The organism is Streptomyces sp. Da 82-17 (assembly GCF_046098215.1).
Classification (GTDB): domain Bacteria; phylum Actinomycetota; class Actinomycetes; order Streptomycetales; family Streptomycetaceae; genus Streptomyces.
The window spans coordinates 223,397-281,067 of record NZ_JBJURH010000002.1 but is presented as its reverse complement, the minus strand read 5'-3'; the positions used below and the strand labels follow the sequence as shown (position 1 = coordinate 281,067).

44 protein-coding genes and 1 tRNA gene (2 of these 45 running past the window's edge) are annotated in these 57,671 nt (G+C 71.5%); 29 read left to right on the top strand and 16 right to left on the bottom strand.

The window, feature by feature from the left end; all coding sequences use genetic code 11:
• From trpC to lgt, 6 genes are all read left to right on the top strand, one after another.
• Positions 1-165: the end of an indole-3-glycerol phosphate synthase TrpC gene (trpC, locus tag ACIDOF_RS04215; protein ID WP_409004269.1), read on the top strand. Its footprint begins 645 nt before the window's first position; the window shows 165 of its 810 coding nt (coding positions 646-810); the start codon falls outside the window, past its left edge; it ends in the stop codon at positions 163-165.
• An 8-nt stretch (positions 166-173) separates the two neighbouring features.
• The gene (gene trpM / locus ACIDOF_RS04210; RefSeq protein WP_409004268.1) at positions 174-350 is read left to right on the top strand and encodes a tryptophan biosynthesis modulator TrpM; all 177 of its coding nucleotides are present in this window, start codon (positions 174-176) and stop codon (positions 348-350) included.
• Positions 351-444: 94 nt separating this feature from the next.
• Entirely contained in the window at positions 445-1,734 is a 1,290-nt protein-coding gene (trpB, locus tag ACIDOF_RS04205; protein WP_409004267.1) for a tryptophan synthase subunit beta, read from the top strand.
• Positions 1,731-2,555 (top strand): tryptophan synthase subunit alpha, encoded by an 825-nt coding sequence (gene trpA / locus ACIDOF_RS04200; protein ID WP_409004266.1) that lies wholly within the window; start codon positions 1,731-1,733, stop codon positions 2,553-2,555. The genes trpB and trpA overlap by 4 nt, the downstream gene beginning before the upstream one ends.
• Before the next feature lie 131 nt (positions 2,556-2,686).
• The gene (locus ACIDOF_RS04195; protein ID WP_409004265.1) at positions 2,687-3,466 is read left to right on the top strand and encodes a DsbA family protein; all 780 of its coding nucleotides are present in this window, start codon (positions 2,687-2,689) and stop codon (positions 3,464-3,466) included.
• A 128-nt stretch (positions 3,467-3,594) separates the two neighbouring features.
• Positions 3,595-4,539, top strand: coding sequence for a prolipoprotein diacylglyceryl transferase (lgt, locus tag ACIDOF_RS04190; protein WP_409004264.1), 945 nt, complete (start codon positions 3,595-3,597; stop codon positions 4,537-4,539).
• Between the two features lie 109 nt (positions 4,540-4,648).
• On the opposite strand, the gene ACIDOF_RS04185 is transcribed toward lgt, so the two are convergent.
• From ACIDOF_RS04185 to ACIDOF_RS04160, 6 genes are read right to left on the bottom strand one after another with little or no spacing between them, the layout of a single operon-like run.
• Entirely contained in the window at positions 4,649-5,491 is an 843-nt protein-coding gene (locus ACIDOF_RS04185; protein WP_409004263.1) for an HpcH/HpaI aldolase/citrate lyase family protein, read from the bottom strand.
• Complete coding sequence (locus tag ACIDOF_RS04180) at positions 5,488-6,684, bottom strand: CaiB/BaiF CoA transferase family protein (RefSeq protein WP_409004262.1); 1,197 nt, start codon at positions 6,682-6,684, stop codon at positions 5,488-5,490. The genes ACIDOF_RS04185 and ACIDOF_RS04180 overlap by 4 nt, the downstream gene beginning before the upstream one ends.
• Positions 6,685-6,699: 15 nt before the next feature.
• Positions 6,700-8,145 carry an ADP-ribosylglycohydrolase family protein gene (locus tag ACIDOF_RS04175; protein WP_409004261.1) on the bottom strand — a complete coding sequence of 482 codons (1,446 nt, stop codon included), beginning with the start codon at positions 8,143-8,145 and terminating at the stop codon, positions 6,700-6,702.
• Positions 8,142-9,320, bottom strand: coding sequence for an ADP-ribosylglycohydrolase family protein (locus tag ACIDOF_RS04170; protein WP_409004260.1), 1,179 nt, complete (start codon positions 9,318-9,320; stop codon positions 8,142-8,144). Before ACIDOF_RS04170 ends, ACIDOF_RS04175 begins: the two co-directional genes overlap by 4 nt.
• Positions 9,321-9,345: 25 nt before the next feature.
• On the bottom strand, positions 9,346-10,536 hold the full coding sequence (locus ACIDOF_RS04165) for an ADP-ribosylglycohydrolase family protein (protein ID WP_409004259.1): 1,191 nt from the start codon (positions 10,534-10,536) through the stop codon (positions 9,346-9,348).
• Positions 10,533-11,537 (bottom strand): ADP-ribosylglycohydrolase family protein, encoded by a 1,005-nt coding sequence (locus tag ACIDOF_RS04160; RefSeq protein ID WP_409004258.1) that lies wholly within the window; start codon positions 11,535-11,537, stop codon positions 10,533-10,535. The genes ACIDOF_RS04165 and ACIDOF_RS04160 overlap by 4 nt, the downstream gene beginning before the upstream one ends.
• A gap of 247 nt (positions 11,538-11,784) precedes the next feature.
• Between ACIDOF_RS04160 and ACIDOF_RS04155 the strand changes: the two genes are divergently transcribed.
• From ACIDOF_RS04155 to ACIDOF_RS04115, 9 genes are all read left to right on the top strand, one after another.
• Positions 11,785-12,516: a VIT1/CCC1 transporter family protein gene (locus tag ACIDOF_RS04155; protein WP_409004257.1), complete on the top strand. Its 732-nt coding sequence runs from the start codon at positions 11,785-11,787 to the stop codon at positions 12,514-12,516.
• A 374-nt stretch (positions 12,517-12,890) separates the two neighbouring features.
• Positions 12,891-17,399, top strand: coding sequence for a glutamate synthase large subunit (gene gltB, locus ACIDOF_RS04150; protein WP_409004486.1), 4,509 nt, complete (start codon positions 12,891-12,893; stop codon positions 17,397-17,399).
• The gene (locus tag ACIDOF_RS04145; RefSeq protein WP_409004256.1) at positions 17,392-18,852 is read left to right on the top strand and encodes a glutamate synthase subunit beta; all 1,461 of its coding nucleotides are present in this window, start codon (positions 17,392-17,394) and stop codon (positions 18,850-18,852) included. The genes gltB and ACIDOF_RS04145 overlap by 8 nt, the downstream gene beginning before the upstream one ends.
• Before the next feature lie 471 nt (positions 18,853-19,323).
• A complete protein-coding gene (locus tag ACIDOF_RS04140) occupies positions 19,324-20,619 on the top strand; it encodes an extracellular solute-binding protein (RefSeq protein WP_409004255.1) in 1,296 nt (431 codons plus the stop codon).
• A gap of 13 nt (positions 20,620-20,632) precedes the next feature.
• Complete coding sequence (locus tag ACIDOF_RS04135) at positions 20,633-21,646, top strand: carbohydrate ABC transporter permease (RefSeq protein ID WP_409004254.1); 1,014 nt, start codon at positions 20,633-20,635, stop codon at positions 21,644-21,646.
• The gene (locus ACIDOF_RS04130) at positions 21,643-22,458 is read left to right on the top strand and encodes a carbohydrate ABC transporter permease (protein WP_409004253.1); all 816 of its coding nucleotides are present in this window, start codon (positions 21,643-21,645) and stop codon (positions 22,456-22,458) included. The genes ACIDOF_RS04135 and ACIDOF_RS04130 overlap by 4 nt, the downstream gene beginning before the upstream one ends.
• Positions 22,459-22,577: 119 nt before the next feature.
• Complete coding sequence (locus ACIDOF_RS04125) at positions 22,578-23,303, top strand: vWA domain-containing protein (protein ID WP_409004252.1); 726 nt, start codon at positions 22,578-22,580, stop codon at positions 23,301-23,303.
• Positions 23,304-23,486: 183 nt separating this feature from the next.
• On the top strand, positions 23,487-23,690 hold the full coding sequence (locus ACIDOF_RS04120; RefSeq protein WP_042152846.1) for a cold-shock protein: 204 nt from the start codon (positions 23,487-23,489) through the stop codon (positions 23,688-23,690).
• Positions 23,691-23,796: 106 nt separating this feature from the next.
• Complete coding sequence (locus ACIDOF_RS04115) at positions 23,797-25,452, top strand: DEAD/DEAH box helicase (protein ID WP_409004485.1); 1,656 nt, start codon at positions 23,797-23,799, stop codon at positions 25,450-25,452.
• 643 nt (positions 25,453-26,095) lie between these two features.
• Here ACIDOF_RS04115 and ACIDOF_RS04110 read toward each other — a convergent pair.
• Complete coding sequence (locus ACIDOF_RS04110; RefSeq protein ID WP_409004251.1) at positions 26,096-27,013, bottom strand: hypothetical protein; 918 nt, start codon at positions 27,011-27,013, stop codon at positions 26,096-26,098.
• Positions 27,014-27,241: 228 nt separating this feature from the next.
• On the opposite strand from ACIDOF_RS04110, the gene ACIDOF_RS04105 reads away from it, so the two are divergent.
• Together ACIDOF_RS04105 and ACIDOF_RS04100 are read left to right on the top strand one after the other, a co-directional pair.
• Positions 27,242-28,033, top strand: a complete 792-nt coding sequence (locus ACIDOF_RS04105; RefSeq protein WP_409004250.1) for a S1 family peptidase — start codon at positions 27,242-27,244, stop codon at positions 28,031-28,033.
• Between the two features lie 233 nt (positions 28,034-28,266).
• Positions 28,267-31,338: an endo-alpha-N-acetylgalactosaminidase family protein gene (locus ACIDOF_RS04100; RefSeq protein WP_409004249.1), complete on the top strand. Its 3,072-nt coding sequence runs from the start codon at positions 28,267-28,269 to the stop codon at positions 31,336-31,338.
• A 207-nt stretch (positions 31,339-31,545) separates the two neighbouring features.
• Here the strand turns inward: ACIDOF_RS04100 and ACIDOF_RS04095 are convergent, their stop codons facing one another.
• The gene (locus ACIDOF_RS04095) at positions 31,546-33,306 is read right to left on the bottom strand and encodes a glycoside hydrolase family 35 protein (protein ID WP_409004248.1); all 1,761 of its coding nucleotides are present in this window, start codon (positions 33,304-33,306) and stop codon (positions 31,546-31,548) included.
• A 154-nt stretch (positions 33,307-33,460) separates the two neighbouring features.
• Here ACIDOF_RS04095 and ACIDOF_RS04090 point away from each other — a divergent pair, with 154 nt between their 5' ends.
• From ACIDOF_RS04090 to pyk, 8 genes are all read left to right on the top strand, one after another.
• Complete coding sequence (locus ACIDOF_RS04090) at positions 33,461-34,345, top strand: helix-turn-helix domain-containing protein (protein WP_409004247.1); 885 nt, start codon at positions 33,461-33,463, stop codon at positions 34,343-34,345.
• A 20-nt stretch (positions 34,346-34,365) separates the two neighbouring features.
• Complete coding sequence (locus ACIDOF_RS04085) at positions 34,366-34,692, top strand: chorismate mutase (RefSeq protein WP_409004484.1); 327 nt, start codon at positions 34,366-34,368, stop codon at positions 34,690-34,692.
• A 61-nt stretch (positions 34,693-34,753) separates the two neighbouring features.
• Positions 34,754-35,029, top strand: a complete 276-nt coding sequence (locus ACIDOF_RS04080; protein WP_409004246.1) for a hypothetical protein — start codon at positions 34,754-34,756, stop codon at positions 35,027-35,029.
• A gap of 178 nt (positions 35,030-35,207) precedes the next feature.
• Complete coding sequence (gene pepN / locus ACIDOF_RS04075) at positions 35,208-37,757, top strand: aminopeptidase N (protein ID WP_409004245.1); 2,550 nt, start codon at positions 35,208-35,210, stop codon at positions 37,755-37,757.
• A 216-nt stretch (positions 37,758-37,973) separates the two neighbouring features.
• Positions 37,974-39,359, top strand: a complete 1,386-nt coding sequence (locus ACIDOF_RS04070) for a pyridoxal phosphate-dependent decarboxylase family protein (RefSeq protein ID WP_409004244.1) — start codon at positions 37,974-37,976, stop codon at positions 39,357-39,359.
• Positions 39,356-40,795: a lysine N(6)-hydroxylase/L-ornithine N(5)-oxygenase family protein gene (locus tag ACIDOF_RS04065; RefSeq protein ID WP_409004243.1), complete on the top strand. Its 1,440-nt coding sequence runs from the start codon at positions 39,356-39,358 to the stop codon at positions 40,793-40,795. Before ACIDOF_RS04070 ends, ACIDOF_RS04065 begins: the two co-directional genes overlap by 4 nt.
• 16 nt (positions 40,796-40,811) lie before the next feature.
• Complete coding sequence (locus ACIDOF_RS04060) at positions 40,812-41,552, top strand: SIMPL domain-containing protein (protein WP_409004242.1); 741 nt, start codon at positions 40,812-40,814, stop codon at positions 41,550-41,552.
• A gap of 181 nt (positions 41,553-41,733) precedes the next feature.
• Positions 41,734-43,170 (top strand): pyruvate kinase, encoded by a 1,437-nt coding sequence (pyk, locus tag ACIDOF_RS04055; protein ID WP_409004241.1) that lies wholly within the window; start codon positions 41,734-41,736, stop codon positions 43,168-43,170.
• A 224-nt stretch (positions 43,171-43,394) separates the two neighbouring features.
• On the opposite strand, the gene ACIDOF_RS04050 is transcribed toward pyk, so the two are convergent.
• Positions 43,395-43,467 (bottom strand) — tRNA-Leu (locus ACIDOF_RS04050).
• Positions 43,468-43,570: 103 nt separating this feature from the next.
• On the opposite strand from ACIDOF_RS04050, the gene ACIDOF_RS04045 reads away from it, so the two are divergent.
• Positions 43,571-44,212, top strand: a complete 642-nt coding sequence (locus ACIDOF_RS04045; RefSeq protein WP_409004240.1) for an ANTAR domain-containing response regulator — start codon at positions 43,571-43,573, stop codon at positions 44,210-44,212.
• 86 nt (positions 44,213-44,298) lie between these two features.
• Here the strand turns inward: ACIDOF_RS04045 and ACIDOF_RS04040 are convergent, their stop codons facing one another.
• The 7 genes from ACIDOF_RS04040 to ACIDOF_RS04010 form a co-directional block, all read right to left on the bottom strand.
• The gene (locus tag ACIDOF_RS04040; protein ID WP_409004239.1) at positions 44,299-45,015 is read right to left on the bottom strand and encodes an ABC transporter ATP-binding protein; all 717 of its coding nucleotides are present in this window, start codon (positions 45,013-45,015) and stop codon (positions 44,299-44,301) included.
• On the bottom strand, positions 45,012-45,899 hold the full coding sequence (locus tag ACIDOF_RS04035; RefSeq protein ID WP_409004483.1) for an ABC transporter ATP-binding protein: 888 nt from the start codon (positions 45,897-45,899) through the stop codon (positions 45,012-45,014). The genes ACIDOF_RS04040 and ACIDOF_RS04035 overlap by 4 nt, the downstream gene beginning before the upstream one ends.
• Positions 45,900-45,904: 5 nt before the next feature.
• Positions 45,905-47,689 carry a branched-chain amino acid ABC transporter permease gene (locus ACIDOF_RS04030; RefSeq protein WP_409004238.1) on the bottom strand — a complete coding sequence of 595 codons (1,785 nt, stop codon included), beginning with the start codon at positions 47,687-47,689 and terminating at the stop codon, positions 45,905-45,907.
• A 5-nt stretch (positions 47,690-47,694) separates the two neighbouring features.
• On the bottom strand, positions 47,695-48,624 hold the full coding sequence (locus tag ACIDOF_RS04025; RefSeq protein WP_409004237.1) for a branched-chain amino acid ABC transporter permease: 930 nt from the start codon (positions 48,622-48,624) through the stop codon (positions 47,695-47,697).
• Positions 48,625-48,730: 106 nt separating this feature from the next.
• Entirely contained in the window at positions 48,731-49,945 is a 1,215-nt protein-coding gene (locus tag ACIDOF_RS04020) for a branched-chain amino acid ABC transporter substrate-binding protein (protein WP_409004482.1), read from the bottom strand.
• A 629-nt stretch (positions 49,946-50,574) separates the two neighbouring features.
• Positions 50,575-51,060 carry a PaaI family thioesterase gene (locus ACIDOF_RS04015; protein ID WP_409004236.1) on the bottom strand — a complete coding sequence of 162 codons (486 nt, stop codon included), beginning with the start codon at positions 51,058-51,060 and terminating at the stop codon, positions 50,575-50,577.
• Positions 51,061-51,203: 143 nt separating this feature from the next.
• Positions 51,204-53,480: an FdhF/YdeP family oxidoreductase gene (locus ACIDOF_RS04010; protein WP_409004235.1), complete on the bottom strand. Its 2,277-nt coding sequence runs from the start codon at positions 53,478-53,480 to the stop codon at positions 51,204-51,206.
• A 161-nt stretch (positions 53,481-53,641) separates the two neighbouring features.
• Here ACIDOF_RS04010 and polA point away from each other — a divergent pair, with 161 nt between their 5' ends.
• From polA to ACIDOF_RS03995, 3 genes are all read left to right on the top strand, one after another.
• Entirely contained in the window at positions 53,642-56,395 is a 2,754-nt protein-coding gene (gene polA / locus ACIDOF_RS04005; protein ID WP_409004234.1) for a DNA polymerase I, read from the top strand.
• A 238-nt stretch (positions 56,396-56,633) separates the two neighbouring features.
• The gene (locus ACIDOF_RS04000; protein ID WP_409004233.1) at positions 56,634-57,065 is read left to right on the top strand and encodes a hypothetical protein; all 432 of its coding nucleotides are present in this window, start codon (positions 56,634-56,636) and stop codon (positions 57,063-57,065) included.
• Between the two features lie 227 nt (positions 57,066-57,292).
• On the top strand, positions 57,293-57,671 hold the 5' portion of the coding sequence (locus ACIDOF_RS03995; protein ID WP_409004231.1) for a lytic transglycosylase domain-containing protein. It continues 1,454 nt past the right edge of the window; only the first 379 of its 1,833 coding nucleotides appear in the window; its start codon is at positions 57,293-57,295; the stop codon falls past the right edge of the window.

Genomic DNA, 57,671 nt, shown 5'->3' with positions numbered 1-57,671 from the left:
GAGTCCGGCGTCCGCGGCCCGCACGACCTGATCGCGTACGCGCACGACGGCGCCGACGCCGTCCTCGTCGGCGAGTCCCTGGTCACGGGCAAGGACCCGAAGGCCGCGGTCGTCGACCTCGTCGCCGCGGGTGCGCACCCGGCCCTCCGGCACGGACGGGGCTGAACCACCCCATGCCCATCGCCGCCCGCCTCGCACCCGGTTGCCGCCCACGCGGCTGCCGGGCGCCGGCGCGGCGTGTGCGGGGCCGCCGGGTCCGGTACCACATCGGTGCCGAGCCGGGACAGATCAACGGCATGCGATGGCGTCGGCCGGAGGACACCCGTCCCCGGCCCCGCCCCCTCCCGTAACCGGGGCAAGGCCCCGACCCCCGTTCGCCTGAACGGCTCGACCCCGTGCGCGGGGCGGGCTGATTTTCGCGTACCCACGAGGAGCATGTCGCACATGTCCAGCCAGTTCTTCATCCCCGACCCGGACGGCCAAGTCCCCTCCCCGCAGGGCTACTTCGGCGCGTTCGGCGGCAAGTTCATCCCGGAGGCGCTCGTCGCCGCCGTCGACGAGGTCGCCGTCGAGTACGACAAGGCCAAGAACGACCCCGAGTTCGCCCGCGAGCTCGACGACCTTCTGGTCCACTACACCGGCCGGCCCAGCTCGCTCACCGAAGTGCCGCGGTTCGCCGAACACGCCGGTGGCGCACGGGTGTTCCTCAAGCGCGAGGACCTCAACCACACCGGCTCGCACAAGATCAACAACGTGCTCGGCCAGGCCCTGCTCACCAAGCGGATGGGCAAGACCCGCGTCATCGCCGAGACCGGCGCCGGCCAGCACGGCGTCGCCACGGCCACCGCCTGCGCGCTGTTCGGCCTCGACTGCACCATCTACATGGGCGAGATCGACACCCAGCGCCAGGCCCTCAACGTGGCCCGGATGCGGATGCTCGGCGCCGAGGTCATCGCCGTGAAGTCCGGCAGCCGCACCCTCAAGGACGCCATCAACGAGGCGTTCCGCGACTGGGTCGCCAACGTCGACCAGACGCACTACCTCTTCGGGACCGTCGCCGGACCGCACCCCTTCCCGGCGATGGTCCGCGACTTCCACCGCGTCATCGGCGTCGAGGCCCGCAGGCAGATCCTGGAGCGCGCGGGCCGGCTGCCCGACGCCGCCGTGGCCTGCGTCGGCGGCGGCTCCAACGCCATCGGCCTGTTCCACGCGTTCATCCCGGACGCCGACGTCCGCCTCATCGGCTGCGAGCCCGCCGGGCACGGCGTCGAGACCGGCGAGCACGCCGCGACCCTCACCGCGGGCGAGCCGGGCATCCTGCACGGCTCCCGCTCGTACGTCCTGCAGGACGAGGAAGGCCAGATCACCGAGCCGTACTCGATCTCGGCCGGACTCGACTACCCGGGCATCGGCCCCGAGCACGCCTACCTCAAGGACAGCGGCCGCGGCGAGTACCGGGCCGTGACCGACGACGCCGCGATGCAGGCGCTGCGCCTTCTCTCCCGTACGGAGGGCATCATTCCGGCGATCGAGTCCGCGCACGCCCTGGCCGGCGCGATCGAGGTCGGCAAGGAGCTGGGCAAGGACGGCCTGATCGTCGTCAACCTGTCCGGCCGCGGCGACAAGGACATGGACACGGCCGCGCGCTACTTCGGCCTGTACGACGAGGGCACCGACGCCGAGGTCGCGGCCGACGCCGCCGACACCGCCGAGATCGAGGGGGACGCCAAGTGAGCGGGAACGTACAGCTGTTGAGCGAGACCCTGGCCGCCGCCAAGGCGGAGGGCCGGGCCGCGCTCGTCGCCTATCTGCCGGCCGGCTTCCCGACCGTCGACGGCGGCATCGCCGCGGCCAAGGCCGTCCTGGACTCAGGCGCCGACGTCGTCGAGGTCGGCCTGCCGCACAGCGACCCGGTGCTCGACGGCCCGGTCATCCAGACCGCCGACGACATCGCGCTGCGCGGCGGCGTCAAGATCAAGGACGTCCTCCGCACCGTCCGCGAGGCGCACGCCGCGACCGGCAAGCCGATCCTCGTCATGACGTACTGGAACCCCATCGACCGCTACGGCGTCGAGCGGTTCACGGCCGAGCTCGCCGAGGCGGGCGGCGCCGGGTGCATCCTGCCCGACCTGCCCGTCGAGGAGTCCGGCCTGTGGCGGGAGCACGCGGACAAGCACGGTCTCGGCACCGTGTTCGTCGTCGCGCCCAGCAGCAAGGACGCCCGCCTCGCCACCATCACGGCGGCCGGCTCGGGCTTCGTGTACGCGGCGTCCCTGATGGGCGTCACCGGCACCCGCGAGTCGGTCGGCAGCCAGGCCGCCGACCTGGTGCGCCGCACCCGCGCCACCACCGACCTGCCGGTCTGCGTCGGCCTCGGCGTCTCCAACGCCGCGCAGGCCGCCGAGGTCGCGGGCTTCGCGGACGGCGTGATCGTCGGCTCGGCCTTCGTCAAGGCCATGCTCGACGCCCCGGACGAGGCCGAGGGCCTCGAAGCGGTCCGCACCCTCGCCGCCGACCTCGCGCGGGGCGTGCGCAGCGCGGTACGGGACGCCTAGCAGCGGGACGTACAGGGCCGGCAGCGGCGCGTACAAGAACCGCATAGAACGGCCCGGCGGGCGCATCGCTCGTACGGGTGGACCTGGGACCGGGGAGGCATGCTCATGCCTCCCCGGTTCGTTTGCGGGGTGTGAGCGAGAAGAACCGTGAGGGAAAGCGCACCGCCCGCGAACGGCTGGCGATCGAGCGCGAGAAGCAGAAGGCGCAGGAGCGGCGCCGCCGCACCCTGATCGTGGCGGGCGCCGTGGTGGGAGTCCTCGGCCTGGCCGCCGTCGTCGGGGTGATCGCCGCGAACGCCGGCAAGGACGACAAGGAGAGCGCGGGCCCGGTCGTGGCGCCGAAGGGGGCGATGGGCAAGGACGGCCTCGCCATCCCGGTCGGCAAGGAGAGCGCCAAGTCGACCCTCACGATCTGGGAGGACTTCCGCTGCCCGGCGTGCGCCCAGTTCGAGAACATGTACCGGAAGACGATCCACGAGCTCGTCGACAAGGGCCAGCTCAAGGTCGAGTACCACCTCGCCACGATCATCGACGGCAACATGGGCGGTGAGGGCTCCGTCCGCGCCGCCAACGCCGCGGCCTGCGCGCAGGACGCCGGGAAGTTCACCGAGTACCACGACGTGCTGTTCATGAACCAGCCGGAGGAGGTCGACGACGCCTTCGCGAAGAACAGCAAGCTCCTCGAACTCTCCGGCAAGGTCCAGGGCCTGAACACCCCGGCGTTCGAGAGCTGTGTGAACGACGGGAAGCACGACAGCTGGGTCGCCCGCTCCAACGAGGCCTTCCAGAAGGGTGGGTTCCGCGGCACCCCGACCGTCCAGCTCGACGGCAAGGACATCTTCGGCGACCAGAAGAACCCGCTGACGCCCGCCAAGCTCAAGCAGCTCGTCGAGGCGAAGGCCGCCGGCTGACCACCCGCGAAACGCCGACCGGAGCGGGGTCGTACGGGGCGCCGGGCCCCTTGCCGGGCAGCGTTATGCAGCCGTAAGCCGGGCGGATTGCCGCGCATCCCGCCCGGCACGGTAGCGTCGACCCCGCCATGGAACTCCTTGCCTTCATTCCCAGCCCGGCCAAGGGTGAGATCGTCCCCTTCGGCATCCCCCTGCGCGGCTACGCGTTCTGCATCATCATCGGCGTCTTCGTGGCCGTCTGGCTCGGCGGCCGCCGGTGGATCGCCCGCGGCGGCCGAGCCGGGACGGTCGCGGACATCGCCGTCTGGGCGGTGCCGTTCGGCCTCGTGGGCGGCCGGCTCTACCACGTCATCACCGACTACGAGCTGTACTTCAGCGAGGGCCGCAACCCCGTCGACGCCCTCAAGATCTGGGAGGGCGGCCTCGGCATCTGGGGCGCCATCGCGCTCGGTGCGCTCGGCGCGTGGATCGGCTGCCGCCGCCGCGGCATCCCGCTGCCCGCGTACGCGGACGCCGTCGCCCCCGGCATCGCCTTCGCCCAGGCCATCGGCCGCTGGGGCAACTGGTTCAACCAGGAGCTGTACGGCCGTGCGACGGATCTGCCGTGGGCCCTGGAGATCACCCGCACCGACGGCGGCCGCGTGCCGGGCACGTACCACCCGACGTTCCTGTACGAGTCGCTGTGGTGCATCGGCGTCGCGCTCCTCGTCATCTGGGCGGACCGCCGCTTCAAGCTGGGCCACGGCCGGGCCTTCGCGCTGTACGTGGCGGCGTACTGCGCGGGGCGCGGCTGGATCGAGTACATGCGCGTGGACGACGTGCAGATGAACGATGTGCTCGGGCTGCGGTTGAACGTGTGGACGTCGATCCTCGTCTTCGCGCTGGCCGTTGCGTACATGGTGGTGTCGGCGAAGCTGCGGCCGGGGCGGGAGGAAGTCGTGGAGCCGGGGGATCCGGCCGAGGACGGGGCGTCCTCCGACGCCAAGTCCGACGAGTCGGGCTCCGACTCCGACTCCGAGTCGGACAGTGCTTCCGGCTCCGGGGCGGCGTCCAAGTCGGTGGACAAGGGCTGAGGGCCCTGCGCGGGGCGCTGTTCGTTCGGCTGCGGCCCCGTCGTGGCTGGGCGCGCAGTTCCCCGCGCCCCTGACGGGGCCCCGCCTCCGGGGCGGAGCCCCAGGTTCCTCACGTACCCGAAGCCCGGTCCCGCAGGGACAGCGTGCGGTGGGCCGCGGCTACCACTGCCGCGTCGACGAAGCGGCCGTCCGGGAGGGCCAGCGCGCCGGAGTCCGTCTCCGCAGCCTTGACCACCTCTTCCGCAGCGGCGATCTCCGCCGGATCCGGCAGGTAGGCCCGCTCGATCACCGGCAGTTGCCGTGGATGGATGGCCGCGCGGCCCAGGAAGCCGAGGGCGCGGCCGTGGGCGCAGGACGCGGCGAGGCCGTCGACGTCGAGGATGTCGGGGAAGACCGACTGGGCCGGAGGCGCGAGCCCCGCCGCGCGGCTCGCGCACACCACCCGGGACCGGGCCCAGTCGAGGCCCGCGTCGCTCGCCCCCAGGTCGGCCCGCAGGTCCGCCTCGCCCACGCCGAGGCCGCGCAGCGCGGGGTGCGCGGTGGCCACGGCGTACGCGTGCTCGATGCCGAGGGCGGACTCCAGGAGCGCGAACAGCGGGGCGCAGTCGGTGAGTTCGGCGACCCGGACCACCTGCGCGGGCTCCGTTACCTTCGGCAGCCGCACCCCCGCGAGGCCGACGAGCCCGGCGACCGCCGCCAGGTCGGCCCCGGCCCACGGCCCGTCCAGGGCGTTGACGCGGACGTGCACCGGCACCGGATGCCGGGCGGTGAGCAGCTCGGCGGTGGCGGCGCGGGCGTACTCCTTGCGGTCGGGCGCCACCGCGTCCTCCAGGTCCACGACGACCGCGTCCGCGCCCGAGGCGAGGGCCTTGGCGACGGTGGCCGGACGGTCGCCCGGCGCGTACAGCCAGGTGAGGACCGGCCCGGTCGGCGTACGGCGTGCGGTGCTCATACGGCGCCCGACTTCCGCAGTACGGCGATCTCCTCGTCGTCCAGGCCGAGTTCGGCGAGGACCGCGTCCGTGTCCGCGCCGTGCGGGCGGCCCGGCCAGCGGATCGCGCCCGGGGTGGCGGAGAGGCGGAACAGGACGTTCTGCATGCGGATCGCGCCGAGCTCGGGGTCGTCGACGGTCGTGACCGAGTCGAGGGCCGCGTACTGCGGATCGGCGAGGACGTCCCGTACGTCCTGGATCGGGGCGATGGCCGCCTCGGCCTTCTCGAAGGCGGCGATCACCTCGTCGCGGGTGCGCTCGGCGATCCAGTCGCCGACGGCCGCGTCCAGGACGTCGGCGTGCGCGGCGCGGTCCGTGCCGGTCGCGAACCAGGGCTCGTCGATCAGGTCGGACCGCCCGACCAGGTGCAGGACCCGCTCCGCGACGGACTGCGCCGAGGTGGACACGGCCACCCAGCGGTCGTCGGCGGTGCGGTAGGTGTTGCGGGGCGCGTTGTTGGTGGAGCGGTTGCCGGTGCGCGGCTGGACGAAGCCGAGCTGGTCGTACCAGAGCGGCTGCGGGCCGAGGACCGTGAGGATCGGCTCGATGATCGCCATGTCGACGACCTGCCCGCGGCCGGTCGCGCCGCGGGCGGCGAGCGCCGTCATGATCGCGTACGCGGTGGCCAGGCCGGCGATGGAGTCGGCGAGGCCGAACGGCGGCAGCGTGGGCGGACCGTCGGGCTCGCCGGTGATCGCCGCGAAGCCGCTCATCGCCTCGGCGAGCGTGCCGAAGCCGGGGCGGTGCGAGTACGGGCCGAACTGGCCGAAGCCGGTGACCCGGGCGAGCACCAACCGCTCGTTGGCGGCGCTGAGTTCGTCCCAGCCGAGGCCCCAGCGCTCCAGGGTGCCGGGGCGGAAGTTCTCGATCACGACGTCGGCGTCGGCGGCCAGCCGGAGCAGGGTGGCGCGGCCGCCGTCGGTGGACAGGTCGAGGGTGACGGTGCGCTTGTTGCGGCCGAGGAGCTTCCACCACAGGCCGACGCCGTCCTTGGCGGGGCCGTGGCCGCGGGAGGGGTCGGGGCGGCGCGGATGCTCGACCTTGATCACCTCCGCTCCGAAGTCGCCGAGCATGGTGGCGGCGAGGGGGCCGGCGAAGAGGGTGGCGAGGTCGAGGACGCGGAGGTTGTTCAGGGGTGCGGGGGTTGTGCGCATGCGGGTCCTTGTCGTTCAGCGCACTAGGCGCGGGGGAGCAGCGGCAACGCGGGCGGCTTGCTGGTGCGTCAGATGGGCCAGCTCGTCGAAGCCGATGCCGTTGAAGTCGGCCACCGACGTGGCGAGACGGTTCTTCAGCGGGGCCGTCCAGCGCGCGTCGATCGCGTCCGCGGAGCCCGCGAGCAGGCCCGCGACCGCGCCCGCCGTCGCGCCGACCGAGTCGGTGTCCCAGCCGCCGGACACGGCTCGCGTCACCGAGGCGTCGAAGTCCCCGTCGGCGTGGGTGAGCGCGGCGGCGAGCAGTGCGGCGTTGGGCACGACGTGCACCCAGTGGTGCGTGCCGTACGCCGCGTGCAGGGTGTCGACGACGGTGTCGAACGCGGTGTGCGTGCGGGCGAGCCGGATGCCGTGCCGTACGGCCCGGGCGAGCCGGGAGCCGGGCGGGACGACGGCGAGCCCGGCGCACAGCGCGCGGTGCACGTCGGCGGTGCCGCCCGCCGCGGCGGCGATCGTGGCGGCCGCGAACATCGCCCCGTACACCCCGTTCGCGGTGTGCGTGAGGACCGCGTCCCGGTGGGCCTGTGCGGCGGCGGCGCCGGGGTCGCCGGGGTGGGTCAGGCCGTGCACGTCGGCGCGGATGAGGGCGCCGATCCACTCGCGGAACGGGTTGCGGCGCCGCGCGGTCAGCGGCGGCTCGACCCCGTCGAGGAGATTGCGGTACGCGACCCGCTCGGCGGTGAACGTACGCCCGGCCGGGAGTTCGTCCAGCCAGAGCGCGGCCACGTCACGGGTCGTGAAGTCCGGGCCGTACCGCCGCAGCAACTCCAGGTTGAGCAGCGGGTAGTTGAGGTCGTCGTCCTCCGGCATGCCGTCGATGTTCTCGGCGAGCGAGGTGGTGGCGCTGCGCCGGTTCCAGGGGTACGCGGCGGCCAGGGCGGGGGAGAGGCCGCGGGCGGTGAAGTAGCCGGACAGCGGCCAGTTGCCGGTGGCGCGGGCGAGGGCGCGGATGCCGGTGAGCGGCAGCTTCTCGACCGGTTTGCCGAGCAGACAGCCGACGGCGCGGCCGAGCCAGGCGGCGTGCAGCCGGTCGAGGTCGGTCGGGGCTGTCGCGGGGGCGGGCCAGGCCGTGCCGCACAGGGCCTTGATCGCGGGGAGGTCCGTGGGTTCGGCGAACGGGTCGGGGGACGCCCCGGCGGCCGTGTCGGCGTGCGAGTCCTGGGGGCTCAACGCGTCCAGCTCGTCGAGCAGTCGGAGGGCCAGGGCGCGCAGCTCCGGGGCGGCGGGGTTGGTCGCGGCGCCCGCGCGTGCGGGGGCGGGGGCGCCGCCCGCCGTGCGCCAGCGGTCCCGGACGCGGGCGACGGCCGCGGGGTCCCGGCCGTCCTCGTCGGCCTGCCGGAGCTCGTGGCCGAGCAGGTCCTCCGGCTGCACCCAGGTCAGCCGGAGGGCCGTTGCCGGGCTCATACGGGGTCGCCCGCGAGGAGCTGGAAGGCGTCGGCGTGCGCGGCCTGCCGTTCCTGGTCGCGGGCGAACACCTCGCGTGCGACGGCCGCGAGCAGCTCGGCCGGGGCGTGCAGGTCGAGCCGGCTGGCCTCGGCGACCTGCTTGGCCCACGCCTCGGGCGGCTCGGAGCCGAGGGCGCCCGCGATGGCTCCGCCCATGGTGGCGATGGAGTCGCAGTCCCGGCCGTAGTTGACGGCGCCGAGGACGGTGCGCCGGTAGTCGCCCGCGCCGACCAGCAACATGCCGAGGGCGATGGGCAGTTCCTCGATGGCGTGCAGGCGGGAGGGGCGGCGGGCGCCGAGCGAGGGGGCGCGGTAGTCGGGGCCGACCGTGTCGAAGGGGGCGACGGCCTCGCGCAGCGGGCGGAGCGCGGTCTCGAAGTCCTGGTGGCGCACGGCCACTTCGCAGACGGCCTCGATCGCGGCGCGCGTGCCGTCCTTGGCGAGGCCCAGGCAGGCGTCGACGACGGAGGCGGGGCTGGCCTCCGGCGAGCAGGCCGCCGCGACCGCCGCCGCGAACACCCCGGCCGCCTCCCTGCCGTACGAGGACTGGTGGGCGCCCGCGACGTCCAGGGCCTCGGCGTAGGCGGCGCGCGGGTCGGCCGCGTTGACCAGGCCGACCGGCGCCATGTACATCGCCGCACCGCAGTTGACGATGTTGCCGGAGCCGGCCTCGCGCGGGTCGACGTGGCCGTAGTGCAGCCGGGCGACGAGCCACTTCTCGGCGAGGAAGATCCGCTGCAGCGGCAGGGCCTCCGCCTCCAGCTCGGGGATCCAGCGGGGCGTGCCCATCAGGTCGGGGACGAGGTGGTCGGCGACGGCGTACGCGTCGAGGTGGTCGCGGACCGTGGCGTACACGCGGACCAGCGCGTGCGTCATCAAGGTGTCGTCGGTGACGTGCCCGTCGCCCTTGTGGTACGGGGCGATCGGCCGGGCCGTGCGCCAGTCGTCGCCGTGCCAGGGGCCGACGATCCCGTTGATCCGGCCGCCGTGCCGCTCCGCGATCTGCTCGGGCGTCCAGCCCTCGACGGGTCCGCCGAGCGCGTCGCCGACGGCCGCGCCGACCAGGCTCGCGGTGATGCGCTCGTCGAGGGTGGGCCGGCGTACGCGGGGTGTGGTGTCTGTGGTGTCCGTCATGGGCGGGAGTGTCCACCCGCGGGGGTCAGTTGTTGCGGGGGCGCGACAGGAGGTCGGCCAGTTCGGTGCCCAGCTCCACCAGATCGGTCCCCGCGAGCCGCGGCAGCGCGCAGCCCGACAGGGTGCGGCAGGCGTCCCGCCAGCTCTTCGGCACGCACTCCGCGCCGCCGAGCGCCCCGGTCAGCGCGCCCGCCAGCGCCGGCGCCGAGTCCGCGACCCGCGACAGGCAGGCCGCGGCGGGCACGGCCTCGGCGAGGCTGCCGCGGGCGGCGGTGGCCAGGGCGAGCGCCACCGGCACGGTCTCGGCGGCGGCGATCCCGTAGCTGTAGACGTGGTCGACGATCTGGTGCTCCAGGAGCGGTACGAGCGCGAAGGTGCCGTTCTCCTCGTTGTGCCGCGCGAGGTGCACGGCGAGCCGGGCGTTGCGGCCGATCTCGGTCTCCTGCGGGAGCTGGTCGAGCGCGGCGTCGACGGCCTCGTCCACGTCCGGTCGTACGAGGGCCACGGAGACCGCGGCGGCGAGGGCGCGAGCGCCGTGCACGCCGTCGCCGTCCTGGGTGTAGCGGGCGTCGAACTCGGCCAGGAGTGCGGCCTGTCGAGGGTCTCCGGGGTGTACGGCGGCGAGGACGGCGGCGCGCACGCAGGCTGCGTCGTCGAAGAAGTGCGGGTTGTCGTGCCCGGTCGCGGGCGGGCGCAGTCCGGTGGCGAGATTCCCGAGCCCGGCGCGTACGGAGATCCGCGCGCGCAGCGGGATCCGCGCCGACTCGACCTCGGGGGCGCGGTCGGCGGCCGCGGCGATCTGCGCGGCGAGGATCTGCCAGTGCTGGTCGATGGCGGCCCGCACATCCGCCGTGCCGTCAACTGCCGCCGCCAGTACGGCGGTCGCGGTGTACGCGGCCCACTCGGCGTCGTCGGAGGGGCCGAGGCGGAGGGGTTCCGGGGGCTGGTTGAGGGCGATGGGGACGGGGAGGGTGGTGGTGGCGTTCTGCTCGGCGAAGGTGTCGAGTTCGCGGGTCAGTCGCCTCGTCCACTCGGGCATGCGGGCGGCACGGTGTCTGGCCGCGGGCCAGCCCGCCGCGTCGCCCGCGGCGAGGCCGAGGAGGAGCCCTTGGAGTTTCGTGCGGGTGGGTGGGGGTGCGGGCGGGGCTTGTCGTTCGGCGCACTCGGCACGGGTGGGCACAGCGGGTGCGGCAGGCGCGGCCGGTTCACCGGTCATGACGTCTCCTCCGGCGTCAGCAGGTCCGCGATGTCCAGGACGTGGTAGCCCGCCATCGACGGGAGGCAGGTGCCGCGGACCGGGCCGATGGCGGTGGCCCAGTCCGCGGGGATCGCGGAGACCGTGCGGACCGCGCCCGCGAGCGCGCCCGCGAGGGCGGCCGTCGTGTCCGCGTCGCGGCCCATGTTGACCGCGGTCAGCACCGCCTCGCGGAAGTCGCCGCGGGCCGCCGCGAACGCGCCGAAGGCGAGGCCGACCGCCTCGGGCGCGAGGTCCGTCCACGGGTAGCCGCCGATGACGACCGCCTTGCGGACCGCGCGTTCCCCGCCCGGCGCGGCCACCACCGCGCGGCGCAGCGAGCGGGACGTCCAGGAGTCCATCGGGATCACCGACAGGGCCGCGCCGATCACCGCGGCCGGGCCCTCGCCGGCCATGGCCGCGGCGACCCCGGCCGCGATCGCCTGGGCGCCGTAGATGCCCTCGCCGTCGTGGCTGACCGTGCCGTCGATGGCGACCAGGCGGGCCGCCTCGGCCGGGGCGCCCGCCGCGAAGACGCCGAACGGGGCCGCGCGCATCGCCAGGCCGTCGGACCAGGCGTGCCGGTGCTGGGCGGTGACGGGGGCGGCGAGGCCCCGGCGGAGGTTCTCCAGGGTGCCGCGTTCGCTGAAGCCCGCCCCGCGGAACGGGCCCTCGTCGACGTCCGCGATCCACCGGTGCCAGGCCTTCTCGGCGTGCGCCACGGTCAGGGCCGAGCCGTGCCGGGCGAGCAGCAGGCCCGAGAAGATCGCGTACTCGGTGTCGTCCGTGCCCGCCGGGTCCTCGGCGACGAAGCCCTCGACGCGGCCCCAACGGGCGCGGATCTCCGAGGGCTTCATGTTCTCGACCGGGGCGCCGAGCGCGTCGCCCACGGCGAGGCCGAGCAGCGCGCCGCGTGCGCGGGACCGGAGTTCCGTCGCGTCGCCGGGTGCGGGGGCCGGGAAATCGCATGCAATCGACGCCATGGCAGATGCGTTCCACGCGAGCCCGCCCGGTGCCCGCCCGGCCGCGTACGTCACTCCTTCGACGCTTCGGAAAAAGGCCGTACGGCACCGCCGTGAAGGGACGAAAGCCCTGGTAAGTACGGCCTTCCTTGCTGGCGAGGGGGATTTTTCGGGCGTACTTTCGAAGGCGTGAAGGGGGCCCGGGGAGGGTCCCGGAGGGGAGCGGGGAGCGCGGTACCCCGGCTCGGCGAAAGGAGCACCACCGGCGATGTCGATCATCGACAACGAGGCGACGCTGCACGTGGCACACCGGGACAACCACACGCACCGCGACGTGAACGGCGGCTGGCTGCGGCCGGCCGTGTTCGGTGCGATGGACGGTCTGGTGTCCAACCTGGCGCTCATGACGGGCGTCGCCGGCGGCTCCGTCTCGCAGCAGACCATCGTCATCACCGGTCTCGCGGGCCTGGCCGCGGGCGCGTTCTCCATGGCCGCCGGTGAGTACACCTCGGTGGCGTCCCAACGCGAGCTGGTGCAGGCCGAGTTGGCGGTGGAGCGGCGGGAGCTGCGCAAGCACCCGAAGGACGAGGAGAAGGAGCTCGCCGCGCTGTACGAGGCGCGCGGCGTCGAGCCGAAGCTCGCCCGCGAGGTGGCCCGGCAGCTGTCCCACGACCCGGAGCAGGCCCTGGAGATCCACGCCCGCGAGGAGCTCGGCGTCGACCCCGGGGAACTGCCCTCGCCGCTGGTGGCCGCGGCCTCGTCGTTCGGCGCGTTCGCGCTCGGCGCGCTGCTTCCCGTGCTGCCGTATCTGCTCGGGGCGAGTGCGCTGTGGCCGGCCGTGGTCCTCGCGCTGGCGGGGCTCTTCGGGTGCGGTGCGGTGGTGGCCCGGGTGACCGCGCGGTCCTGGTGGTTCAGCGGGCTGCGGCAGCTGGCGCTCGGCGGCGCCGCGGCCGGTGTGACGTACGCCCTGGGCACGCTGTTCGGTGCGGCTCTAGGATGAGCGCGCGAAGGTCTATGCAATGGGATGCATAACCAATCGTTACTCGGCGGTTTCGGTTGCTCGAACGCCGGGCATGAGCCGTAAGCGCTGTGGGCAACGAAGCTCCGGCGCATCGGGTCCACGGTCGTTGATCTGTCCGTATCGGCCCCTGTTTCACCGCGCGAGCCCGCTCGTGGGTGTCCGCATGATGGAACGAAGTATCCGGTTTCCGAGAAAGCCTCCATCATGTAATCTGCACGAAATTTTGCGCACCGCGAGGGCCAACGTCGTCCCTCGGCACATGCACACACTGCACATTTGCCTCGACGACGACGGGAGTGCCGATGCGTTCCGACGCCTGGTCGCCCATGGACGGTCGCCCCGCCCCCCAGGGGATGTACGACCCCCGTAACGAACACGACGCCTGTGGTGTCGGGTTCGTGGCCACCCTCACTGGTGTGGCCAGCCACGAGCTGGTCGAGCAGGCGCTCACCGTACTGCGCAATCTGGAACACCGCGGCGCCACCGGCTCCGAGCCCGACTCGGGTGACGGCGCCGGCATCCTGCTCCAGGTTCCCGACGCCTTCCTGCGCGAGGCCACCGGCTTCGAGCTCCCGGAGGCGGGCGCGTACGCCGTAGGCATCGCCTTCCTGCCCGTGGACAGCGCGGACGAGACCGCCGCCCGCATCGAGGCCATCGCCGCCGAGGAGGGCCTGAACGTCCTCGGCTGGCGGGACGTGCCGGTCGCGCCCGAGCTGCTCGGCGCCTCCGCCCGCTCCACGATGCCGGTCTTCCGCCAGCTCTTCGTCGGCGACGGGACGAGCACGGACATCGCGCTCGACCGCAAGGCGTTCGTGCTGCGCAAGCGCGCCGAGCGCGAGGCCGCGACGTACTTCCCGTCGCTGTCCGCCCGCACGATCGTCTACAAGGGCATGCTGACCACCGGCCAGCTGGAGCCCTTCTTCCCGGACCTGTCCGACCGCCGGCTCGCCTCGGCCGTCGCGCTCGTCCACTCCCGCTTCTCCACGAACACGTTCCCGTCGTGGCCGCTCGCCCACCCGTACCGCTTCGTCGCGCACAACGGTGAGATCAACACCGTCAAGGGCAACCGGAACTGGATGCGGGCCCGCGAGTCGCAGCTCGCCTCGGACCTGTTCGGTTCGGACAAGCTGGACCGGATCTTCCCCGTCTGCACCCCGGACGCCTCCGACTCCGCGTCCTTCGACGAGGTGCTCGAACTCCTGCACCTGGGCGGCCGTTCGCTGCCGCACTCCGTCCTGATGATGATCCCCGAGGCCTGGGAGAACCACGCCTCGATGGACCCGGCCCGGCGCGCGTTCTACCAGTTCCACTCCACGATGATGGAGCCCTGGGACGGCCCCGCCTGTGTCACCTTCACCGACGGCACCCAGGTCGGCGCCGTGCTCGACCGCAACGGCCTGCGTCCAGGGCGTTACTGGGTCACCGACGACGGCCTCGTCGTCCTCGGCTCCGAGGTCGGCGTCCTCGACATCGACCCCGCGAAGGTCGTCCGCAAGGGCCGCCTGCAGCCCGGCAAGATGTTCCTCGTCGACACCGCCGAGCACCGCATCGTCGAGGACGACGAGATCAAGGCCGCCCTCGCCGCCGAGAACCCGTACGCGGAGTGGCTGGAGGCCGGCGAGATCGAGCTCTCCGACCTGCCCGAGCGCGAGCACATCGTGCACACCCACGCCTCGGTCACCCGCCGCCAGCAGACCTTCGGCTACACCGAGGAGGAGCTGCGCGTCCTGCTCACGCCGATGGCCAAGTCCGGTGCGGAGCCGATCGGGTCGATGGGCACGGACACCCCGATCGCGGCCCTGTCCGAGCGCCCCCGGCTGATCTTCGACTACTTCACGCAGCTGTTCGCCCAGGTCACCAACCCGCCGCTGGACGCCATCCGCGAAGAGCTGGTCACCTCGCTGCACTCCTCGCTCGGCCCGCAGGGCAACCTCCTGGAGCCGACCGCGGCCTCCTGCCGCTCGGTCACCCTGCCCTTCCCGGTGATCGACAACGACGAGCTGGCCAAGCTCATCCACATCAACGCCGACGGCGACATGCCGGGCATGAAGGCCGTGACCCTGTCCGGCCTGTACCGGGTCTCCGGCGGCGGCGACTCCCTCGCCGCCCGCATCGAGGAGATCTGCGCCGAGGCCGACGCGGCCATCGAGGGCGGCGCCCGCCTGATCGTCCTCTCCGACCGGCACTCGGACGCCGAGCACGCCCCGATCCCGTCGCTGCTGCTCACCGCGGCCGTCCACCACCACCTCATCCGTACGAAGCAGCGCACCCAGGTCGGCCTGCTCGTCGAGGCCGGCGACGTCCGCGAGGTCCACCACGTCGCGCTGCTCATCGGGTACGGCGCCGCCGCCGTGAACCCGTACCTGGCGATGGAGTCCGTCGAGGACCTGGTCCGCGCCGGCACGTTCCTGCCCGGCGTCGAGGCCGAGCAGGCCATCCGGAACCTGATCTACGCCCTCGGCAAGGGCGTCCTCAAGGTCATGTCGAAGATGGGCATCTCGACCGTCGCCTCCTACCGCGGCGCCCAGGTCTTCGAGGCGGTCGGCCTCGACCAGGCCTTCGTCGAGAAGTACTTCAACGGCACCACCACCAAGATCGGCGGCGTCGGCATCGACGTCATCGCCGACGAGGTCGCCGCCCGCCACGCCAAGGCCTACCCGGTCTCCGGCGTCCCCTCGGCGCACCGCGCCCTGGAGATCGGCGGCGAGTACCAGTGGCGTCGCGAGGGCGAGCCGCACCTCTTCGACCCGGAGACGGTGTTCCGCCTCCAGCACTCCACGCGCCAGCGCAAGTACGACATCTTCAAGCAGTACACCTCGCGCGTGGACGAGCAGTCCGAGCGCCTGATGACGCTGCGCGGCCTGTTCGGCTTCAAGTCGGACCGCCCGTCGATCCCCGTCGACGAGGTCGAGCCGGTCTCCGAGATCGTCAAGCGCTTCTCCACCGGCGCCATGTCGTACGGCTCGATCTCCCGCGAGGCGCACGAGACCCTCGCCATCGCCATGAACCAGCTGGGCGGCAAGTCCAACACCGGTGAGGGCGGCGAGGACCCGGAGCGGCTCTACGACCCGGCCCGCCGGTCCTCCATCAAGCAGGTCGCCTCCGGCCGCTTCGGCGTGACCTCGGAGTACCTGGTCAACGCCGACGACATCCAGATCAAGATGGCCCAGGGCGCCAAGCCCGGCGAGGGCGGCCAGCTGCCCGGCCACAAGGTCTACCCGTGGGTCGCCAAGACGCGGCACTCCACGCCGGGCGTCGGCCTGATCTCCCCGCCGCCGCACCACGACATCTACTCCATCGAGGACCTGGCTCAGCTGATCCACGACCTCAAGAACGCCAACCCGGCGGCCCGCATCCACGTGAAGCTGGTCTCCGAGGTCGGCGTCGGCACCGTCGCCGCGGGTGTGTCCAAGGCGCACGCGGACGTCGTGCTCATCTCCGGCCACGACGGCGGTACGGGCGCCTCGCCGCTCACGTCGCTGAAGCACGCCGGTGGGCCGTGGGAGCTGGGCCTCGCCGAGACCCAGCAGACCCTGCTGCTCAACGGCCTGCGCGACCGCATCGTCGTGCAGACCGACGGCCAGCTGAAGACCGGCCGCGACGTCGTCATCGCCGCGCTGCTCGGCGCCGAGGAGTTCGGCTTCGCCACCGCGCCGCTCGTCGTCTCCGGCTGCGTCATGATGCGCGTCTGCCACCTCGACACCTGCCCGGTCGGCATCGCCACGCAGAACCCGACGCTGCGCGAGCGGTTCTCCGGCAAGGCCGAATACGTCGTGAACTTCTTCGAGTTCATCGCGCAGGAGGTCCGCGAGCTCCTCGCCGAGCTCGGCTTCCGCTCCATCGAGGAGGCCGTCGGCCACGCCGAACTCCTCGACACCGAGCGGGCCGTGAGCCACTGGAAGGCGCAGGGCCTCGACCTGGAGCCGCTGTTCCACGTGCCCGAGCTGCCCGCCGGCGCCGTCCGCCACCAGCTGGTCGAGCAGGACCACGGCCTGGAGAAGGCGCTCGACAACGAGCTGATCAAGCTCGCCGCCGACGCCCTCGCCGCGGACAGCGCACAGGAGGCCCAGGCGGTCCGCGCGCAGGTCCAGATCCGCAACATCAACCGCACGGTCGGCACCATGCTCGGCCACGAGGTGACGAAGAAGTTCGGCGGCGCGGGCCTGCCCGACGACACCGTCGACATCACCTTCACCGGCTCGGCCGGCCAGTCCTTCGGCGCGTTCGTGCCGCGCGGTGTGACGCTGCGCCTGGAGGGCGACGCCAACGACTATGTGGGCAAGGGCCTTTCGGGTGGCCGCATCGTGGTCCGCCCGGACCGCGGCGCCGACCACCTCGCCGAGTACTCGACCATCGCCGGCAACACCATCGGCTACGGCGCGACCGGCGGCGAGATCTTCCTCCGCGGCCGGGTCGGCGAGCGCTTCTGCGTCCGCAACTCCGGTGCCACGGTCGTCTCCGAGGGCGTGGGCGACCACGGCTGCGAGTACATGACCGGCGGCCAGGCCGTCGTCCTCGGCGAGACCGGCCGCAACTTCGCGGCGGGCATGTCCGGCGGTGTCGCGTACGTCATCGACCTGGACGCCGACAACGTCAACTCCGGCAACGCCGCGGCCGTCGAGGCCCTCGACGAGACCGACAAGCAGTGGCTGCACGAGGTCGTGCGCCGCCACCACGAGGAGACCGGCTCCACGGTCGCCGAGAAGCTGCTCGCCGAGTGGACCGTCGCGGTGGACCGCTTCAGCAAGATCATCCCCAGTACGTACAAGGCAGTGCTCGCCGCCAAGGACGCCGCCGAGCTGGCCGGGCTCCCCGAGTCCGAGACCCACGAGAAGATGATGGAGGCGGCGATCAATGGCTGACCCGAAGGGCTTCCTCAACCACGGCCGCGAGGTCGCCGAGACCCGCCCCGTCGGCGAGCGGGTGCGCGACTGGAACGAGGTCTACGTTCCCGGCTCGCTGCTCCCGATCATCTCCAAGCAGGCCTCGCGCTGCATGGACTGCGGCATCCCGTTCTGCCACAACGGCTGCCCGCTCGGGAACCTGATCCCCGAGTGGAACGACTACGCGTACCGCGAGGACTGGTCCGCGGCCTCCGAGCGGCTGCACGCCACGAACAACTTCCCGGAGTTCACGGGCCGCCTGTGCCCCGCCCCGTGCGAGTCGGCGTGTGTGCTCGGCATCAACCAGCCGGCCGTGACCATCAAGAACGTCGAGGTCTCGATCATCGACAAGGCGTGGGACGCGGGCGACGTGGCCCCGCAGGCGCCGGAGCGGCTGAGCGGCAAGACGGTCGCGGTGATCGGTTCCGGTCCCGCCGGCCTCGCCGCCGCCCAGCAGCTGACCCGGGCCGGTCACACGGTCGCCGTGTACGAGCGCGCGGACCGCATCGGCGGGCTTCTCCGGTACGGCATCCCCGAGTTCAAGATGGAGAAGCGGCACATCAACCGCCGTATCGAGCAGATGCGCGCGGAAGGCACCAAGTTCCGCACCGAGATCGAGATCGGCCGCGACATCGACGCCGCGAAGCTCCGCAAGCGGTACGACGCGGTCGTCATCGCCGCCGGCGCCACGGTCTCGCGTGATCTCCCGGTCCCCGGGCGCGAGTTGAACGGCATCCACTTCGCGATGGAGTACCTGCCGCTCGCCAACAAGGTGCAGGAGGGCGACTACGTGGCGCCCCCGATCACCGCCGAGGGCAAGCACGTCGTCGTCATCGGCGGCGGCGACACCGGCGCGGACTGCGTCGGCACCGCCCACCGCCAGGGCGCGGCCTCCGTCACCCAGCTGGAGATCATGCCGAAGCCGGGCGAGGAACGGAACGCCAACCAGCCCTGGCCGACGTTCCCCATGCTCTACAAGGTCACCTCCGCGCACGAGGAGGGCGGCGAGCGGGTCTACTCCGTCTCCACCACCCACTTCGAGGGCGACGAGGACGGCAACGTCCAGTTCCTGCACCTCGTCGAGGTGGAGTTCAAGGACGGCAAGCTGGAGCAGAAGCCGGGGACGGAGCGTCGCATCCCCGCTCAGCTGGTCACCCTCGCGATGGGCTTCACCGGCACGGACCAGGAGAACGGCCTCGTCTCGCAGTTCGGCCTGGAGCTGGACGCACGCGGCAACATCGCCCGCGACGCGGACTTCGCGACCAACGTCCCCGGTGTGTACGTCGCCGGTGACGCGGGCCGCGGCCAGTCCCTCATCGTCTGGGCCATCGCCGAGGGCCGCTCCGCCGCCCGCGGCGTGGACCGCTACCTGACCGGGGCGTCCGACCTCCCCGCCCCCATCCGGCCCACGGACCGCGCCCTCACGGTGTGATTCGTACGGCCCCTGTGGACGCTCCGTACAACGGCGTACGGACCTGACGCAGCGCCTGCCTTCACTGTCCCCGACCGGACGCGAGGCGGGCGCTGCGGCGTTTTTTCCTCCCAGTGGCCGCAGCCCCTGGCCCCCGCTTCGTCGACTCGTTCTTCGTCTGCCGCGCCGTCGTGGCCGCTCGCGCAGTTCCCCGCGCCCCTGTCGGGGCTCAATCCAGCCCCTCCGGCGTCTGAGGAGCGGGGGTCTGGGGGCGGAGCCCCCGGTTGCGGGAAGGGGCGGGGTGGGGAAAACGGTCACCACGTTGCACGTCCTGCAACCCCCGAAGCGCATGTTGCACCCCCCGCAATGACAATCACGGTTCGGCCGCGTATCCGGATGGGTCTAGACCGGCTCCTCGCGACGTGGTGAGAATCACTTGCAGCGGGGGTCACCGAGACCTCCCTCATGGACCGCCATCCAGGAGGCGCCGGTATGAAGCGACGTGTCATCGCGGCGGGGATCGCCCTGACGCTCGGCCTGACCGCGACGGCATGCGGCGAAGGGTCGGGCGACGGAGGGGACGCCACCGACGGCAAGGGCAAGACCCTCACCGTATGGATCATGGAGGGCACCAACCCGGACGCGCGGCCCTTCTTCAAGGAGGCCGCGGCGGCGTTCAAGAAGAAGACCGGCGCGGACATCAAGGTCGAGTACCAGCAGTGGGCCACCGCCCAGAAGAAGTTCACGACCGCGATCGAGGGCGGCGCCGACCAGGTGCCCGACGTCGCCGAGGTCGGCACCACCTGGGTGCCGCAGTTCGCCGAGACGGGTGCGCTCGTCGACGTCACCGGCCAGGTGGAGAAGTCCGGGCTGAGCGACGACCTGGTGGAGGGCCTGAAGGACGCGGGCACGCTCGACGGCAAGCAGTACGGCATGCCCTGGTACGCGGGCGTCCGCTCGATCGTGTACCGCAAGGATCTCTTCGAGAAGCACAAGATCAAGCCGCCGACGAACTGGAAGGAACTGACGGCCGCCGCGAAGACCCTGAAGGAGAAGGAGCCCGACAAGGTCGCCTTCCCCGTCGCGGGCGGCGCCGAGATGTTCGCGACCGCGTTCATCTGGGGCGCGGGCGGCGAACTCGCCACCGAGAAGGGCGGCAAGTGGAAGTCGGCGATCAACTCGCCGAAGTCCGTCGAGGGCATCGAGTACTACACCGGCCTCGCCACCAAGGAGAAGGTCTCCCCGGCCAAGGTCAACACCTGGACCGAGAAGGAGGTCGGCGACGCCTGGAACAAGGGCCAGATCTCCATGGCCGTCGGCGGCAACTGGACCCCGAAGGCCATCGTCGAGGCCAACCCCGACCTCAAGGGCAAGCTCGGCGCCGTCCCGATCCCCGGGAAGGACGGCGGCATGAGCCGTTCCTTCCTCGGCGGCTCCTACCTCTCCACGTTCGACACCGAGAACAAGGACCTGGCCTGGGAGTTCGTGAAGCTCCTCAGCACCGGCGAGTTCGCCGCCAAGTGGGCCGAGCAGACCAACTACTTCCCCGGCCAGAACTCCGAGCTGGAGAAGGTCGCCGCGAAGAAGGACCCGCTGGTCGAGCCGTTCGCCCAGCAGATGCTGGAGGCCGGCGCGACCGTCCCGAAGACCAAGGCGTACGGCGAGATCCAGGCGTCGCAGGTCGTCACCGGCATGGTCCAGTCGATCCTGAGCGGCAAGGCGAGCGTCCAGGAGGCCGCCGACAAGGCCGCCGAGGACATGGACGCGATCTTCGCCAAGGACGAGTGAGGACGGCGCGCAGGTGAAGCCCAGCAAGACGCTCATCGACGGGCGCGGCCCGGACGCCGGGGAGATCCTGGCGGACGGCCGCCCCGCCCCCGCGCCCCGGACGACCGACAAGGGCGCGCTCCGCCGGCGCCGGCGCGCCGAACTCACCCGCCCCTGGCTCCTGTTGGCGCCCGCCCTGATCGTCCTGGCCGGACTGCTGCTCTGGCCGCTCGTCCAGGTCGGCAAGCTCTCGCTGCAGGACTACGAGGTCAAATTCGGCGGCGGCGTCGGCACGTTCACCGGGCTCGACCACTACGCCGACCTGCTCACCAGCGGGCTGCTGTGGAAGACGGTCCTGCCCAACACGGTGTTCTTCGCCGTCGCCTGCGTCGGACTGACCATCGCGCTCGGCACGCTCGTCGCCCTGCTCCTCAACCGGCTCGGCACCACCTGGCGGGTCGTCTGCTCGGTCGCGATCCTCGCCGCCTGGGCGATGCCCGCCGTCACCGGGACGTACGTCTGGATCTGGCTGTTCCAGCCGCAGGACGGGCTGTTCTCCCAACTGGCGGGCGCCGTCGGCCTGATCGACCCGGAGACCACCAACTGGTTCACCGAACGGCTGCCGTTCTACGCCATCGCGACCCTCAACGTGGTCCACCACGGCTTCCCGTTCGTCGCCATCACCGTCCTCGCCGGACTCCTCACCATCCCCAAGGAGTTGTACGAGGCGGGCATGCTGGACGGCGCCAACGCCTGGCAGCGGTTCTGGAAGATCACCGTGCCGACCATCAAGCCGGTGTTCCTCGTCGTCACGATCCTGTCGACCATCTGGGACTTCAAGGTGTTCACCCAGATCTTCGTGATGCCCGGCGGCAACGGCTCCAACCCGGACGTCTACAACCTCGGCGTCTTCTCGTACATCGAGGCCTTCGCCAAGAACGACTACGGGACCGGGGCGGCGGCGGCCGTGCTGCTCACGCTGCTGCTGCTCGCCATCACCATCGTCTACATCCGGACGCTGTTCCGGCAGGGGGAGGAGGACCTGTGAGCCTGCGTCGTCTCGGACTCGGCGCCGCCGTCGCCGCGCTGCTCGTCTTCACGCTCTTCCCCGTCTACTGGATGGTCTCCACCGCGCTCGACCCGAAGGCCCTCACCCGCGGCTCCGACCTGCTGCCCAGCGGCCTCACCCTCGACCACTTCCAACTGGTCTTCCAGCGCGGCAACTTCGGCACCTACCTGCTGAACTCGGCGCTCGTCGGCGGCGCCACGATCCTCGCGGCCGCGCTGCTGTCGCTGTTCGCGGCGATCGCGGTGGCCCGGTTCAAGTTCCGCTTCCGGACCTCCGTACTGATCATGATCCTGATCGTGCAGATGGTGCCGCTCGAAGCCCTCGTCATCCCGCTCTTCATCCAGATGCGGGACTACGAGATGCTCAACTCGCTGCTCGGCCTGAGCGTCGTCTACATCGCGCTGTCGCTGCCGTTCGCGATCTGGACGCTGCGCGGGTTCGTGGCGACCGTGCCGAAGGAGGTCGAGGAGGCCGCGTACATCGACGGGGCGTCCTGGCCGCGGATGTTCTGGTCGGTGCTGCTGCCGCTGGTCGCGCCCGGCCTCGTCGCCACGTCGATCTTCGCGTTCATCACCGCGTGGAACGAGTTCGTGTTCGCGTACACCTTCATGAAGGACAGCGAGAAGTACACGGCCGCCGTGGGCATCTACCAGTTCTTCGGCGAGAACTCGACGGCCTGGGGGCCGGTGATGGCCAGCTCCACGCTCGTCACGCTGCCGGTGATGATCTTCTTCGTGGTCGTCCACCGCAAGCTCGGCTCCGGACTCGCCGCCGGAGCGGTCAAGGGCTAGGCCCGAGGCCACGTCTGGTGCGGGCCTTTCGGTGACATCGCCGGGGGCCCGCACCCATGTCCTGCGCCTGCCGTAGCCTGCGACCCGTAGCCGCCGGCCGTACGTACAGGAGTCGCCGCATGCCGTCCGCCATCAGCCTGCGCAAGGTCGAGGAGCAGGCGCCGGCCCTCGTCGACCTCTACAAGCGCGCCGGCGTCAGCCTCACCAAGCACGGCCTCGACTCCGCCCGCGCCGCCGTCTACCTGGTCCTCGACTACTCCGGCTCGATGCGCCCGTACTACGCCGACGGCACCGTCCAGGGGTTGGCGGAGCGGGTGTTGGGGCTCTCCGCGCACCTGGACGACGACGGGCGCGTGCCCACCGTGTTCTTCTCCACCGACATCGACGCCGTCGAGTCGATCGGCCTCGACGACCACCGCGGCCGCATCGAGGACATCGTGTCCCGGCTCGGGCACATGGGGAAGACCAGCTACCACCTGGCCATGGACGCCGTCATCGACCACTACCTCGACAGCGGCTCCACCGACCCGGCGCTCGTCGTGTTCCAGACCGACGGCGGCCCGATCAGCCGCCCGGCCGCCGAACGCTACCTCTGCAAGGCCGCCAAGCTGCCGCTGTTCTGGCAGTTCATCGGCTTCGGCGACCCCGACAGCAAGCAGTTCGACTTCCTCCGCAAGCTCGACGAGCTGCCCGTTCCCGGCCGCCGCGTCGTGGACAACGCGGGCTTCTTCCACGCCGGCAAGAACCCCCGCAAGATCAAGGACTCGGTTCTCTACGACCGGCTCGTCGCCGAGTTCCCGCAGTGGCTGGCAGCGGCCCGGGCACGCGGGATCGTGTCGTGTTAGGGTTACGGAGTTGCAGTTTTGGTACCCATGAACGTTATGTGCGCCTGACCGGAATGTTCCGCAGGCGCATTTTTGTTTTCCGGCCGTTCCGGTTTCATTCCGGCCGCTCCGGACGGGGCTAAGTGCGACAGGGGAGCCACGCAGTGTGACTTCCCGGATCCGCCCCAGCACAAGGAGAGAAACATGGCCACCGGAACCGTGAAGTGGTTCAACTCGGAAAAGGGCTTCGGCTTCATCGAGCAGGACGGCGGCGGCGCCGACGTCTTCGCCCACTACTCCAACATCGCGACCCAGGGCTTCCGTGAGCTCCAGGAAGGCCAGAAGGTCACCTTCGACGTCACGCAGGGCCAGAAGGGCCCGCAGGCGGAGAACATCCTCCCGGCCTGATCGCCGGGGGATCGCGCATCCCGTAGCCGGGGCCCGCACCAGCAGGTGCGGGCCCCGGTTTCTGCCGTCCTCGGGACCGAGGACCCAAGGCTCCCAGGAGGGCACCATCGGCACGACCAGCTCCGCACGCCCCGCCCGCGGCTCCCGCACCGGCGGTACGAAGAACGACGGCTCCCGGACCAGCGGTACGCGGAACGAAGGCTCCCGGAACGGCGGCAGCACCCCACGACGCCGGGGCACGCCCCGCCGCACCGTGCCGCCGCAGGGCGACTTCGCCGTACCGGAGTCCCTGACGCCCGCCCTGCCCGCCGTGGCGTCCTTCGCGGAGCTCGACCTGCCCGAGGCGCTGCTCGCCACCCTCACCGCCCAGGGCGTCACCGAGCCCTTCCCGATCCAGGCCGCGACGCTGCCCAACTCGCTCGCCGGGCGCGATCTGCTCGGCCGCGGCCGGACCGGCTCCGGCAAGACCCTCGCGTTCGGCCTCGCCCTGCTCGCCCGTACCGCGGGCCGCCGGGCCGAGCCGAAGGCGCCGCTCGCCCTGGTCCTGGTGCCGACCCGCGAGCTCGCCCAGCAGGTCACGGACGCGCTCACGCCGTACGCCGACGCCCTGCGGATACGTCTCACGACCGTCGTCGGCGGGCTGTCGATCGGGCGGCAGGCGGGGGCGCTGCGGCGCGGCGCCGAGGTCGTCGTGGCCACGCCCGGCCGGCTCAAGGACCTCATCGACCGGGGCGACTGCACGCTCGGCGACGTCGCGATCACCGTCCTCGACGAGGCCGACCAGATGGCCGACATGGGCTTCATGCCGCAGGTCACGGCCCTCCTGAAGCAGGTCGAGCCGGACGGGCAGCGGCTGCTGTTCTCCGCGACCCTCGACCGGAACATCGACAAGCTCGTGCGGATGTTCCTCAGCGACCCCGTGGTGCACTCCGTCGACCCGTCGGCGGGCGCGGTCGTGACCATGGACCACCATGTGCTGCACGTCGCCGACGAGACCGACAAGAAGGCCGTCGCTCTGCGGATCGCCGCCCGCGACGGCCGCGTGATCCTCTTCGTCGACACCAAGCGCGCCGCCGACCGTTTCGCGAAGCGGCTGCTCGGCCAGGGCGTGGCCGCCTCCGCGCTGCACGGCGGGCGCTCGCAGGCGCAGCGCAACCGCACCCTGGAGCAGTTCAAGACCGGCGTCGTCACCGCGCTCGTCGCCACGAACGTCGCCGCGCGCGGCATCCACGTCGACGACCTCGACCTGGTCGTGAACGTGGACCCGCCCACCGACCACAAGGACTACCTCCACCGCGGCGGCCGCACGGCCCGCGCGGGCGCGTCCGGCAGCGTCGTCACCCTCGTCCTGCCCGAGCAGAAGCGGGAGATGAGCCGGCTGATGTCGGTCGCCGGGATCGACGCGGCGACGACCCGCGTGCGGTCGACGGACGAGGAGCTCGTCCGCATCACGGGCGCCCGGGAGCCGTCCGGAGTGCCGGTGACCCTCCCGGCCCCGGAGCCGCAGCAGCAGCCGACCCGCCCGTCCAGGTCGCGCTCACGCTCGCGCTCGGGTGCGGGTGCGGGTGCCGCCGGTGGCGAGGGCGCCAAGTCCCGCTCGTCGCGGTCCCGTTCTACGGGTACGGGGGCACGCCGGGGCCAGCAGAACGGCGCGGGTTCCGGTACCGGCGCCGGTACCGGGGCTGCGGGCGCCAAGTCCGGCGCCGCCCGCCGCAGTTCGGGCCGACGCGGCCAGGGCGGCGGCCGACGCACGGCAGCCTGAGGGCACGCGCGTTCCGCGTGCGGTGGGCCGTGGGCCGGGGCGCGTTCCGCGTGCGGTCGGCTGGGCCGGTGTTCGGCGTACGGCTGGCTGAATGCCGACTGTGCCCGTGCTCGGCGTACGGCTGGCTGAGGGCCGCGTTCCGGGCTCGGCTGCGTGACGCAGCCTTGCGTGTGGGTGGCCCGAGTTGGTCGCCTTCGTGCGGTCGGTCAGATGCCGTGTTCCGCGTGCGGTGGGCCAGGGGGACGCGTTCCGCGTAGGGCGGCGTTTCCCTGTCTTGCGTGTGGTGGCCGGGCTGGTCGCCTTCGTGCGGTCGGCCAGATGCTGCGTTCCGCGTGCGGTGGGCCTGGAGCCCGTTCCGTGCACGGCTGGCTGGCTCAGCGTCCGCGCGTACGGTGCCCGGGTCTGCCCCCGTACGGCACGCCCGAATCGGTGTCCCGTGCCCGGGGCCGCCCCCGTACTGCCCGCCCGAGTCGGCGTCCCGCATACGGCTGCCTGAATGGGCGGCCCGAAGCCGTGCCTCGGCCTCGCGCACGGGTGGTCCGATGCGGCATTCCGCGTGCGGCTGCCCGCAGCTTGGCCCGCGTAGCGCTGTCTGAAGGCGCGTCCCGCGTGACGGCGCCCCGAAGCCGTACCCCGGCATCCCCTACGTGTCGCACTCCAGGACCGTCCCGCACAGGCCGCAGCGTGCCCGGACCCTGCCGCGGGACGGGACGCGGATGCGTTGTTCGCAGGTGGGGCAGGGGAACGTGACTCGGAGCGGGGGGCCGGGCTCGAAGCGGTAGCGGGCGCCGGGCGGGGCGGGGGCGGCGTGGCGGCGGTCCTTCGCGTAGCGGTGGCGGCCGGTCCAGCCCGCGGCCGTGAGCGGGGGCTGGCGGGTGTCCTGCCGGGCGAGGTCCCGGCCCTTCGTGTACGCCGTGTACGCCTGCGGGCTGGTGAACCAGATCGCCGGGTCCTCGTCGAAGACCGCGGCACGCTTCGCGAGCACGTACCCGAACTCCTCCGGGGTGAGATAGCCGAGCTTCTGCGACGACGTGCCGTCCTCGCGGAACGCGTCGAGCAGCAGCCAGCCCGCGCCGAGGTAGGCCGCGGCGGTGTCGGTGAGGATCTCGTTGCCGCGCGTGCCGGGGAACGACAGGTCGACGCGGTGCAGGTAGACGTGCATGACCTCGTGCGCGAGGGCCGCGCCGATGTCCCTGCGATGCTCGCGGAACCGGTCGTTCAGCTCGATGAAGTACTCGGGCCCCGCGGCCAGTTCGACATTCGCGGCGTGCTCCATCGCGCGGAAGCTCACGATCATGCGGGCGTCCGGGAGCCGCAGGTGCCGCACCATCGCGCGGGCCACCCGCTGCACGCCCAGGTGCAGGTCGTCCTGGTCGGCGAAGGCCACGTCGGCCGGGGCCACGCTGGTGTCGAAGGTCCGCAGCGCCTCGGGGGAGAGCCGGCGGTACAGGGCGTTGATCGCCGACCGCACCGTGTCCAGATGCGGAAAGCCGTGCTCGACGGGGCTCCCGCGCGAGGCCGAGCGCCCGCCGCCGCTGCCACTGCCGCTGCCGTACGTCACGCCCGCACCGCCTGCCTTCCCTGAGCCGGCCGGTCCGCATGCCCTCAAGAGACTTCCACTGTACGGCGGTTCGTGGAGATACGTGTTGTTCGTCCTGACCTGAAACAGGCCCTTGCCCCTTCGCCGTCCGGACCTCAATAATCCGACACACGTGCTTGGCATGCCCATGCCGATGATCGTCGGTGCGGGCCTGTCGTGCGCGTGCAACCCCCCACGAAAGGAAGACAGTTGAAGAACCCGTTTGGTTCATTCAAGAGAGCAGCCGCTTTCGGCGCCGTCACCCTCGCGGCCGTCAGCCTGCAGCCCCTCTCCTCGGCGCAGGCCTACACGGACAACGGCGGCCCGTCGACCCGCGTCGTCGGCGGCACCAAGGCCGAGCAGGGCGAATTCCCGTTCATGGTGCGGCTCTCCATGGGCTGTGGCGGTTCCATGTACGCCAAGGACATCGTGCTGACCGCCGCGCACTGCGTCGACGGCTCGGGTGACGACACGTCCATCACCGCGACCGGCGGCGTCGTCGACCTGGAGTCCCCGGACGCGGTCACCGCCAAGTCCACCAAGGTCCTCCAGGCCCCGGGCTACGACGGCAACGGCAAGGACTGGGCGCTGATCAAGCTCGACAAGGAGCTCGACCTGCCCCTCCTGAAGACCGCCGACAGCGACGCCTACAACAAGGGCGACTTCACCATCGCCGGCTGGGGCGCCGACAAGGAGGGCGGTGACCAGCAGCGCTACCTGCTGAAGGCCACCGTTCCGTTCATCGACGACGCCAGCTGCAAGAAGGCGTACTCGAACCTCATCGAGGCCGAGGAGCTGTGCGCCGGCGTCGAGGAGGGCGGCGTCGACACCTGCCAGGGCGACTCCGGCGGCCCGATGTTCCGCAAGGACGACTCCGACCAGTGGATCCAGGTCGGCATCGTCAGCTGGGGCGAGGGCTGCGCGCGTCCCGGCAAGCCCGGTGTCTACACCGAGGTGTCGCACTTCAACGCGGACATAGCCAAGGCGGCCGCGGAGCTCTGAGCACCCCGGCACCCTGAGGCTGCACCCTGAGCCCACGCGTCCCCCGGCCCTGCACGGCGGCAGGCCGGGGGACGCGTGCGTGCGCCCCCGGGCCCGTCGGCCGGGACGCACGCGTGCGCGCAGGGGGCGGTCCGGGCTTTTGTCCAACCACTCCCGCCCCTTTGTCCATGGGCCCCCTCGCCCCGCCTCGCGCATCGTGACGGCCACACCGAACCGTCCCGAGGAGGGGTGCAGTGCGCGCACCGAACGATGGACCCACCCGCCGCAGCGTCGTCGCCGCCACCGCGGCCGCGGGCGCCGGACTGGCACTCGGCGTGCCGCTCCCGGCCGCCGCCGCGACCAGGGGCGAGGCCGTGCTGCGCTCCCGCACCCTCGACGTACGCGTCGACACCGCCTTCCCGCGGATCACCGGCTACACCCACCGCGCCTCCGGCGCCGTCCTGCACGGCGGCACCGACCCCGTCACGACGCTCCTGGTCGACGGCGCCGAGCACACGCCCCGCGTCACCGCACGCACCGGCGACGACCGCATCACGTACACCCTCGCCCTGGCCGGCGGCGCCGAGATCGACGCGGAGATCCAGGTCGAGGACGACCGGGTGCACTGGCGGATCACGCGGATCGCCGACACGGACGCGCTGCGCGTCGGCACCCTCGACTTCCCCGGCCTCACGTTCCTCGCGGTGCGCAGCGACCAGCCGGGGGCCGCGCTGCTCGCCGCGCGCATCGAGCTCGACAAGGCGAAGAGCGGCGACACCCTCGTCCGGGTCGCCCCGGACACCCCGGTCGAGGCGGCGAAGGGCTGCGCGTACGCCGTCGTCGCGCACGACCGGCTCGGCGGCGCCGTCGAGACCAACACCGTGTACGACAAGCCGAGTTCGGCGGCCGGCACCACCTGGGACAACGGGCGGCTCAGGCGCTCCACGGCGAAGGCCGGCGAGCATGTCGAGGCGCGGCTCGGGCTCGGCCAGTTCACGCACCGCGCCGCGACCTCCCCGGTCGACGCCACCGAGCCGCTCCCGTACGCCACCGTGATCGTGACCGGCGACCGGAACGGGGACGGCAAGGTCGACTGGCAGGACGCGGCGATCGCGTTCCGGGACGTGATGGTGATGCCGCTCGGCGCCGACGAACAGCACCTTCGGGTCGTCCCGCACATCCCGTTCAACTTCGCCTCGCAGGCCACCAACCCGTTCCTGCTGACCCTCGACCACGTCAAGCGGATCTCCCTGGCGACGGACGGGCTGCGCCAGTACACGCTGCTCAAGGGCTACCAGTCCGAGGGCCACGACTCCGCCCACCCCGACTACGCGGGCAACCACAACAAGCGGGCCGGCGGCCTCGCGGACCTCAACACCCTGGTCAGGGAGGGGAAGAAGTGGGGCAGTGACTTCGGCGTGCACGTCAACGCCACCGAGTCGTACCCCGTCGCCAACGCCTTCTCCGAGACCCTCGTCGACAAGACGAACGAGCAGTGGGACTGGCTCGACCAGAGCTACCGGATCGACCAGCGGCGCGACCTGGTGTCCGGCGACATCGTCAAGCGCTTCGCCGACCTGCGCGCCGAGACCGACGACGCCCTCAACACCCTCTACATCGACGTGTTCCGCGAGTCCGGCTGGACCTCCGACCGGCTGCAGCGCGCCCTGCGCGAACAGGGCTGGCACATCACCACCGAGTGGGGCCACGGCCTGGAACGCTCCGCGCTCTGGTCCCACTGGGCCACGGAGACCGACTACGGCCCGGACACCTCCCGCGGCATCAACTCGCAGCTCATCCGGTTCATCCGCAACGACCACAAGGACGTCTTCGCCGACAAGTGGCCCACCCTGCTCGGCATCCCGCGCACCGGCAACTTCGAGGGCTGGGTCGGCAAGACCGACTGGACCGTGTTCTACAACCAGATCTGGACGGACTCGCTGCCCGCCAAGTACCTCCAGGCGCACCCGATCAGGACGTGGACCGAGCACGAGATCACGTTCTTCGGGGACCCGGCCACGAAGGTCTCCGACGCGAGCGGCAAGCGCGTCATCACCACCGACGGCCGCGTCGTCTACACGGACGGCTCCTATCTGCTGCCCTGGGAGCCGCGGAAAGCCCTGGACCCGCCGAAGCTCTACCACTACGCGCCGAAGGCCGGCTCCAGCACCTGGCAACTCCCGCGCGGCTGGTCCTCGTCGACGAAGCTCGCCCTGTACCGCCTCACCGACCAGGGCCGAGTGCACGAGGGGGACGTCCCGGTCAGCGGCGGCAAGGTGACCCTGAAGGCCGAGGCGAAGCAGCCGTACGTCCTCTACCGCGAGCGGCAGCCCGCGCCCGCCGACCCCGACTGGGGCCAGGCCACGCCGCTGCACGACCCGGGCTTCCACTCCGGTTCCCTGGACGGCTGGACGGTGTCCGGGCCCGCGACCGTCGAGCTGAGCGCGCTCGGCGACCACGAGCTGGTGATCGGCGCGGGCGCCGCGGCCACCGTCGGCCAGCGCCTGACCCGGCTCGCGCCCGGCACGTACGCGGCGTCCGTGCAGGTCGAGGTCGGCGCGAAGGCGGGGGAGCGGCGGCGTGCGGCCCTGGAGGTGCGCACCGCGGACGGGGTGCGGGCGGAGAACTTCACGCACACCTCCACCGCGGGCAACTACGTCGCGGCCGACCGCAAGCACGGCACCCGCTTCCAGCGCCTGTTCACGTACTTCACGGTGCCGGAGGGCGGCGGCCCGGTCGACCTCGCACTGCGCGCGGAGGCGGGGCGGGCGCGGGTCCGGTTCGACAATGTGCGGGTCGTCCCGGCCCGGCGCCCGGCCGTCCCCGAAGGGGCCCTGGTCTTCGAGGACTTCGAGCACGTGCCGCAGGGCTGGGGCGTCTTCGTCAAGGGCGACGCGGGCGGCGCCACTGACCCGCGCACCCACATCGCGCAGCGGCACGCGCCGTACACGCAGCGCGGCTGGAACGGCAAGGCGATCGACGACGTCGTCGACGGCACGGAGTCGCTGAAGTCCCGCGGCGAGAACGCGGGCCTGGTCTACCGCACGGTCCCGCACACGGTCCGCTTCACCGCGGGTCGGCGCTACCGGGTGTCGTTCCGGTACGAGAACGAGAAGGCGGGCCAGTACGCGTGGGTGACGGCGGTCGACGAGCCGGGGACGCGGGAACTGTCCCGCGAGGCGCTGCCGGTCGCCACCGAACCCACGGTCCTGTCCTACGAGTTCACGGCCCCCGCCGAGGGCGAGGCCTGGGTCGGCCTGCGCAAGGTCGGGGAGGACGGGACGGCGGAGTTCGTGCTTGACGGGTTCGAGGTGCGAGAGGTGTAGGGCGCGTTTCGGGGTGCGGGTGGTGGGCGGACGGGGCCCGGTCCTTCTCCCCTCCCCGCCCCTTCCCGAAAGCCTGCGGCGCTGTTCGTCCGGCGTTCCCGCCGTCGTGGCTGATCGCGCAGTTCCCCGCGCCCCTGTCGGGGCACGAGCGCCTCAGCGCGATACGGGGCCCGGGGCGGAGCCCCGGTTTCGGGGAGGGGCGGGGAGTCAGCCCGCCGCTGGTGCCCCTGCCCGCACCGAAGCCCCCGCTTCAGCCCTCTCCAGCTCAAGGACCCACACCTCGTTGCCCCCCTCCCGCAGCACCGGCCCCGGTACGTAGAGGGATCGCTGCGGCCCGCGTGCCCAGTACCGCCCGAGACAGAACCCGTTCACCCACGCGAACCCCCGGGTGAAGCCGGGGAGTTCGAGGGTGGCGTCGCCCGCGCCCTCGACCGTGACCGAGCCCCGGTACAGGCCCGCCCCGCCGTCCGGGGCCCGAGAGGGCAACGCCCGTACCCGGTCCGCCTCGTCGAACGCGTCGAGGCGCAGGCCCGTGGCCCGTACCCCGTGCAGGAACTGCCGTTCGTGCAGCACACCGCCCGTGAGGCCCTTGCGTTCGCCGAGGCGCGGCCCGTAGTTGACGCGGCCCAGGGACTCCACGAACAGCTCCACGCGCGCGGGCCCCGCGACGGGTTCGGCCGGCTCGGGGGAGTCCTCCGTAAGCACCCCGGCCGGCACCCCGTCGACGTGCACCACCGCCAGATCGCGCAGCCCGACCGCCCGCAGCGGGTACGGCTGGCGCGGGCCCGGCACGTCCAGGCGGTAGCGGACGAGGCCGCGGTCCACGTCCAGCTCCTCGAAGTCCGGCGGCGAGCCGAAGGTCCGCTCCGGGCCGCCGAGCGCGTCCACGACCTCCCCGAGCGGCGTCCAGGCGTCCCACTCTGCTGCGGTCAGCGTGCCCAACTCCGGTGGCGCGGGCGGTAGTTCGGGCAGCGGCCCGTCCGCGTACGCGGCGAGCACCTCGCGGAACGCCCAGAACTTCGGGGTGGCCCGCCCGTACTCGTCGACCGGCGCGTCGTAGTCGTACGACGTCACGTCCGGCAGCAGCGGCCCGTCGTGCAGATCGCCGCCCCGGTTCGCGCCGGCCCACCCGGCGAAGTTCGTGCCGCCGTGCGCCATGTACAGGTTGACCGAGGCCCCCGCGTCGAGGATCTCCCGCAGCGCCCCCGCCGCGTCCGCCGGATCCCGTACGACATGCTCCGCGCCCCAGTGGTCGAACCAGCCGCACCAGAACTCCATGCACATCAGCGGCCCCTTCGGCTGGTGGCGGCGCAGCGCCGCGAAGCCCTCCCGGGCCTGCGAGCCGAAGTTCACCGTCGCGAGCACCCCGGGCACGGATCCGCCCGTCAGCATGTGGTCCTCGGGCCCGTCGGACGTGAACAGCGGCACGCTCACGCCCGACTGCCGCAGCAGTTCGGCGAGTCGGCGCAGATACTCCTGGTCGGATCCGTACGAGCCGTACTCGTTCTCCACCTGCACCATCAGGACCGGGCCGCCCCGGTCGACCTGCCGCTCCACCACCTGCGGCAGCAGCACCCCGAACCAGCGCTCCACGTGCGCCAGATACTCCGCGTCCCGCGTCCGGACCCGCCCGCCGAGCGGCCCCGTCAGCCAGTGCGGCAGCCCGCCGTTCTCCCACTCCGCGCAGATGTACGGGCCCGGCCGCACGATCGCCCACAGGCCCGCCTCCGCGACCGCGTCCAGGAACCGGCCGAGCGCCGCCACGTCCCGCCACTCCCCGGGCCGCGGCTCGTGCAGATTCCACGGGACGTACGTCTCCACGCAGTTGAGGCCCATCGCCCGCAGCATCGCGAGCCGGTGCCCCCACTGCTCCTCGTGCACCCGGAAGTAGTGCAGCGCACCGGACAGCAGCCGCACCGGCCGCCCGTCCAGCTCGAAGTCCCCGTCCCCCAACACAAACTCGCCCACCGGGCCCGCCTTTCCGTACGCGCAGGAGTGCGCCCACCCTCACCCCCTGGCGGAGGGCCGGTCCATGGACAAAGATCGGCCCTGATTGGACGCAAGGCGCCGACCGAAACGGCCGGTGGACCAGGGCAGGACGTGACGAAAGGGGCAACTGGGCATGTATCACACGTGGATGCGGTACTTCACGCCGAGCCCCGTCCACCACCGCCTCGGCCTCGTCTGCCTCGGCGTCGGACTGCAGCACGGCACGCTGCCCACCGTCGGGCCCCGCACCCTCGACCACCATGTCGCCATCGTCATCAGCGCCGGCAGCGGCTGGTTCCAGGGCGTCGACGGCCGCCGCGTCACCGTCACCGCGCCCGCCCTGCTGTGGATCATCCCGGGCGTGCCGCACCACTACGGCGCCGATCCGCACACCGGCTGGGACGAGTCCTTCGTCGACTTCAGCGGGCCCGCCACCAGCACGTACACCGAACTCGGGTACATCGAGCCCGAGCGGCCCGTCATCCCGCTCTCCGACGCCGCAGCCCCGCGCGCCGCCGTCGGCCGCATCGCCCGCGCCGCCCGCCGCGGGAACCCCCTGCTGGAGGTGGAGACCGGGGCCGCCGTCCACGAACTCCTCGTCGCCCTGCGCCGCGCCCGCGCCGACATCGCACCCGACGGCGACCCCGTGCTCCAGGCCCTCGCCCGCGACGCCTTCCAGCCGCTGTCCGTCGCCGAGCACGCCGCCCGCCACGGGATGACGCCCGCCGAGCTGCGCACCGCCGTCCGCCGCGGCGCCGGCTGCAGCCCCAAGGACTACCTGCTCGGCATCCGGCTCGGCCGCGCCAAGGAACTCCTGGCGGCCACGGAACTTCCCGTCGCCGCCGTCGCCCGCCGCGTCGGCTACGACGACCCCGCCTACTTCTCGCGGCTCTTCACCCGCCGCGTCGGCGTCGCGCCCGTGCGTTTCCGGGAGCAGCAGGGCCGTGCCGTGCCCGGCGGCTGGTCCCAGCAGATACCGGATCCGGACGACCCGCCCATGCTCCACCCGGCAACGTAGGCTCTTCCCCCATGAGCAGCATCACGAACAGCGACACTGGTCAGCCCGCCGAGGGCGTCGACGCAACGGTCCGCGCCGAACTGGCCCGCCTCCGGGACAGCATCGACAACATCGACGCCGCCGTCGTCCACATGCTCGCCGAGCGCTTCAAGTGCACCCAGCAGGTCGGCCACCTCAAGGCCGAGCACCAGCTGCCGCCCGCCGACCCGAACCGCGAGGCGCAGCAGATCGCCCGCCTCCGCGCGCTCGCGGAGAGCGCCAAGCTGGACCCGGCGTTCGCCGAGAAGCTGCTCAACTTCATCATCGCGGAAGTGATCCGTCACCACGAGACCATCGCCCGCTCCTGAGCCCCAACTCCCCCTCGGCAGGGGGCTGTTGGGGCCCACGCGGCGCCCGTAGCATGCCCCCATGCCCTTCCTCCTGATCCGGCAGAAGTACGCCGACCACACCCAGTGGCGTGAGGCGTTCGACTCCCTCGCCGACCAGCGCGCCGCCCTCGGCCTCGAAACGGTCGCCGTCACCCGGAACATGAACGACCCGTCCGAAGCGGTCGTCCTGCTCCGCTTCGACGACATCGCCCAGGTCGAACAGCACTTCCCGTCCCCGGCCCTGGAGGAGGCCTGGCGCAGGGGAGGGGTGATCGAGGGCACGAACGAGGTGACGTTCCTCGAGGACCTCCCGTAACCAGCCGCGGCTCCAGGGGCGGAGCCCCCGACAAGGGGCGCGGGGAACTGCGCGAGCAGCCACGACGGCGGGGAAGCCGAACGACGATCGGGGGGCCCTGGGGGCGGAGCCCCCGGTTCCGAGCCCCGGACCAGGGTGCCCCTGTGCTGCACGCACCCGATCGTGCAGCATGAACCCCATGTCCGTACTCACGCGCGACGAAGCGCAGACCCGAGCCGAGCTCATCGAAGTCCAGCGGTACGAGGTCCACCTCGACCTGACGACCGGCGACGCCACCTTCGACACCCGCACGGCGATCCACTTCACCGCCACCGCGGCCGGCGACACCTTCATCGAGCTGAAGGCCGACCACCTGCGCTCCGCGACCCTGGACGGACACCCCCTCGACCCCGCCGCGTACGCCGCCGACCGCCTGACCCTGACCGACCTCACCGCGGGCCCGCACGAGCTGCGGATCGACGCCGCCATGCGCTACTCCCGCACCGGCGAAGGCATGCACCGCTTCACCGACCCCACCGACGGCGAGACCTACCTCTACACCCAGCTCTGCATGGACGACGCCCAGCGCGTCTTCCCCGCCTTCGACCAGCCCGACCTCAAGGCCCGCTTCGCGTTCACCGTCACCGCCCCCGCCGACTGGACCGTCCTCGGCAACGGCATCGCCACCGAGACCGCCCCCGGCGAGTGGCAGATCGCCGAGACCCCGCCGATCTCCACCTACCTCGCCGCGATCGCCGCAGGCCCGTACCACTCCATCCGCACCGAGCACCGCGGCCTGCCCTTCGGCCTGCACTGCCGCCGCTCCCTCGCCCCGCACCTCGAGGCCGACGCCGACGAACTCCTCGACATCACCCGCGGCTGCTTCGACCGCTACCACGAGAAGTTCGACGAGCCCTACCCCTTCGACTCGTACGACCAGGCCTTCGTGCCCGAGTTCAACGCCGGCGCGATGGAGAACCCGGGGCTCGTCACCTTCCGCGACGAGTTCGTGTACCGCTCCGCCGTCACCGACACCGAGCGCCAGACCCGCGCCATGGTCATCGCCCACGAGATGGCCCACATGTGGTTCGGCGACCTCGTCACCCTGCGCTGGTGGGACGACATCTGGCTGAACGAGTCCTTCGCCGAGTACATGGGCTACCAGACCACCGCCGAGGCCACCCGCTTCACCGCCACCTGGACCGACTTCGGCATCACCCGCAAACCCTGGGGCTACGACGCCGACCAGCGCCCCTCCACCCACCCCGTCGCCCCCGACCCGGAGCTCGTCCCGGACACGGCGACCGCCGACCTCAACTTCGACGGCATCTCCTACGCCAAGGGCGCCTCCGCGCTGCGCCAACTCGTCGCCTGGCTCGGCGAGGCCGACTTCCTCGCCGGCATCAACACCCACTTCAAGCGGCACAAGTTCGGCAACGCCACGCTCGCCGACTTCCTCGACAACCTCGCCGCCCACACCGACCGCGACGTGCACGCCTGGGCCCGCGCCTGGCTCGGCACCACCGGCATCGACACCCTCACCCCCGAGCTGAGCGAGACCGACGACGGACTGCAGCTCACCGTCCGGCACGACGGCAGCCGCCCCCACCACGTCACCGTCGGCCTCTACGACACCGTCTCCCTCTCCACCGCCACCGCCACCGCCGGCCTCCACCTGCGCGAACGCTTCGACATCGACATCCCCGCCGACGCCCCGCAGGTCCCCGCCCGCACGCTCACCGGCCGCCGCCCCGACCTCGTCGTCCTCAACGACGGCGACCTCACCTACGCCAAGATCCGCTTCGACGAGCACTCCTTCACCACCCTCAAGACGGCCCTCTCCCACCTCCCCGAGCCCCTCACCTCCGCCGTCGTCTGGAACGCCCTGCGCGACGCCGTGCGCGACGGCGAACTCCCGCCCGCCGCCTACCTGGAGGCGGCCCGCGCCCACCTCCCCGCCGAACCCGACCTCGCCCTCGTCCAGGGCGTCCTCGGCTTCGCCGCCGCCCACGTCGTCGACCGCTACCTCCCGGCGACCGAGCGGCCCGCCGCCCAGGCCACCCTCACCGACCTCTGCCGCGACCTCATCCGCCGCACCGAGGACGGCTCCCACCCCGGCCTGCGCCTCACCGCCGTACGCCACTTCATCTCCGCCGCCGCCCAACCCGACACCATCCGCGACTGGTTCGACTCCGGCAGCGTCCCCGGCGGCCCCGAACTCGACCCCGAACTCCGCTGGCGCATCCTCGGCCGGCTCTCCGTGCTCGGCGCCGTCGACGACGCCGTCATCGAGGCCGAACTCGCCCAGGACCCCAGCGCCACCGGCCAGGAAGGCGCCGCCCGCTGCCGCGCCGCCCTGCCCGACCCGGTCGCCAAGGCCGAGGCCTGGCGCGCCATGTTCGAGGACGACTCCCTCTCCAACTACCTGTTCATCGCCACCGCCCAGGGCTTCTGGCAACCCGAGCAACTCGACCTCGTACGCGACTACATCCCCCGCTACTACGACGCCGCCCTCGCCGTCGCCGACCGCCGCGGGCCCGCCATCGGCGACGCCGCCGGCCGCTGGGCGTTCCCCGCCGTCGCGGTCGCCGACAGCACCCTCGCGCTCGGCCGCACCTGCCTCGACCGCGACAACCCGCCGCCGTCCCTGCGCCGCAAGCTGGTCGACCAACTCGACGACCTGGCACGGGCGTTGCGGGTACGCGAGGCAGCCCGCCCGGCGCTTGAGGACGAGCGCGCAGCGCGATAGGGAGACAAGGGGGCGAAGCCCCCGGGCCGCCCGCAGGCCACGCGGCGCCGGCCGCACATCGGACACAGCCGGGAAGGGGCGGGGAGGGGAGCACAACCCCGCCCCGCCCCCACGCACAGGTACCCCTTTCGGGTTCAGCTCGTTGGAGCTGACGGAACACGGCCCCCAGCCACGTACAGGCTGGACCACGCCCCCGCACCCCGAAGGACCCGCACCATGCCAGACTTCCCCCTCGCCTCCGGACCCGCGGGCCCCGCCCAGCTGCGCCCCCTGCTCGACACCGTCCTCACCGCCCTGCGCCACGGCACCGCCGACCGCCCCGGCCCCCTCCCCGCCGGTGGCCCGGCCACCGTCACCGAGCAGGTACGCGCCGCCGTCGGCGACCCGCTGCCCGAGCACGGCACCGACGACGAGGAGGCCCTCGGCACCCTCATCCGCCTCGTCGCCCAGGGCGCCGCCGACCCCGCCGACCCGCTGTGCGCCGCCCACCTGCACTGCCCGCCGCTCGCCGTCGCCACCGCCGCCGACCTCGCCGCGTCCGCGCTCAACCCCTCCATGGACTCCTGGGACCAGGCCCCCGCCGCCTCCGCCCTGGAAACCCTCGTCACGGACGCCCTCGCCGGTCTCGTCCACCCCGGCACCCGGCCCGCCCCCACCGCGCTCCTCACCACCGGCGCCACCGAGTCCAACCAACTCGCCCTGCTCCTCGCCCGCGAACGGCACGCCCCCGCCCCCGTACTCCTCGTCACCGGCGAGAACGCCCACCACTCCCTGCACCGCGCCGCCTGGCTCCTCGGCCTCCCCGAACCCGTCACCGTCCCCACCCCCTCCGGCGTCCTCGACCCCGGCGCCCTCGACGCCACCCTCGCGCGGCACTCCACCGCCACCGTCCTCGTCGCCGCCACCGCCGGCACCACCGACGCCGGACACATCGACCCGCTGCCCGCCGTCGCCGACGTCTGCGACCACCACGGCGCCCGCCTCCACATCGACGCCGCCTACGGCGGCACGCTGCTGTTCAGCGACCGCCGCCGTCACCTCCTCGAAGGCCTCGACCGCGCCCACACCGTCTCCCTCGACCTGCACAAACTCGGCTGGCAGCCGATCGCCGCCGGGCTCCTCGCCGTCCGCGACCCCGCCGACACCCGCGCCCTCGCCCACCACGCCGACTACCTCAACGCCGACGACGACACCCACGCCGGCATCCCCGACCTCCTCGACCGCTCCCTGCGCACCACCCGCCGCCCCGACGTCCTCAAGATCGCCGTCACGCTGCGCGCCCTCGGCCGCACCGGCATCGGCGCTCTCGTCGACCAGGTCTGCGACCTCGCCGCCGGCTTCGCCCGCACCGTCGAGAGCCACCCCCGCTTCGAGCTCTACGCCCGGCCCCACCTCAGCACCGTCCTCTTCCGGCCGCACCACATCAACGACCCGGCCCTCGCCCGGCTCCGCCGCGACCTCCTCACCGGCGGCCAGGCCGTCCTCGGCCGCGCCCACGCCGACGGCCGCCTCTGGCTCAAGGCCACCCTCCTCAACCCGCACACCCGGCCCGCCGACCTCGCCGGGCTGCTGAACCTGGTGGAAGGACACACGCCCCGATGAGCGCCACCACCCCCGCGAACCCGACCACCGCGCCCTCCGCGCCCGGCTCGCCCCGCGACCTCGTCGGCATCGGCATCGGCCCCTTCAACCTCTCCCTCGCCGCCCTCGCCCACGGCCTCCCCGAGCCCCTCGACACCGCCTTCTACGAGCAGCGACACGCCTTCCACTGGCACCCCGGCCAGCTCATCGAGGGCACCCGCCTCCAAGTCCCGTACCTGGCCGACCTCGTCACCCTCGCCGACCCCACCAGCCCCTGGTCGTACCTCAACCACCTCCGCGACCGGCAACGGCTCTTCCCCTTCTACTTCACCGAGCGCTTCCACATCCCGCGCACCGACTACGACGCCTACTGCCGCTGGGTCAGCGACCGCCTGCCCTCCCTGCACTACGGCCACCAGGTCGACGCCGTCCGCTGGAATCCCCAACTCGCCCTGTTCGAGGTCGACTTCACCCAGCTCGACGCCGACGGCGAAGCCGAGGCCCTCGGCCGCACCCACACCCGCAACGTCGTCCTCGGCATCGGCACCGCCCCCTACGTCCCCGAACCCCTCCGCCCCCTCGCCGACGCCCCCACCGTCCCCGTCGTCCACGCCGCCGACTACCTCGCCCACCGCGCCCGGCTCCTCGCCGCCGACCACATCACCGTCATCGGCTCGGGCCAGTCCGGCGCCGAGATCTTCCTCGACCTGCTCCGCGCCCGCCCCGCCGGCCGCGAGAACCTGCACTGGCTCGCCCGCACCGAGGCCTTCGCGCCCAGGGAGTACTCCAAGCTGGGCCTCGAACACTTCACCCCCGACTACACCCGCTACTTCCACGCCCTCCCCGAGTCCGTACGCGACCGCCTCGTCCCCAGCCAGTGGCAGCTCCACAAGGGCATCGACGCCGACACCATCGCCGCCATCCACGACGAGCTCTACACCCGCACCCGGGACGGCAGTTGGCCCCAGGCGACCCTCACCCCCGGCGTCACCGTCCGCACCGCGGGCCGCCTCGCCGACACCCAGATCGAACTCCACCTACGACACGACCAGCAGGGCACCCGCACCCGCCTCACCACCGACGCCGTCGTCCTCGCCACCGGCTACCGCGAACGCCCCCTCGACCAGCTCCTCGCCGCCCTCGACCCGCACCTCCGCCGCGACGACGCCGACCGCCCCCGGATCGACGCCCACTACCGCCTCGACCTCGACCCGGCCATCACCCGCACCGGCAGCAACATCTACGTCCAGAACGCCGAGCGCCACACCCACGGGGTCGGCGCACCCGACCTCGGCCTCGCCGCCTGGCGCAGCGCCACCATCCTCAACGCCCTCACCGGCACCGATCCCTACCCGCTGCCCACACGCACCGCCTTCACCACCTTCGGCCTCCCGACCCAACAGGCCGACGGCGCCACCCGCGGCCCCGACGGCACACTCGTCGACCTCAAGGGCTGAGTGCGACAGTGGCCCCATGACCACCGACGACCACTCCAGCCCCGACACCGGCCCCGGCTCCACCGCGGGCGCCAAATCCGGCTCCACGACCGCCGATCCCCGTGTCGCCGTACGCGGCGAAGCCCGGCTCGAGGTCGACCCCGAGATCGCCCGCATCACCGTCACCGTCACCGCCCGCGGACGCGACCGCCGCACCGCACTCGACGACCTCACCCAGCGGAACAACACCGCACTTCAACTCATCAAGAGCTACGGCGAAGCCGTCGAGAAACTCGAAACCGGCAACTTCGCCATCAGCCCCCAACTCACCGACAAAGGCAAGAACGAACGCGTCCGCGCCTACCAGGGCCGTGTCCTGATCACCGCAGAACTCGGTGACTTCACCGCACTCGGCGAACTCACCACCCGCCTCGCCGACCTCGAACTCACCCGGGTCGACGGCCCCTACTGGGCTCTGCGCCCCGACTCGCCCGTGCACGCCCAGGCCCGCCGCCAGGCGGTGCACGAGGCCGTGCACCGCGCCCGTGAGTACGCCGACGCCCTCGGCAGCCACCTCACCTCGCTGATCGACATCGCCGACATCGGCGCGAACAACGGCGCCCTGCCTCCGCCGCCGCCCCCGCCCGGCGCCATGCGTGCCGTCTCCTACGGCGCCCCCGAGATGGCCGGAGCCCCGGCCCTCGACCTCGAACCCCAGCGTCAGACGGTCTACGCCAACCTCAACGCCCGCTTCACCATGGCGCCGCCCGAACTCTGAAACTCGCTCTCCGAATATCGTTCGTATTCCGCCCGAATGAGCGCCGGCGGCCTACTGTCGAGCGCTCATCGGAGCAATGCCCCGCACAATTCAACACTTGTCAATAGCCCTTCATGCAAAGGTTGTTGAGTAGTCACGCCACACCAAATCTCTACCCGTCGGTAAGCCCTAGGGTCGGACTATGCGCCGAGCAAAAATCGTCTGCACCCTGGGCCCCGCCACCGACTCCTACGACCAGATCAAGGCACTGGTCGAGGCCGGAATGGACGTGGCCCGCTTCAACCTCAGCCACGGCACGTACGCCGAACACGAGGCCCGCTACGAACGAGTCCGCGAAGCCGCCGAGGAAACCGGCCGCAGCGTCGGCATCCTCGCCGACCTTCAAGGCCCGAAGATCCGGCTCGGACGCTTCCGCGAAGGCCCCGTACTCCTTGAACGCGGCGACGAGTTCACGATCACCGTCGAGGACGGTGTCCAGGGCGACCGCCAGACCTGCGGCACCACCTACGAGGGTCTCGCCGCCGACGTCACCACCGGCGAGCGCATCCTCGTCGACGACGGCAAGGTGACCCTCGAAGTCACCGCCGTGGACGGCCCGCGCGTCCACACCACGGTCGTCGAGGGCGGCATGGTCTCCGACCACAAGGGTCTCAACCTCCCCGGCGTCGCCGTCTCCGTCCCGGCTCTCTCCGAGAAGGACGTCGAGGACCTCCGCTGGGCCCTGCGCACCGGCGCCGACATCATCGCCCTCTCCTTCGTCCGCAGCGGCCGCGACATCGAGGACGTCCACCGCATCATGGACGAGGAGGGCCGACGCCTTCCCGTCATCGCGAAGATCGAGAAGCCCCAGGCCGTCGACAACATCGACGACATCGTCGCCGCCTTCGACGGCATCATGGTCGCCCGCGGCGACCTCGGCGTCGAAATGCCGCTGGAGCAGGTCCCGATCGTCCAGAAGCGCGCCATCAAGCTCGCCAAGCGCAATGCCAAGCCGGTCATCGTCGCCACCCAGATGCTCGACTCCATGATCGACAACTCCCGTCCTACGAGGGCCGAGGCATCGGACGTCGCCAACGCCGTCATCGACGGCACGGACGCGGTGATGCTCTCCGGCGAGACCAGCGTGGGCAAGTACCCGGTCGAGACGGTCAGGACGATGTCCCGGATCGTCGCGGCGGCCGAGGAGGACATCCTGGCCAAGGGCCTGCCGCCCCTGACGGAGCGCAGCAAGCCGCGCACCCAGGGCGGCGCGGTCGCCCGCGCGGCCGCGGAGATGGGCGACTTCCTCGGCGCGAAGTTCCTCGTCGCCTTCACGCAGTCCGGCGACACCGTGAAGCGGCTCTCGCGCTACCGCTCGCCGATCCCGCTGCTCGCCTTCACACCCGAGCCGGCGACGCGTGCCCAGCTCAATCTGACCTGGGGCGTGGAGACCTTCCTCGGCCCGCACGTGGACTCCACGGACGCGATGGTCGCCCAGGTCGACGAGCATCTGCTCAAGATCGGCCGCTGCCAGAAGGGGGACGTCGTGGTCATCACGGCCGGCTCCCCGCCCGGGGTTCCCGGCTCCACGAACCTGGTCCGCGTCCACCACATCGGCGAGGACGACAGCCCGAAGTGACGCTCGCCGCCCGTCAGTTGGGGCGGGGGTGCGGTGCGAGTCGGCGTGCTGTCACGGCACGCCGACCGCGTCCGAGGCGTCGGGGTACGTTTGCGGATGCTCATCTCGTACATACGAGCGAGTCTCGCCCGGAGGGATTCGCTCCGGCGAGGGTCGGCCGCTGGAATCACAAGGTCGGGTGAACTTCAGCGTGATCGCTGGCAACCTTGGAAATGAAGGAAAAGTACCCCGGGTGGGATTCGAACCCACGCTGGATGGTGTTTGAGACCATTGCCTCTACCGCTGGGCTACCGGGGCTTCCTGCGAAACGAAGGATGACGAGCACCCGACGCGTCACTACCTTATCGCAGCTAGGTAGGCTCATGGAAAGTAGTACCTGCCCCATGACGAGGAGCCCCACGTGACCGCCCCCGAGTCGCCCCAGACCGATGACGACCAGTCGCACGTGCCTCCGGTGACGACCCGTGTCGTCATCGCCGAGGACGAGGCGCTGATCCGTCTCGACCTCAAAGAGATGCTCGAGGAGGAGGGGTACTCCGTCGTCGGCGAGGCGGGTGACGGGGAGAAGGCCATCGAGCTGGCCCGCGAGCACCGCCCGGACCTGGTGATCCTGGACGTGAAGATGCCGGTGCTCGACGGCATCTCCGCCGCCGAGAAGATCACCGAGGAGTCCATCGCCCCGGTCCTGATGCTGACGGCGTTCTCGCAGCGCGACCTCGTGGAGCGGGCCCGGGACGCCGGCGCGATGGCCTATCTGGTGAAGCCCTTCAGCAAGGGCGACGTGGTCCCGGCGATCGAGATGGCCGTGTCCCGTTACACCGAGTTGAAGACGCTTGAGCGGGAGGTCGCGGACCTTTCGCAGCGCCTGGAGACGCGCAAGCTCGTGGACCGCGCGAAGTCCGTTCTGCAGACGGAGTACGGGCTGACGGAGCCGGCCGCGTTCCGCTGGATCCAGAAGACGTCGATGGACCGCCGGATGTCGATGCAGCAGGTCGCCGAGGCCGTGATCGAGGATTCCGAGGAGAAGAAGAAGGCGAAGTAGTTCCGCCGCCTTTTCCCGCGACGGCGAAGGCCCGCATCCCGTATCGGGGTGCGGGCCTTCGCCGTACGCGTTCGACCGCGAGCGGGTCAGTCCTCGCCGAGGTACGCCTTGCGCACGGATTCGTCGTGCAGGAGGTCCTGGCCCGTACCGGAGAGGACGACCTTGCCGATTTCCATGACGTGCCCGTGATCGGCCAGGGAGAGCGCGGCCTGGGCGTTCTGCTCGACCAGCAGAATGGTCGTGCCCTGGGACTTCAGCTCGCTGATCGTCTCCATGATCTTCTGCATCATGATCGGGGAGAGGCCCATGGAGGGCTCGTCGAGCATCAGCAGCTTGGGCCGGGACATCAGGGCGCGGCCCATGGCGAGCATCTGCTGCTCACCGCCCGAGAGCGTTCCGGCGGCCTGCTTTCTGCGTTCGCCGAGGATCGGGAAAAGGTCGTACGCCCGCTGGATGTCCTTCTCGATTCCCTCCTTGTCGTCGCGGAGGTACGCGCCGAGGCGGAGGTTGTCGGTGATGGTCAGGCGGGGAAAGATGTGCCGGCCCTCGGGGGAGTGGGCGAGGCCCATCGCCACGATCTTGTGGGCGGGGACGCCGTTGAGGGGTTTCCCGTCGAAGGTGATTTTCCCGGAGAGCGGCTTCAGCAGCCCGGAAAGGGTGCGCAGCGTGGTCGTCTTGCCCGCGCCGTTGGTGCCGATGAGGGTGACGACCTGTCCGGCTTCGACGCTGAACGAAATGCCTTTGACGGCCTCGATCTTGCCGTAGGCGACCCTGAGGTCCTCGACCTCGAGCAGTGCGGTCACTGGCCCTCCTCCGTGCTGTTCTCCGTGCCCGCCGTCTCCTTTGCGGAGGGGGTCTGCTGGGCGGCTTCGGCGGCTTCCACCTCGGCCACTTCCTCGTCGCCGGGTGCGCCTTCGAAGGGGGTGCCGAGATAGGCGGCGACGACGCGTTCGTCGGCCTGCACGACATCGGAGGTGCCTTCGACGAGCTTTTCGCCCTGGACGAGTACGGCGACGCGGTCGCAGAGATTGAAGATGAACCGCATGTCGTGCTCGATGACCAGAATGGCGATGCCCTGGTCGCGGATGGCGAAGACCAACTCCTCGGTGGCGCGGGTCTCCTGCGGGTTCATTCCCGCGGTGGGCTCGTCGAGGAGCAGCAGTCCCGGTTCGCTGGCGAGGGCGCGGGCGATCTCGAGTTTGCGCTGCTCGCCGTACGGGAGATTGCGGGCCAGGTGGTCGGCCTTGTGGGCGAGTCCGATGAACTCCAGGAGTTCCATGGCCCGTTCGTGGGACGCGGCCTCGGCCTTCTTGAATCCGGGGCCGCGCAGCAGGGCCGACCAGAGGCCTTCCTTGGTGCGGGTGTGGCGGCCGACGAGCACGTTCTCCAGAACGGTCATGTTGGCGAAGAGCCGAATGTTCTGGAAGGTGCGGGCAATTCCGGCGCTGGTGACGAGATGGGGCTTCGGCGGAAGAACGGTGCCCTTGTAGGCGACGGTGCCTTCGGTGGGCACGTACAGGCCGGTGAGGCAGTTGAAGAACGTGGTCTTGCCCGCCCCGTTGGGACCGATCAGGCCGACGATCTCGCCGCTGTTGACGGTGAGGCCGACGGAGCGCACGGCGGTGAGTCCGCCGAATCGCATGGTGACGTCCTTGGCCTCGAGGACGGTGGTGGTGGTTGTCGTCATGGTGGTCACGCCCCCGCCTTGGCGGTGCCGACGGCGTCGTCGGGGAGTCGTTGGTCGGGTACGTCGAGTTGGCCGGTCTCGTGGAATTCGAGCTGGGCGCGCTTGTTGGCGACGAGCCCTTCGGGCCGGAATCGCATGAGCAGGATCAGGGCGAGTCCGAAGAGGATGAGCTGGAAGTCCTCGAGGAACTGGAGCTTGGCGGGAATGAGGTACAGGAGCGCGGCGCCGATGAGCGGTCCGCTGATGGTGCCCATTCCGCCGAGGATGACCGCGGCGAGCAGGAACGCGGAGTTCGGGGGCACGGTGTTGGCGAAGAGGTACTGCTCCGGCGTGATGCTGTAGGAGACGTGAGCCTGGACCGTGCCGGCGAATCCGGCGAGGGTGGCGCCGAGTGCGAAGGCGATGAGCTTCACGCGGAATCCGTTGATTCCCATGGCGGTCGCGGCGGTTTCGTCCTCGCGTACGGCGACCCAGGCGCGGCCGATGCGGGATTCTCCGGAGCGCCGGAACACCATGACGACGACCGCGGTGAAGAGCAGCATCAGCAGGTAGTAGTTGCCGGAGCGGCCGAGGGTGAATCCGGCGATCTCGTGCGGCATACCGAAGTTGAAGCCGAAGAGTTCGAGATCGGGGATGTTCGGAATGCCCTGGGAGCCGTTGGTGACGTCGGGGCCCGCGCTGCCGTTGAGGTTGTTCATGGTGATGCGGAAGATCTCGCCGAATCCGAGGGTGACGATGGCGAGATAGTCGCCGCGCAGCCGCAGCGTCGGGGCGCCGATGAGCACACCGAAGATGAGCGAGGCGGCGGCGCCGACCAATACGGCGGCCCAGAACGGGAATTGGACGCCGAGGGTGGACTGCGGCGATCCGGACACGAGGGCGGCGGTGTAGGCGCCGACGCCGAGGAAGGCGACGTATCCGAGGTCGAGGAGTCCGGCGAGGCCGACGACGACGTTCAGGCCGAGGGCGACGGTCGCGAAGATCAGGATGTTGGCGCCGATGAGGGCGTACGACTCGTCGGTCTGCGTGAACGGGAAGCAGGCGGCGGCGATCAGCGCCGCGGTCAGGGTGATCGTGCGGTGCTTCGCGGTGAGCCGGTTGAGGCGGGCGATGAGGCCCGCGCGGAACACGGCCGGGGCGACGAGGGCGACGGTGATCAGGAAGCCGACGAACAGCTCCGAGTACGCGTCGATTCCGTAGGCGAAGACGTAGAGGCCGGTGCCGAACGCCGCGGCGATGACGAGGATTTCGGCCCAGCTCGCCAGTTCCTTCGCGGGCGGCGCCGGGGGTGCCTTGAGGGCGTGCTTGAAGCGGCCCCAGGCGCCGGTGGCGTCCTCGTCGGGCGGCAGGTCGTGGGGCAGGCCGAGGGCGGCGACGACGGCGACGAGCGCGCCGACGCCGGAGACCCAGGCGCCCGGTTCGAGGTTGACGATGCCGCCGAGCTGCACGGATATCGCGGCGATGGCGTACAGGGTGGTGCCGAGCACGCCGAGCGCGGTGAGCAGGACGGGGCTGCTCTTGCCGGCGGGGGTGAGCCAGGTGAGGCCGCGTATGCCCATGCCGGAGAGGGTGAAGAGGGCGGTGAGCAGGGCGCCGACGAGGGTGATGACCTGGAGGCCGCCGGGGTAGCCGGTGACGGTGAGGTTGCCGGGGAACTCCTCGGTCCAGGTCCAGGCGAGGAAGGTGCCGGCGAGGGCGAGCGCGGAGCCGGCGAGGACGCCGGCGCGGGCCGCGGTGGCGGGCAGGGGGAGCAGCGAAGTGGGCTGCTGCGCAAGGGTTTTGGTGGTCATGGCTATCACGCCCGATCCGCGACGCGTTCGCCCAGCAGGCCTTGTGGCCGCAAGAGCAGTACGAGGATGAGGAGGGTGAAGGCCCAGACGTCCTTCCAGGCGCCGCCGCCGAAGAGTTCCATTCCGGGAATTTCACCGATGTAACCGGTGGCGAGGGATTCGGCGATGCCGAGTACGAGGCCGCCGAGCATGGCTCCGTAAATGTTGCCGATGCCGCCGAGCACGGCCGCGGTGAAGGCCTTGAGGCCGAGGATGAAGCCCATCTTGAATCCGACCTGGCCGTTGTGGAGGCCGTATCCGACGGCGGCCACGGCGGCGAACGCGGCGCCGATGGCGAAGGCCATCACGATGATGCGGTCGGTGTTGATGCCCATGAGCTTGGCGGTGTCGGGGTCCTGCGCGGTGGCCTGCATTCCGCGGCCCGAGCGGGTCTTGTTGACGAAGAGGCCCAGGGCGAGCATGCAGATCGGGGCGGCGACGAGGACGAAGAGGCTGCCGATCTGGATGTTGGCGCCGAATATGGTCAGCGGGTCGCCGTCGAACTGCGGGAAGGAACGGTCCTTCTTGGCGTCCGGGTACCACTTCCAGACCGCCTGCTGGAGCAGGATCGAGAGGCCGATGGCGGTGATGAGCGGGGCGAGTCGTGGCGCGCCGCGCAGGGGCCGGTAGGCGAACCGTTCCGCCGCGGTGCCGACGGCGACGGAGCAGATCATGCCGCCGATGATCATGAGAGGGATGGCGGCTGCGAGGGAGAAGCCCTCGGGCAGCATGAGGTGGACGGTGAGGGCGCCGAAGCCCCCGACCATGAATATCTCGCCGTGGGCGAAGTTGATGAGCTGGACGATGCCGTAGACCATCGTGTAGCCGATCGCGATGAGTCCGTACATCGCGCCGAGGATGAGTCCATTGGCCAGCTGCTGCGGCAGTTCGTTCACCGCAAGGCCTCCGTGGAATGGTTCGGATAAGGCGCCGCGCGGGAGCGCTCGTAGCGCTCCCGCGCGGTCTGGATCAATGCCGTTCGCGGCCGGGAGGGCCGGGGTTCTATTCGGGCTTGTAGGCCCCGCTGAACTCCGGCTTCCATTCCTTACCTTCGACCCGGTAGGCGGTCATCATGGTGTTCGTGGTGTCGCCGTACTCGTCGAACGAGACGCTTCCGGTGACGCCGTCGAACTTGACCTTGCTCATCGCTTCGAGGACCTTTGCGCGGGCGTCCTCGGGGAGCTTTCCGTCGTTCTCCTCGACGGCGATCTTGACGGCCTCGATGATGGACCAGGTGGCGTCGTACGTGCCGCCGCCGTAGGCCTCGTAGGCGTCCTTGTATCCGGCCTTCTTGTAGTTCTCGATGAAGGTCTTCGCGGAGTCGAGGAGTTCGACCGGCTTGCCGACGGAGGTGGCGAGGTCGCCTTCCGCCTTCTTGTTCAGCTTGATGAAGTCGGCGCTGTAGATTCCGTCGCCGCCCATCAGCGGAATCTTGGCTCCGCTGTCCTTGAGCTGCTGGCTGAGCGGGCCGGCGGCGGGGTATTCACCGCCGTAGTAGACGGCCTTGGCTCCGGAGTTCTTCACCTTGGTGACGACGGAGTTGAAGTCGCGGTCCTCGGGGTTGATGTGGTCGGTCTTGACGACCTTTCCGCCGAGCTGGGTGAAGGTGTCCTTGAACGACGCGGCGAGGCCTGCGCCGTAGGTCTTCTGGTCGTCGATGATGTAGACCTTCTTGACCTTCGCCTTGTTGAAGAGGTACTTGGCGGCGAAGTCGCCCTGGACCTGGTCGGTCGTGGCGGTGCGGAAGAAGGTCTTGAAGGGGCGCTTGCGGTCGCCGGTCTTCCAGCCGTCGCCCTGGGTGAGCTCGGTGCCCGTGTTGGCGGGGGAGACCTGGACGAGGCCCGCGTCGTTGAAGGGCTTCTGCATCGACTGGGAGACGTTCGAGTTCAGCGGTCCGACGACGCCGAGAACTTCCTTGTTGCTGATGAACTTCTGGGCGTTCTGCTGGCCGACGGAGGGCTGAGCCTGGTCGTCGGTGGCTTCGAGCTTGAACTCGACGCCTTCGACGAATCCTTCCTTGTTCGCGGTCTTCACGGCGAGGTCGGCGGAGTTCTTGATGCCGAGTCCGAGCGCGGAAAGGTCACCCGTCAGAGGCGCGTCGACACCGATGACGACTGTGGTCTTGTCTCCGTCACCGCCGCCTTTTCCTTCGTCGCGCGAGCCGCAGGCGGTGAGGGTGAGAGCCCCGGTGGTCAGCACGGTGGTGAGTATGAGCAAGGAACGGTTTCGCACGATTGGTCCTTTCCCTGGCGCGGCTTCCTCAGTTGGTGAGGCGCCGTGTGATCGCCGGGCCGTACTGGGTGTGGTACAGGGCCGTGCAATTCAGTTCGCGCCCGGCGGCGCGGTGACTGGCGGTGACTCTAAGCGCAGGTGAACGCATGCGGGATAGGTGCGGGGCAGGATGTGACGTTCTTGTTATCCGGGGTGAATGGGCGACGCCTCGGTGAGGTCCAAACAGCGTTTTTGGTGCTGTCACCGTCGTTCGCATGGTGAGAATTTGCAGTTCCGCTCAGGGGTCAAAAATGATCTTGAGCATTGCTTCCGGTGTGAATCCTGCAGTGTGAATACGGGATTTCGGCGACCCGCCTTGTGTGAACGGATTGTGTCGATGGGGCGCACCCGCATTACTCACAGTTACGGCGAGCGGGCTGCGGGAGGGTCGCGAGCGGGCGCGGGCGGGGTGCGAGCCGGGGTGTGGATAGGGCGCGAGTCGGGCGGAGTGCCGGGCGGGGAGCCGCCCTCCGCGCAACAGACGGGCGGGGCGCGCCACTTGAAGTGACGCGCCCCGCCCGCGGTGCCCCCGGGTGACCCGCGAAGGTCCACAGCCCCCGATCAGCCGGCTCGGCTCAACTCTCCTTGCCCGCCTGCCCGTTGTCGGGCGCGGCGTCCCGCAGCAGGCAGGTCAGACGCGCGGTGCAGACCCGCTTGCCCTGCTCGTCGCTGATGACGATCTCGTACGTGGCGGTCGAGCGGCCCCGGTGCACGGGCGTGGCCACGCCGGTGACCAGGCCGGAGCGGACGCCGCGGTGGTGCGTGCAGTTCAGGTCGACTCCGACAGCGATCTTGGAGACGCCGCCGTGCAGCATCGAGCCGACCGAACCGAGCGTCTCGGCGAGCACCGCGGACGCGCCGCCGTGCAGCAGCCCGTACGGCTGCGTGTTGCCCTCGACGGGCATGGTGCCGACGACCCGGTCCGGGGCGGCCTCGACGATCTCGATGCCCATGCGGGTGCCGAGGTGTCCGGCGGAGAACAGGGCGGGCAGGTCGACGCCGAGTGACGCGTACTCGTCGACGATCTCCTGCGGGAACTTGACGTTGTGCTTCTCGCCCATGGGCCTCGACTCCAGTTCGTCGTCCTTGTGGCGGCGGTCCGGCCGTGCGTCGCACCGTACCGCCGCCTGAGCAAACGCTTAGACGAGGGGCGATTGTTCCAGACCGCTCCGCGGGCCGTCCCGGGGCGGCGACGGGGGCGGTGTCAGGGGCGGGCCTCCAGGCGCACGACGACGGACTTGCTCGCCGGGGTGTTGCTGGTGTCGGCGGTCGCGTCCAGCGGCACCAGGACGTTCGTCTCCGGGTAGTACGCCGCCGCGCAGCCGCGGGCCGTCGGATAGTGCACGACCCGGAAGCCCGGCGCCCGCCGCTCCACACCGTCCTGCCACTCGCTGACCAGGTCGACGTACGCCCCGTCGGCCAGGCCGCCCAACTCGCGGGCGTCCGCCGGGTTCACGAGGACGACGCGGCGGCCGTTCCTGATGCCGCGGTAGCGGTCGTCGAGGCCGTAGATCGTGGTGTTGTACTGGTCGTGGGAGCGCAGCGTCTGCAACAGCAGCCGCCCCTCGGGCACTTCGGGGTACTCGACCGGCGCCGCCGTGAAGTTGGCCTTCCCGGTGGCCGTCGGGAAGCGGCGCTCGTCTCTCGGCGCGTGCGGCAGGGCGAAGCCGCCGGGGCGGGCCACGCGCGCGTTGAAGTCCTCGAAGCCGGGCACCACGCGCGCGATGCGGTCGCGGATCGTGGCGTAGTCCTTCTCGAACTCCTCCCACGGCGTGCTGCTCTTCTCGCCCAGGACGCGGCGGGCCAGACGGCTCACGATCGCCGGCTCGGACAGCAGCTGCGGGCTCGCCGGCTCCAGGCGCCCGCGCGAGGCGTGCACCATGCCCATCGAGTCCTCGACGGTCACGAACTGCTCGCCGCTGCCCTGCAGATCGCGCTCCGTGCGCCCGAGCGTCGGCAGGATCAGGGCACGCGCGCCGGTGACCGTGTGGGAGCGGTTCAGCTTCGTCGACACATGCACCGTCAGCCGGGCCCGCCGCATCGCCGCCTCCGTCACCTGAGTGTCGGGCGACGCGGAGACGAAGTTGCCGCCCATGGCGAAGAACACCTTGGCCTCGCCGTCGCGCAGCGCCCGGATCGCGCGCACCACGTCCAGGCCGTGCTCCCGCGGCGGCGCGAAGCCGAACTCCCGCTCCAGGGCGTCGAGGAACGCCGGCGCGGGCCGCTCGAAGATGCCCATCGTGCGGTCGCCCTGCACGTTCGAGTGACCGCGCACCGGGCACACGCCCGCACCCGGACGGCCGATGTTGCCGCGCAGCAGCAGGAAGTTCACCACCTCGCGGATCGTGGGCACCGAGTGCTTGTGCTGCGTCAGGCCCATCGCCCAGCACACCACCGTCCGCTTCGACGCCAGCACCATGGCGAGCGCCTCCTCGATCCGGGACCGCTCCAGGCCCGTCGCGGCCAGCGTCTCGTCCCAGTCGGCCGCACGCGCGGCCGCCGCGAACTCCTCGTACCCATGGGTGTGTTCGCGGACGAACTCCTCGTCCACGGCGCCGTCCGCATCGAGGATCAGCTTGTTGAGGAGGCGGAACAGGGCCTGGTCGCCGCCGAGGCGGATCTGCAGGAACAGGTCCGTCAGGGCGGTGCCCTTCAGCATCCCCTGCGGGGTCTGCGGGTTCTTGAACCGCTCCATGCCCGCCTCGGGCAGCGGGTTCACGGTGATGATCCGCGCGCCGTTCGCCTTCGCCTTCTCCAGGGCGGACAGCATGCGCGGATGGTTCGTGCCCGGGTTCTGGCCGGCCACGATGATCAGGTCCGCCTTGTACAGATCCTCGAGCAGGACGCTGCCCTTGCCGATGCCGATCGTCTCCGTCAGGGCCGAGCCCGACGACTCGTGGCACATGTTGGAGCAGTCCGGCAGGTTGTTCGTGCCGAACTCGCGGGCGAACAACTGGTACAGGAACGCCGCCTCGTTGCTCGTGCGCCCCGACGTGTAGAACAGCGCCTCGTCCGGTGAGCTCAGCGCGTCCAGCTCCTCGGCGACGATGTCGAACGCCTGCTCCCAGCTGACCGGCTCGTACCGCTCCGCGCCCTCCGGCAGATACATGGGGTGCGTGAGGCGGCCCTGCTGCCCCAGCCAGTAACCGCTGCGGCGGGACAGGTCCGCCACCGGGTGCGCGGCGAAGAACTCCGGCGTGACCCGGCGCAGCGTGGCCTCCTCGGCTACCGCCTTCGCGCCGTTCTCGCAGAACTCCGCCTTGTGCCGGTGCTCCGGCTCGGGCCAGGCGCAGCCGGGGCAGTCGAAGCCGTCCTTCTGGTTCACCCGCAGCAGCGTCAGCGCCGTGCGGCGCACGCCCATCTGCTCCTGGGCCATGCGCAGCGTGTGCCCGATGGCGGGGAGCCCGGCGGCGGCGTGCTTGGGGCCTTCGACCTGCGGTGCGTCCTGGACGGGATCGCCGGCGGGGGGCTTGCCTGCCATGACCGGTCTCCTTCGAACAGTCACTGTCTGCGTACGCCTCGATCCTCGCACGCGTCGCACCGGACCCGGGAGGCCTGTGGAAAACTCCCTCACCAGGCCCGCAGGGGTGCGGTGGGCGGACGCGGACGGGAATGTCAGTGGGGCGTGGCAGGATCGGGGACGTGGCAGAGACAGCATCGAAGAAGACCCCCGCCCAGCCGAAGGCCGCGAAGGCCGCCGACCCGACCGCAGGCGGCAAGCGCCCGCGCCTGATGCTCATGGACGGGCACTCGCTCGCGTACCGGGCGTTCTTCGCGCTGCCCGCGGAGAACTTCACGACGGCGACGGGCCAGCCCACCAACGCGATCTACGGCTTCGCGTCGATGCTGGCGAACACGCTGCGCGACGAGCAGCCCACGCACTTCGCGGTCGCCTTCGACGTCTCCCGCAAGACCTGGCGCTCCCAGGAGTTCGCGGAGTACAAGGCGAACCGCTCCAAGACCCCGGACGAGTTCAAGGGCCAGGTCGAGCTGATCGGCGAGCTGCTCGACGCGATGCACGCGGAGCGGTTCGCGGTCGACGGCTTCGAGGCGGACGACATCATCGCCACGCTCGCCACCCAGGCCGAGGCCGCGGGCTTCGAGGTCCTCGTCGTCACCGGCGACCGCGACTCCTTCCAGCTGGTCAGCGAGAACGTCACGGTCCTCTACCCCACGAAGGGCGTCTCCGAGCTCACGCGGTACACCCCGGAGAAGGTCCAGGAGAAGTACGGACTGAGCCCCTCCCAGTACCCGGACTTCGCGGCCCTGCGCGGCGACCCGTCGGACAACCTGCCGGGCATCCCCGGCGTCGGCGAGAAGACCGCCGCGAAGTGGATCAACCAGTTCGGCTCGTTCGCCGAGCTCGTGGAGCGGGCCGACGAGGTCAAGGGCAAGGCCGGGCAGAACTTCCGGGACCACCTGGAGGCCGTGAAGCTCAACCGCCGCCTCACCGAGATGGTCCGGGACGTCGAACTGCCCAGGACCGTCGACGACTTGGAGCGCGCGGCGTACGACCGCAAGGCCGTCGCCGTCGTCCTCGACACCCTGGAGATCCGCAACCCGTCGCTGCGCGAGCGCCTCCTCGCCGTCGACCCGGGCGCCGAGGACACCGACCAGACGCCCGTCGCCGACGGCGTGGAGATCGACGGCACGGTCCTCGGCTCCGGCGAGCTCGCCCCCTGGCTCGCCGAGCACGGCAACGCGGTCCTTGGCATGGCCACGGTCGACTCCTGGAAGCTGGGCACCGGCGCCGTCGCCGAGGTCGCCCTCGCCGCCGCCGGGGGAGCGGCCGCCTGGTTCGACCCGTCCCAGCTGGACGAGGCCGACGAGAACGCGTTCGCGCAGTGGCTCGCCGACCCGAAGAAGCCGAAGGTCGTGCACGACGCGAAGGGCGCCCTGCGGGTCTTCGCCGAGCACGGCTGGACCATCGAGGGCATCACCATGGACAGCGCCCTCGCGGCGTACCTGGTCAAGCCCGGCCGCCGCTCCTTCGCCCTGGACGCGCTCTCCCTGGAGTACCTGGGCCGCGAGCTCGCCCCGGCCGCGGAGGCCGACGGCCAGCTGGCGTTCGGCGCGGACGACACCGCCGAGGCGGACGCCCTCATGCACCAGGCGCGTACGGTCCTCGACCTGGGCACCGCCTTCGGCGAGCGGCTCGAGCAGGTCGGCGCGGCCGAGCTGCTCACCGACATGGAGCTGCCCGTCTCCGCGCTGCTCGCCAAGATGGAGCGCGCCGGCATCGCCGCCGACCGGGCCCATCTCGAGGCCATGGAGCAGCAGTTCGCGGGCGCCGTGCAGCAGGCGGTGAAGGAGGCGCACGACGCCGCGGGCCACGAGTTCAACCTCGGCTCGCCCAAGCAGCTTCAGGAAGTCCTCTTCGGCGAGCTCGGCCTGCCCAAGACGAAGAAGACCAAGACCGGTTACACGACGGACGCCGACGCCCTCGCCTGGCTCGCCGCCCAGACCGACAACGAGCTCCCGGTGATCATGCTCCGCCACCGCGAGCAGGCGAAGCTCCGCGTCACCGTCGAGGGCCTGATCAAGACGATCGCCGCGGACGGCCGCATCCACACGTCGTTCAGCCAGATCGTCGCCGCGACCGGCCGCCTGTCGTCCACGGACCCCAACCTGCAGAACGTCCCGGTGCGCACCGACGAGGGCCGCGCCATCCGCCGCGGCTTCGTCGTCGGCGACGGCTTCGAGTCCCTGATGACCGCGGACTACAGCCAGATCGAGCTCCGCGTCATGGCCCACCTCTCCGAGGACGAGGGCCTGATCGAGGCGTTCACCTCCGGCGAGGACCTGCACACCACGGTCGCCTCCCAGGTCTTCAACGTCCCGGGCGACCAGGTCGACGCCGAGATGCGCCGCAAGATCAAGGCCATGTCGTACGGCTTGGCGTACGGACTGTCCGCGTTCGGCCTGTCGCAGCAGCTGAACATCGAGGCGTCCGAGGCCCGCGCCCTGATGGACACGTACTTCGAGCGGTTCGGCGGCGTGCGGGACTACCTGCACCGCGTGGTGGAGGAAGCCCGGGCGACGGGGTACACGGCGACGATCCTCGGCCGCCGCCGCTACCTCCCGGACCTCAGCAGCGACAACCGCCAGCGCCGCGAGGCCGCCGAGCGGATGGCGCTCAACGCCCCGATCCAGGGCACCGCGGCGGACATCGTGAAGATCGCGATGCTGCGGGTCGGACAGGCCCTGGAGAAGGCCGAGTTGGCGTCCCGGATGCTGCTCCAGGTGCACGACGAAATCGTGCTCGAGATCGCCCCCGGCGAGCGCGAGCAGGTCGAGGAACTGGTGCGCCGCGAGATGGCCGGCGCGGTCAGCCTCCGCGCCCCGCTCGACGTATCGGTCGGCGTCGGCACGGACTGGGAGTCGGCGGCCCACTGAGGGCAGGGGGGAGGGGTGCGGGGCGTCGGCCCCGCACCCCTAGCGTGCAAGGAGGACCGGGGAGGGGCCACCTCGCCCCACCGTGCCAACCGCACCCCGCACCCCCGCACCCCCGCACACCCATCGTCCCCGCCGCATCACAGCAGGTGACAGCCGTGCGGGCCCGGTACGGCGGGGCGCACACCCGGATGGCCGTCGTGCCCGTGCCGGGGGTTCCGGCAGGAGGCAACGTGGCGGCATGGTCAGCCACCAGAGCCGCGCGGCCGTGATCGCCGCCATGGTCCCCGTCCTGCTCGTGCCGATATCCGCGCTCGCGGCACGCGCCGAGGACCGTCGCGCACGACGCGCCGCCACCTGCCGAGCCGCCACCACCCCCGCGCTCGCCACCTCCGCACTCGCCGCCCGTACGTCACCGGACGTACGGGCGGCTTCGTCGTACGGGCCGCCGGATCCCGAGCCGGTGCCCGTGCCGGAGGACGAGAGCCTGTTGTGGTGCGCGCTCGAAGGCGGCGGGCACCGGCACGACACCGTCGGACCCACCCGCGTACTGCTCGTCGAGACCGTGCTGCGGCGGGCGCAGGAGTTCGGGCGCCGCCTGACCGGCGCCGAGGGCCGCCGCGTACGCGCCCACACCCCGAGCCCCGCCTCCGGCGGCCCGCGAACCTGGTGAGGGCACGCCCCCGTCCCGCCCCACCCGCCCGAACCTGAGGATTCACCTCCGGTTCCGGCCGCGGAAACGAACCGTTGCCCCGACGGCACAGGCCGCCCCGGCGTGTGGCCAACCGGTGAAAAGCGGACCTGAACGGGTGTCTGGGCGCGGGAAGTTGCCGTAGGGTCGCCTGCGTCAGCGCGCTGGGGAGTTGCGCGCACGATCACCAGCGGGAGGGGATCAGACGTATGGCAGCGCTGTACGGTCGACGGCTGCGCAAGACGGCGGTGAGCGCGGCGGTGGCCGCGGCAGCGGTGGCGGCGCTCTCCGCGTCGCAGGCGCCCGGCGTCACCGACACCCCGCAGGGCCGCAAGACCACCGAGTCCAGCGCGCCCGCGGACGACTCCGCGACCGGCAACTCCCCGTACTACACGGACCTTCCGCCGCTCGACAGCCCGTACCCGCCGGGCGACGAGCAGGAGCAGCTGGTCCGGGAGGCCGAGGCCGGCATACCCGCCACCGTCCTCGACGCGTACAAGAAGGCCGAGGCGGAGCTGCGCGCGAGCAAGCCCGGCTGCCGACTGCCCTGGGAACTCCTCGCGGCGATAGGCAAGGTGGAGTCCGGGC

What these genes read in the sequence shown, in the direction of transcription:
- ACIDOF_RS04185 (WP_409004263.1), bottom strand. Translation starts at nt 5,491, where the DNA reads ATGAGCACCGCACGCCGTACGCCGACCGGGCCGGTCCTCACCTGGCTG.
- ACIDOF_RS04170 (WP_409004260.1), bottom strand. Translation starts at nt 9,320, where the DNA reads ATGACGGACACCACAGACACCACACCCCGCGTACGCCGGCCCACCCTC.
- ACIDOF_RS04140 (WP_409004255.1), top strand. Translation starts at nt 19,324, where the DNA reads ATGAAGCGACGTGTCATCGCGGCGGGGATCGCCCTGACGCTCGGCCTG.
- ACIDOF_RS04160 (WP_409004258.1), bottom strand. Translation starts at nt 11,537, where the DNA reads ATGGCGTCGATTGCATGCGATTTCCCGGCCCCCGCACCCGGCGACGCG.
- lgt (WP_409004264.1), top strand. Translation starts at nt 3,595, where the DNA reads ATGGAACTCCTTGCCTTCATTCCCAGCCCGGCCAAGGGTGAGATCGTC.
- ACIDOF_RS04090 (WP_409004247.1), top strand. Translation starts at nt 33,461, where the DNA reads ATGTATCACACGTGGATGCGGTACTTCACGCCGAGCCCCGTCCACCAC.
- trpB (WP_409004267.1), top strand. Translation starts at nt 445, where the DNA reads ATGTCCAGCCAGTTCTTCATCCCCGACCCGGACGGCCAAGTCCCCTCC.
- ACIDOF_RS04165 (WP_409004259.1), bottom strand. Translation starts at nt 10,536, where the DNA reads ATGACCGGTGAACCGGCCGCGCCTGCCGCACCCGCTGTGCCCACCCGT.
- ACIDOF_RS04180 (WP_409004262.1), bottom strand. Translation starts at nt 6,684, where the DNA reads ATGCGCACAACCCCCGCACCCCTGAACAACCTCCGCGTCCTCGACCTC.
- ACIDOF_RS04000 (WP_409004233.1), top strand. Translation starts at nt 56,634, where the DNA reads ATGGTCAGCCACCAGAGCCGCGCGGCCGTGATCGCCGCCATGGTCCCC.
- pyk (WP_409004241.1), top strand. Translation starts at nt 41,734, where the DNA reads ATGCGCCGAGCAAAAATCGTCTGCACCCTGGGCCCCGCCACCGACTCC.
- ACIDOF_RS04070 (WP_409004244.1), top strand. Translation starts at nt 37,974, where the DNA reads ATGCCAGACTTCCCCCTCGCCTCCGGACCCGCGGGCCCCGCCCAGCTG.
- ACIDOF_RS04010 (WP_409004235.1), bottom strand. Translation starts at nt 53,480, where the DNA reads ATGGCAGGCAAGCCCCCCGCCGGCGATCCCGTCCAGGACGCACCGCAG.
- ACIDOF_RS04030 (WP_409004238.1), bottom strand. Translation starts at nt 47,689, where the DNA reads ATGACCACCAAAACCCTTGCGCAGCAGCCCACTTCGCTGCTCCCCCTG.
- trpM (WP_409004268.1), top strand. Translation starts at nt 174, where the DNA reads ATGCCCATCGCCGCCCGCCTCGCACCCGGTTGCCGCCCACGCGGCTGC.
- ACIDOF_RS04120 (WP_042152846.1), top strand. Translation starts at nt 23,487, where the DNA reads ATGGCCACCGGAACCGTGAAGTGGTTCAACTCGGAAAAGGGCTTCGGC.
- gltB (WP_409004486.1), top strand. Translation starts at nt 12,891, where the DNA reads ATGTACGACCCCCGTAACGAACACGACGCCTGTGGTGTCGGGTTCGTG.
- ACIDOF_RS04035 (WP_409004483.1), bottom strand. Translation starts at nt 45,899, where the DNA reads ATGACGACAACCACCACCACCGTCCTCGAGGCCAAGGACGTCACCATG.
- ACIDOF_RS04080 (WP_409004246.1), top strand. Translation starts at nt 34,754, where the DNA reads ATGCCCTTCCTCCTGATCCGGCAGAAGTACGCCGACCACACCCAGTGG.
- ACIDOF_RS04145 (WP_409004256.1), top strand. Translation starts at nt 17,392, where the DNA reads ATGGCTGACCCGAAGGGCTTCCTCAACCACGGCCGCGAGGTCGCCGAG.
- pepN (WP_409004245.1), top strand. Translation starts at nt 35,208, where the DNA reads ATGTCCGTACTCACGCGCGACGAAGCGCAGACCCGAGCCGAGCTCATC.
- ACIDOF_RS04125 (WP_409004252.1), top strand. Translation starts at nt 22,578, where the DNA reads ATGCCGTCCGCCATCAGCCTGCGCAAGGTCGAGGAGCAGGCGCCGGCC.
- ACIDOF_RS04065 (WP_409004243.1), top strand. Translation starts at nt 39,356, where the DNA reads ATGAGCGCCACCACCCCCGCGAACCCGACCACCGCGCCCTCCGCGCCC.
- ACIDOF_RS04060 (WP_409004242.1), top strand. Translation starts at nt 40,812, where the DNA reads ATGACCACCGACGACCACTCCAGCCCCGACACCGGCCCCGGCTCCACC.
- ACIDOF_RS04015 (WP_409004236.1), bottom strand. Translation starts at nt 51,060, where the DNA reads ATGGGCGAGAAGCACAACGTCAAGTTCCCGCAGGAGATCGTCGACGAG.
- ACIDOF_RS04175 (WP_409004261.1), bottom strand. Translation starts at nt 8,145, where the DNA reads ATGAGCCCGGCAACGGCCCTCCGGCTGACCTGGGTGCAGCCGGAGGAC.
- ACIDOF_RS04155 (WP_409004257.1), top strand. Translation starts at nt 11,785, where the DNA reads ATGTCGATCATCGACAACGAGGCGACGCTGCACGTGGCACACCGGGAC.